Genomic DNA, 55,218 nt, shown 5'->3' with positions numbered 1-55,218 from the left:
CCCTCGTGACCGCGGGCCGGGACGGACCTCTTCCAGGACGACCGGCTGTAGCTCATGCACGGCACCAGTCCTGGCCCCCGCTTCCGGACTGCGCGTGCCTCCAGCGGTGATGGTCACTCGCCCTCCACGTCACGCCACGGACGGTCGTCCGCTCCCCCGTGGCGCTCAGTCTGCGGCTGCTTTCGGTCACCCCCGCAAGCGCTGACGCGTCCCTGATGCGCTTTCGGCAGGGCTTGACGCGTCCTTGACGAGGAATGACAGGGTGCCGTTAAGGGCGCACAAGTTCGTCCCGCATCAGGCCCTTTGAGCCCCGGCTGGGCATTAGATTCCTCTGCGGCCGCCGGAGACCGTGGACGTCAGTGGCATGACAGAGCTCCGGCCGAACCTTCGGCCAGGGGGGTGTCCCGAACCATCAGGACATTCGCCCGGTCTCCGGCGGACGAGCCGCGGCGGCGCCTCGTCGGCCTGCTGCTGCGCGCCCGTGAGCCGCCCTGTCGTCGCCGGGGCCCAGGCGACGACAGGGCCCGGCGGCCACCCCCCGTCCCCTCGGCTCAGCCGAACCCACCAGAAGGTCTCCGCGATGCATCCCGCCGCGCCCCGACAGGCGCCCACGATCCCGAGGTCTCCCGATCCGGCCGGCCCGGCGTCCGGTCACCGCCCGAGCCGCAGGCGTGCGGGCCAGAGCGGGCTCTTCGATCCCGCACAGCTGCTGAAATCGTTCCCCGACGCGCTGCGCAAGCTCCATCCGCGGGCACTGGTGAAGAACCCGGTGCTGTTCGTCGTCGCGGTCGGATCGGTGCTCACCACGTTCTCCGCCCTGGTCCATCCGTCCGTCTTCACCTGGGTGATCAGCGTCTGGCTGTGGCTGACGGTGATCTTCGCGAATCTGGCGGAGGCGGTCGCCGAGGGCCGCGGCAAGGCACAGGCCGAGTCGCTGCGCCGGGCGCGTACGGACACGGTCGCGCTGCGGCTGCGCCACTGGCGCTACGGCACCGATCTGGACCTGGCGGACACGGAGGCCGTCGCCGCGACCGATCTGAAGCTCTTCGACTTCGTCCTCGTCGAGGCGGGCGAGCTGATCCCCGCCGACGGCGATGTCGTCGCCGGTGTCGCGGCCGTCGACGAGTCCGCCGTCACCGGTGAATCGGCGCCGGTGATCCGCGAGTCGGGCGGCGACAGGGCCGGGGTGACGGGTGGCACCACGGTGCTGTCCGACCGGATCGTCGTCCGCGTCACGTCGCGGCCCGGGCACTCGTTCCTGGACCGGATGATCGCCCTCGTCGAGGGCGCGTCCCGGCAGAAGACGCCGAACGAGATCGCGCTCAACATCCTGCTCGCGTCCCTGACCGTCATCTTCGTGCTGGTGGTCGTCACGCTCCAGCCGATGGCCGGTTTCGCGAACGCCGCCCAGTCCACCACCGTGCTGGTCGCCCTCCTGGTCACGCTGATCCCGACCACGATCGGCGCCCTGCTCTCGGCGATCGGCATCGCGGGCATGGACCGGCTCGTCCAGCGCAACGTGCTCGCCATGTCGGGCCGGGCGGTCGAGGCCGCCGGTGACGTCAACACCCTGCTCCTGGACAAGACGGGCACCATCACCCTCGGCAACCGCGAGGCGGCCTCCTTCGTCCCGCTGCCCGGTGTCGACGAGCTCGTCCTCGCGGACGCCGCCCAGTTGTCGTCGCTCGCCGACGAGACTCCGGAGGGCCGCTCGGTGGTGGTCCTGGCCAAGGAGAAGTACGGGCTGCGCGCCCCTGCCGAAGGGGAGCTCGCACACGCCCGGTTCGCGGAGTTCAGTGCCCAGACCCGGATGAGCGGCATCGATCTGCACTGGGACAACGGCGCCGCCTGCCACATCCGCAAGGGCGCGGCCGCACAGGTGATCGACTGGGTGGAGATGCGCGGCGGGCGTGTGCCCGGCGAGGCCCGCGAATGGTCCGACGCGATCTCCACCGGGGGCGGTACGCCGCTGGTGGTGGCCGTCCACGACTGGGACGGGCCGCGCGTCCTCGGCATCATCCACCTCAAGGACGTCGTCAAGGAGGGGATCCGCGAACGCTTCGACGAGCTGCGCCGCATGGGCATCCGTACGGTGATGATCACGGGTGACAACCGGCTGACCGCCAAGGCGATCGCCGAGGAGGCGGGCGTCGACGACTTCCTGGCGGAGGCCACTCCCGAGGACAAGATGGCGCTGATCAAGCGGGAGCAGGCGGGCGGCAAGCTCGTCGCGATGACGGGTGACGGTACGAACGACGCCCCGGCGCTGGCCCAGGCGGACGTCGGCGTGGCGATGAACACCGGTACCTCGGCCGCCAAGGAGGCCGGGAACATGGTGGACCTCGACTCCAACCCGACCAAGCTCATCGAGATCGTCGAGATCGGCAAGCAGCTCCTCATCACCCGCGGCGCACTGACGACCTTCTCCATCACGAACGACGTGGCGAAGTACTTCGCGATCATCCCCGCGATGTTCGCGGGCGCCTACCCGGGCCTGGAGGCGCTCAACGTCATGGGACTGCACAGCCCGACGTCGGCGATCGCCTCCGCCCTCATCTTCAACGCCCTGATCATCGTGGCGCTGATCCCGCTGGCGCTGCGCGGCGTGCGCTACACGCCGGCCTCCGCGCACGACCTGCTGCGGCGAAACCTCGCGGTGTACGGACTCGGCGGCCTGGTCCTGCCCTTCGTCGGCATCAAGCTGATCGACCTCGTGGTCTCGACGATTCCCGGGCTGGGCGGCTGAGCCGTTCCACCGTCAGGGGATCGTCAGGGACCTGCGGTTGCGCTTGTCCCCGCACACTCCGGCACGGTTCGATGGAAACGTGAACAGCGAGTGGCTCCTGCTCGACCGGCCGCCGAATACGGCGCCCCGTCGTGCGCCCCGCTGCCCGGAATCGCTCGCCTCCTCCCTCCTGCGCCCTCATGGGCGCGGGGGGACACCCTGACGCGCATTCCGTAGCCCCAGGGGCGCCGTGACTCTGTCCGGCGCCCCTTTTTCATGCCCGTAGAGCATCACGTACCCATGGAAGATCCATGCCTGAATCTGACGTTTTGTCCCGTACTGTCCTGGTGACCGGAGCCACCTCCGGCATCGGCTTCGAGACCGCTCGGCTCCTCGCCGAGCGTGGCGCCACCGTTCTCGTCCACGGCCGCACCGCCGAGGAGGCGGGGGCCGCCGTCGACGCGCTCGTCGCCACCGCCGGGATCGACGCGGCGCGCCTGTGCGCGTTCTCCGCGGACTTCTCCCATCTCGAAGAGGTCGAGACGATGGCCGCCCGCGTCGTCGCCGAGCACCCGCACCTGGACGTCCTCGTCAACAACGCGGCTGTCGCCGCCCCCGAGCGCCACACGATCACGGCCGACGGCAACGAGCTGGCGTTCCAGGTCAACTTCCTGGCGCACTACCTCCTCACCAGCCTGCTGGAGCAGGCGCTCACCAGCGAGCCGGGCGGCCGCGTCGTCAACGTGTCCTCCTCGCTCCACCGCACCGCGTCCATCCAGTGGAGCGACCCCAACCGGGCGCGCCGCTACTCCCGGCTGGCCGCATACGCCCAGTCGCAGCTGGCGCTGACCGTCTTCGCCGCCGACCCGCGCGTGACGGCCGTCTCGATCCACCCGGGCATCTGCGAGACCGGCCTGCTCCCGCTCTACGCCCACCAGGGCGCCACGCCCGCCGAGGGCGCCGCCCACATCGTGCGGCTGTGCGACCCGTCGGTCGACATCGTCAACGGCGCCTACTACGACCGCGACCAGCGCGTCGAGCCGGCGCCCGGCTCCACCGAGGAGCGCACGGTCAAGCGCCTCACCAAGCTCGCGGACGTCCTCGTCCACCAGAACGCCTGAAGGGAAACACCACCTCCATGTCCAAGCGCGCACGCAAGAAGAGGGCTCGCCGCAAGAACAAGGCGAACCACGGCCGCAAGGCAGGCCAGCGCTGAACCCCGCGGGGGCGGCCCCGTCCGGGCCGCCCCCGCATCCGTTCCCGCCGCCCCGTCCCCGCCCCACTCCCCCGTGTCCGTATCCGCTCCGCCTACGAGGAGACCCGACCCCGTGATCACCCTCGCGCAGCACCAACTACCCGACCTCGGCGGCCGCTTCCCCGCCGGAGCCCCGGGACCTGCCGCGCTGTCCGAGCACGTACGCGTCACCGGCATCGGCCGGTGGTGGGCGGACCGCGCCGTGGAACCCCAGGCCGTCGCCGTCAGCTGCGCGGACCAGGCCGTACTCAGCGGCAACCCCGGCGCACTGTCCCCGGAGACCCTCGTACCGCTCGCAGGCCACCACATCGTCGCGCCCGCCTCCTTCCTTCCGGTCCTCGGCGCCGCCTTCGGACGGATCCATCCCTGGGAGCGCATGGTGTACCTGCGCCGGTCACCCGCCACCGCGCCCCGCCCGCCGCGCGGTGTGACCGTGCGGCGGCTGGCCCCGGGCGACGCCCCGGCGCTCGCCGCGATCGAGCCGGGTCTGGCGTGGATCCACGCCAGCTGGGGCGGCCCCGCGGGGCTCGCCTCCTCCGGCGTGGGCTGGGCGGCCTTCCACGGGGCCGAGATCCTTGCCGTGGCCTGCACGTACTTCCTCGGCAGCGCGTACGAGGACATCGCCTGCGCCACCGTGCCGGGAAACCGTCGCCGGCATCTGGGGCTCGCCTGTGTCACGGCGCTCTGCGAGGACATCGCCTCCCGGGGCCACCGCCCGAGCTGGACGTGCTCGCGGGACAACCGCCCGAGCCGGCTGCTGGCCTGGTCCGCCGGTTTCCGGCTGGAGTACGAATACGTGCACTACGCAGCCGGGCAGCCCCTCTCCCCGTACGCGCCGGACGTCGCCGCCTGAGGGCGTCCGTACCCGGCTGTCCCGGACTGTTCCCCGCCGTCCCAGGCAGCTCCCCGCCCGCCCCGGCCGCACCGCCGCCTGCGGTGGCGACCCTCCTGAATCTGTTGAAGGGTGTGGAGGGAGTGATTCCTGCGCGGGGATGACATGGATGAGGTGAGCGGCCTTGGCAGCCACAGCGCGTGGGGTGCAGGGCGCGCCCTGCTGGGTGAGCCTGACGGCACAGGACGTGAAGGCCGCGCAGGACTTCTACGGCGCCGTCTTCGGCTGGGAGTTCGAGCCCGGCGCCGACGGGCAGGGCTCGCACGTCGTCGCGCACGCGGACGGCATTCCGGTCGCCGGCCTGGTGGAGTCCACGCAGACCATGGGCGTGAAACTGCCGGTCACCTGGACGGCCTATTTCGCGGTGGACAGTGCGGATGCCGTGGCGTCGCGCATCAGGGAACGGGGCGGCACGGTCGCCGTGGGCCCGCTCGCGTTCGGCAGCGGGCGGGTGGCGTGGGCTGCCGACCCGGTGGACGCGCTGTTCTGCATCTGGGAGGGGCCCGTCGACGTCGGCTGGCACGCCGGGCGCGGGACGAACTCCGCGGCCTGGCTGGAACTCCACACCAGGGACCCGTTCGGCTCGGCCCTGTTCTACGGCGGAGTGTTCGAATGGGACTCGCAGGCGCCGGAGCGCATCGACGTGCGGTACGAGCACGACCGGGTGCTGCTGTGTGTCGACGGGCGCACGGTGGCCGGGATGTACGGCGGCGGCGTCACGGAGTCCACGGACCCGGTCGTCCGGCCGCGGTGGCATGTGCACTTCTGCCGCTCCGATGTGGATGCCACGGCCGGGCGGGCGGCCGTTGCGGGCGGCACCGTCGTGACGCCCCCGCACGACACCCCGTTCGGGCGGGCGGCGACGCTCCGCGACCCCGAGGGCGGTCTTTTCCACCTCACCTCCGGGGAGGGGAGCGAGTTTGACGAGGGTGCGCCGCCGTGCCCCCCTGCACCGGAGAACGCCGAGTCCTGAGCACCGTGACATCGAGCGTGTCACGCACCACCGTGCACAGGTGAGTTGAGATGGATCAGACCAAGACATCCGATCAATCTCCTTGATTCCGCCCGAAAATCCGGACAGAAGGGTGTTGCCGGCGCCCATACATCTGATAGGCATTGCGGCGCAGGGGTTCAAGGGCGGGGACGACATGATGCGCAGCACCACGGTGGGGCGGAGCGGCTGTCCGGTGACCGGGCTGGGCTTCGGGGCGGCCGGGATCGGGAATCTGTACAGCGCCGTGTCGGAGGAGGCCGCGGCGGCCGCGCTGGACGCCGCCTGGGGGGCGGGTGTGCGGTACTTCGACACCGCGCCGCACTACGGCCTCGGGCTGTCCGAGCGACGGCTCGGGGCGGCCCTGCGAGGCCGGCCCCAGTATGCGTACACGGTGTCCACCAAGGCCGGGCGGATCCTGGAGCCACTCGAGCACGTGGACGAGGCTGCCCACGGCGAGGGTGCGTACGGTGACGATCTGGAGAACGGGTTCGCGGTGCCCGCGGCGTACCGCAGGCGCTGGGACTTCAGCGCCGAAGGGGTGCGGCGCAGCGTCGAGGAGAGCCTGGAGCGGCTCGGACTCGACCGGATCGACATCGTCTATCTGCACGACCCGGACGACCACGGCGAACAGGCCTTCCGCGAGGCGTATCCCGCCCTGGAGCGGATGCGCGCGGAGGGAACCGTGCGGGCGATCGGCGCGGGCATGAACCAGGCGGAGATGCTCGGCCGCTTCGTCCGTGACACGGACGTCGACGTGGTGCTGTGCGCGGGGCGGTTCACGCTGCTCGACCAGCGTGCCGCGGACGAGCTGCTGCCCCTCGCGGCGGCGCGCGGCCGGAGTGTCGTCATCGGCGGGGTCTTCAACTCCGGCCTGCTGGCCGATCCGAAGCCGGGAGCGACGTACGACTACCGCGCGGCCGACCCGGACGTGCTCGAACGGGCGCTGCGCATCAAGGCCGTGGCCGAGCGGCACGGCGTACCGCTGCGGGCCGCGGCGCTGCGCTTCCCGTTCCGGCATCCGGCCGTGGCGAGTGTGCTGGTGGGGGCGCGGTCGGCCGACGAGGTCGAGGACGCGGCGAGGATGCTGGCCGTGCCCGTGCCCGACGGACTGTGGGCCGAACTGGAGGAGGAAGGACTGGTGAAGCGGTCATGAGGGTCGCCCTGCACACGCGGGTCCGCGCCGACCGGATCGAGGAGTACGAGACCGCGCACCGCGAGGTGCCCGAGGAGCTGCAGGAGGGGATCCGCGCCGCGGGCGCGAGCTCCTGGACGATCTGGCGCAGCGGCACCGAGCTCTTCCACCTCATCGAGTGCGACGACTACGCGCGGCTGCTCGCCGCGCTCGATGGCCTGCCGGTCGACATCTCCTGGCAGGCGCGCATGGCAGAGCTGCTCGACGTGGTGCACGACTATTCCGCCGACGGCGCCGGCGCCGGGCTGCCCGTCGTCTGGGAGCTCTGACCGCCGTGCGCGTCGTCGATGCCCACCACCACCTCTGGGGCCTGGCGCTGCGCGACCAGGACTGGATCAGCGGTCCCGAACTCGCCCCGATCCGCAGGGACTTCCTCCTGCCGGAGCTGCGATCCGAGGCGCAGGCGGCCGGGGTGCAGGCGACCGTGCTCGTCCAGACGGTCACGGTCGCGGAGGAGACCCCCGAGTTCCTCGCCCTCGCCGGCGGACCGGGCGGCGATCTCGTCGCGGGCGTCGTCGGCTGGACGGACCTCACCGCGCCCGATGTCGCCGACAGCCTCGCCGCGCTGCGCGAACTCCCGGGCGGCGGCCGGCTCGTGGGCATCCGCCACCAGGTGCAGGGCGAGCCCGACCCGCAGTGGCTGCTGCGCGACGACGTACGGCGCGGACTGGCCGCGGTCGCGGACGCCGGACTCGTGTACGACCTGGTGATCCTGCCCCACCAGCTGAAGGCCGCGAGCCGGGCGGCGGTCGTGCACCCCGGTCTGACGTTCGTCCTGGACCATCTGGGCAAGCCGCCGATCGCGAGCGGCGAACTGCAGCCCTGGGAATCCTCGGTGCGCGAGCTCGCGGCGCTGCCGAACACGGTCTGCAAACTGTCCGGCATGGTGACGGAGGCGGACTGGAGGGCCTGGACGGCGGACGATCTGCGGCCGTACGCGCGGACGGTCCTGGACGCCTTCGGGCCCGGCCGGACGATGTACGGATCGGACTGGCCGGTGTGCCGGCTGGCGTCGTCGTACGGCGAGGTGCTGGACACCGCGCGCGCACTCACGGAGGAGCTGACCGAGGACGAGCGGGCCCTCGTCTTCGCGGGGACGGCGGACCGCGTCTACGGGCTCGCGGACGGCTGACGGGCCGGGTGCCGGGCCTGCCCGGCACCCGGCGTCACGACCGCCCGGACTGCACTCGCTCCACCATGTCGACGAGGGTCGGCAGATGGCTGCCCTCGATGTTCTTCACCGAGGTGACGAGCGCGATCCGGCCGCCGCGGGCGAGCGAGAGCAGCCGGTCGAGGGCCTCCGCGGCCGGGCCGTGCTCCAGCTCCTGCCGGTAGCGGGCGTCGAACTCCTCGTAGCGGGATGCGTCCTTGTGGTACCAGGTGCGCAACTCGCCGGAGGGGGCGACCTCCTTGAGCCATACGTCGACGGCGGCCCGCTCCTTGGACACGCCCCTGGGCCAGAGCCGGTCGACGAGGACGCGGGTGCCGTCGTCCGGATCCGGGTCGTCGTAGACCCTGCGCACGGTGATTGCCTCCATTCCGCCAGCCTGGGGCGGACGGCCGTGCGCCGCAAGCGCGGAAAACATCCTCATTTCGTCGCCTTGACGATAAGCGGCTGCCGCCAATATCGTCGTCGTGACGAAAATAGGGGGTTGTCCATGGCCGACATCACCAGGCGCTTCGGATGGCGCCATCTCCGCTCCGCACCCACCGCCCATGTCCGCCACCACAAGCGCGGAGAGCTCGTCCACGACGGGCCCGGCCTCAGCTTCTGGTTCCGCGCGCTCACCTCCGCGCTCTCCGAAGTGCCGGTCGACGACCGGGAACTGGCCATGATGTTCCACGCCAGGACCTCCGACTTCCAGGACGTCTCGGTGCAGTCCACGGTCACGTACCGGATCAGCGATCCGGCCACCGCCGCCACCCGGCTGGACTTCTCGATCCACCCGGACACCGGCGTCTGGCGCGGCTCCCCGCTGGAGCAGATCTCCACACTGCTCACCGAGACCGCCCAGCAGCACGCGCTGGACGTCCTGGCCCGTACGGCCCTGGCGTCGGCCCTCGTCGACGGTGTCGCGGCCGTGCGCGAGCGGATCTCCGCCGGGCTCGCGGCAGAGCCGAGGCTCGCCGCCACCGGCATCGAGGTCGTGGCCGTCCGCGTCGTCGCGCTGCGGCCCGAGCCCGAGGTCGAACGCGCCCTGCGCACGCCGGCGCGCGAGCAGATCCAGCAGGAGGCCGACCGCGCCACGTACGAGCGCCGGGCCGTCGCCGTCGAGCGCGAGCGCGCCATCGCCGAGAACGAACTGGCAAGCAGGATCGAACTCGCCCGCAGGGAAGAGCAGTTGGTGGACCAGAAGGGCACCAACGCCCGGCGCGAGGCCGAGGAGAGCGCCGCGGCCGACGCCGTACGCGCGGAGGCGGAAGCCGCCCGTAAGGTGCGGCTCGCCCAGGCGGAGGCCACCGCCTCGCGCGAGGTCGGCGAGGCGCGGGCCGCCGCCCAGGCTGCCTGGCTGCGCGTGCACTCCGAGGCGGACCCGGCCACGCTCCACGCCCTGGCCGTGACCCGGCTCGCCGAGAACCTGCCGCGCGTGGACAGCATCACGCTCTCCCCCGACGTCCTCACCGGGCTGCTCGCCAGGCTGGGCGGTGCGGGGACGGAGGGGGCGTGAGCTCCGGAGGGGGCCGGGGTTACGGAGGGGGCCTGGCTCCGCGCGCGGTGCTCGTGCATCGCACCACCGAGTACGAGGAGCTGCTCGCCCGGCACGGCACGCACGGGCAGGCCGAGTTCTTCCTGTCCTCGCGCGGCCGCAGCATCCGGGAGGTCGCCGAGCGGCACCACCGCACCCGGCGGGCGCTCGCCGAGGTCGCCGCGGCCGTACCGCTGCGATGGCGGCAGACCCGGGTCGAGCGCGCCGATCTCGACCGCTTCCTCTTCGCGCCCGAGGACGTCGTGGTCGTGGTGGGGCAGGACGGGCTGGTCGCCAACACGGCGAAGTACCTCGTGGGCCAGCCCGTCGTGGGCATCGACACCGAACCCGGCCGCAATCCGGGTGTTCTCGTACGGCACCGGGTCGCGGACACCGCGCGGCTGCTGCGGGCCGCCGTGGCCCGTGGCGGCGGCACGGCGGACGAGCTGACCATGGTGGAGGCCGTCGCCGACGACACCCAGCGCCTGGTCGCGCTCAACGAGATCTACGTCGGCCGGCCCGGCCACCAGACGTCCCGCTACCGGCTCGGCCTCGACCCCTCGGGCGGCCCGGGTCCTGCCGGTCAGGGCGGTCCTGCTCGCTCTGCTCGTCCCGGCGCTCCTGCCCGTTCCGGCGGTCCGGTCCCGGCGGGACGGGCCGGGCAGGACTTCGGTTCCGCCGAGGCCGCCGACCGGGCCGAGGCCCAGGCCTCGTCGGGCGTCCTGGTCGGCACCGGGACCGGGGCGACCGGCTGGCTGCGGTCGCTCTGGCGAGAACGGGGCGGCGCACAGCCGCTGCCGGCACCGGCCGACCCGCGCCTCGTCTGGTACGTCCGCGAGGCATGGCCCTCGCCGGCCACCGGAACCTCCCTGGTGGAGGGCACGCTCACGAGCGCTCAGAGGCTCCGGCTCACCGTCGAGTCGGACCGGCTGGTCGCCTTCGGCGACGGGATCGAGTCCGACGCGCTGGAGCTGACCTGGGGCCAGACGGTCCGGCTCGGGGTGTCGGACACCTCGCTGCGGCTGCTCGTCTGACGGACGCCTCGTCCCGGCCCCGTGAACCGGACGCCTCGTCCCCGCCCCGTGAACCGGACGCCTCGTCCCGGCCTCAGCGGGACCCGGGGTCGAACGCCGTCAGCATCCTGTCCCGCTGCCGCCAGGACCCGCTGGGCTGGAAGCCACCGCCCCAGGCCCGGTCCCAGTGAGCCCTGCGGGACCGGCGCTCGCACTCGGCGGCCAGGGCGGCCTCGCGCCGAGAGGCGACCATGGTGATCACCGCCAGCAGGGCCGCCAGCTCGGTGTCGTCGGGGTCCCCCTGCACAATCCGCACATCGCACTGCATGGTCATCACCAGCTGACGGGAAGGGACTTGGGCCCGCGGATCAACGCGCCCTGCTCCCACTCGATCCGCTCGGGCGGTATCGCGAGGGCGAGCCGCGGGTAGCGGTCCAGGAGCGTCGCGAGCATGATCTCGGACTCCATACGGGCCAGCATCGGGCCGACGCAGTGGTGCGGCCCGAAGCCGAAGGACAGATGCGCGACGGTTCCGCGGTCGAAGTCGAGCGTGTGCGGGTCGCGGAACACGGCCGGATCCCGGTTCGCGGCGAGATACGAGCAGTAGACCGCCTCGCCCGCCCTGATGCGCACACCACCGACGACCAGGTCCTCGGTGGCGATCCGCGGCAGGCCCACGCCGTTGCGGTGCGGGATCCAGCGCAGCAGCTCGTCGACGGCCTGCGGCAGCAGCTCCGGCTCGGCGCGCAGCCGCGCGAGGTGCTCCGGATGGGTGAGAAGTGCGTACACCATGTTTGCGCTGTTGTTGCGCACGGCGTGCGCGCCGCTCACCAGGATCGCCGTCGCCAGCGAGACGGCCTCGTCCTCATTGATCTCGCCGGTCTGCACCGCGGCCGCGAGGACTCCGGCCAGGTCGTCGCGGGGCTGGGCGCGCCGCCGGCCGATGAGGCCGACGACGACGTCACGGACCGTCTTCTTGGCCTCCTCGCTGCGGGAGGGGGCCGGGCGCGGTGTCATGATCACGTTTGCCCAGGAGGTCATCTCCGAGCGCTCGTCCTGCGGCAGTCCCAGCACGTCGCTGACGACGGAGAGCGGGAAGGGCCCGTGCAGGTGCTCCATGAGATCCGCTGGGGACCCCTGCCGCTCCATCTCGTCCAGCAGGGCGTCCGCGGTCCGCTGGGCCATGGGCCGCAGCCGCTGCATGCTCCTGCCGGTGAAGGCGCGGGCGACCACCCGGCGCAGTGTGTTGTGGTGCGGCGGGTCCGCGTAGTTGAGGGCGGCGTGCTTCGCGGCGATCGCGTGCGGCGAACCGCTCGTCACCTCGCGCTCCGCGAGGGCCTTGCGGCTGAGCCGGGGATCCGAGGCGATCCGCTTGACATCCTCGTACCGCGTCACGAGCCAGGCGCTGCCCTCGCCGTACGGCAGGCGGATCCGGGCCACCGGCTCGTCGCGGAGGAGCGAGACCAGGAAAGAGTCGAAGTCCAGGGCCCGGAGGTCCTCGAGGGTCCAGTCGTGGACGGTCCCGTCGCCGGGCGGGCCATCGCATGGGCCGTCATGTGACGTGCCGTGCGTGGTGATGTGCGATGTGCCGTGTGTTGTGCCGTGCGCCGCGTGACGTGGGCCCGTGCTCTGTGACATGTCGTACGAGCCGTCCTCGCGCGAGCCGCCCTCGCATGAGGCGTCCTTCCGCGGTCCGGCACCGGTCACCGGGCAGACCCCGACGCCCGTCGATGCCCTCGGCCCTGCAAAGATCCCGTGGTCGGGCCCGGGAACGGCCTCCGTCTCGGGTTCTGACGTCATGGGGTTCATCTCCCGGATTGTGCTCACGCGCGGTCACGGATCGTGCCTGGTGAGCGCTTACGGCCCCCTTCAGGAACCCATTCCTTCCCGATCGGCGGTCCCTCGGCCCGGTGAACCCCTCACATCACCCGTTCGGCGCAGCGGGAAGCGCCTTCCCCGGCGCGCGCAACGGCCTCTCGTCGCAGATCCTTTGAGGGAACGCGAGTGAGTGTGAGGGAACGCGAGAGAGAAGGGCGGCACGTCATGGCCACTCTGTGCAAACCCGCGGTGTCCGTGCCCGAGCACGTGATCACCATGGAGCAGACCCTTGATCTGGCGCGGTCTCTTCACGCGGACCACCCGGAACTGGACCTGGCACTCCGCCTGATCCAGAACACCGGGGTGGAGAAACGGCACTTGATCCGCCCCATCGAGGAGACGCTGCAGCACCCCGGCTTCGAGGAGCGCAACACCGTCTACGAAGCCGAGGCCAAGGCCCGCGTGCCCGCCGTCGTACTCACGGCCCTCGACGACGCCGAACTCCGTCCCGCGGACATAGACGTGATCATCTTCGTCTCGTGCACGGGCTTCATGATGCCGTCGCTCACGGCGTGGTTGATCAACACCATGGACTTCCGCACCGACGTCCGCCAGATGCCGATCGCCCAGCTCGGCTGCGCGGCCGGCGGTTCCGCGATCAACCGCGCACACGACTTCTGCACCGCCTACCCCGAGGCGAACGCCCTCATCGTGGCCTGCGAGTTCTGCTCCCTGTGCTACCAGCCGACCGATGTGAACGTCGGCAATATTCTCTCCAACGGCCTGTTCGGGGACGGTGTGGCGGCAGCGGTCGTACGTGGGCGGGGCGGCCTCGGCGTCGGCCTGGAGCGCAACGGCTCGTACCTCGTCCCGCACACCGAGGACTGGATAGCCTTCGACGTCCGCGCCACCGGCTTCCACTTCAAGCTGGACAAGCGCGTGCCCGGCTCGATGGAACCGCTTGCTCCGGCCCTCAAGGAACTCGCCGCCGACCACGGCTGGGACGCCACCTCGCTGGACTTCTACATCATCCACGCGGGCGGGCCGCGGATCCTGGACGACCTCAGCATGTTCCTCGGAGTGCCCCCCGAGGCCTTCCGCTTCAGCCGGGCCACACTCACCGAGTACGGCAACATCGCGAGCGCGGTCGTCCTGGACGCCCTGCGCAGGCTGTTCGAAGAAGGCGGCACGGAGAACGCGGCACGCGGCATCCTCGCCGGTTTCGGTCCGGGCATCACCGCCGAGATGTCGCTGGGCCGCTGGACCGTCCCCGACGGACGCCGGCCCGTCGAAGCGCTCGCGGTGGGGAGCTGACCATGCGGAACGAGACGACGACCAAGGCGGCCACCCCCCGCCCGCCGGTCCGCTACTGGCCGGCCCAGGACCTCGACGGCGTCGACTTCGACCCCGTACTCGCCCAGCTGATGCGGGACGATCCCCTGTCCCGCGTCAGGCTCCCCAACGGGGAGGGCTGGGCGTGGCTCGCGACCCGCTTCGACGATGTGCGGCTGGTGACGAACGATCCGCGCTTCAGCCGCAAGGCGGTCGTGGAGCACGATGTCACCCGGCTCGCCCCGCACTTCATCCCGGTGGAGGGGGCGGTCGGCTTCGAGGACCCGCCGAACCACACCCGGCTCCGCCGGGCCGTCGCGGGGGCGTTCACCACCCGGGGCATCGAGCGACTGCGCGGGCGGGCGCAGGAGATGCTCGACGAACTCGTCGCCGGCGTCGTGCGCGACGGGCCGCCGGCCGACTTCACCGAGCGGATCCTCGCCCCGTTCCCGCTGGCCGTCGTCTGCGAGTTGATGGGCGTGCCCGCGCCCGACCGCCCGAGGATGCACGAGTGGACCGCGCTGATTCTCTCCTCGTCCCAGGGGGTGGAGCGCAGCGAGCGGGCGAAGACGGAGATGTGCGCGTACTTCGCCGAACTGCTGCGGCAGCGGCGGGACACGGGCGGCGACGACGTGATCGGGCTGCTCGCGACGGCCGTGGCCGACGGCGGGGTCACGGAGGCGGAGGCCGTGGGCCTCGCGCTGCTCATCCAGATCGGCGGCGAGGCGGTCACCAACAACACCGGAAACATGCTCTACATCCTCCTCACCCGCCCGGAACTGCAGGACCGGCTGCGGGCCGAGCCGGCATTGCGCGCCTCGGGCATCGACGAACTCCTGCGCTGGATCCCGCACCGCAACGCCGTCGGTCTCGCCCGGATCGCGAAGGAGGACGTGACCGTCTCGGGTCAGGAGATCAAGGAGGGCGAGGCCGTCCATGTCTCGTACCTGGCCGCGAACCGCGACCCGGACGTCTTCCCCGACCCGGACGAGATCGCGCTCGGGCGCAGCCCCAACCCGCATGTGGCGTTCGGCTACGGCCCGCACTACTGCGTGGGCGGCCTGCTCGCCCGGCTCGAGACCGAACTGCTCGTCTCCACCGTGCTGGACCGCTTCCCCGAACTGCGCCTCGCCGTCCCGGAGGAGGAGCTCCGCTGGCGACCGGGCGCGCTGATACGCGGTCCCGAGGGACTTCCGGTGACCTGGTGACCGCGCACGTCAAGGCCCCGGACGGGGCCGCCTTCACCGGGTCGCCCGAGGGTCTGGTCGTACCGAAGGGTCACGGCAGGACACTGCGCACGGCGGCCCAGGAGGTGACGTTCAAGGTCACGGGCGAGCACTCGCGGGTCTCGTCGAGCTTCGAGGTCGTGGTGCCTCCGGGCTTCGATGTCGGCGCCCATGTGCACGCCCGCAGCGAGGAGCTGTTCTACGTGCTCGAAGGCGAGTTGGACGTCCTCGCCTTCGAGCCGTGCGTGCGAACCGGCGACGACTGGCGGCACTGGGAGTCCCCCACGGGCCGGCGCGCGGTCCGGGCGGCCCCCGGTACGGTCCTCGTCGTCCCCCCGGGCTGTCCGCACGCCTTCGCCAACCGCAGCCGCGAACCGGCCAGGATGTTCTTCCAGGCGTCCCCGCCGCCGGATCACGAACGCTACTTCGAGGAACTCGTCGAGATCCTCGCCGCCGGCGGCCCGCCCGACCACACGGCGATCGCCGAACTGCGGGCCCGCTACGACATCGAGCAGCTCACGCCCCTGCGCCACGACGCGTGACGCCGGCGCTGTGAAGCTCCGTCACCAGGTCGAAGAGCTCGGCCTCGTTGCCCGCGAAGCCCGCCGCAGCGAGGGCCTGGTCGGCCTCCGCCATGGGTGCCGTGAGGACGAGGGGTGGCGGGGCCCCACCGGGAGGCGTGGCCAGGGCGGCGCGCACGGCGCCGAGCAGACGCAGGTACGCCTGGGCGGCGGCTCGTTCGCGGTACGTCATCACGGCGGTGACACTCATCGGTCGGCCTTCCTCTCACATGAAATACGACGGCGCACCGTCCACCCTGCCCCATGGCACTGACAACGGCCCCGACGGACGGTCCCGCGACGCGCGGAACCGCGCCGCACGGGACCACGCCGCACGGGACCGCGCCGCACGGGACCACGGAGCATGACTGCGGCGTACGGAACCGCGGCACACAGGACGGAAGTGCACAGCCCGTGCATGCGCGGATGCACGGACCTTCACGCCGGTCCGACCAGTCGGTACGGTCTAGGGCATCGCCGGGAGTCATGGAGGAGCCATGGACCGACCAGTTGTTCCGCCGATCGAGGGTCACTGCGACGAGCGGTTCTCCGCGGTGCGGGCCGCGTTCGAGGAGAACTTCCGCGAGCGCGGCGAACTGGGCGCCGCCGTCACCGTCATGGCGGGCGGCGAGACCGTCGTCGACCTCTGGGGCGGCTGGGCCGACGGGGCACGGACGCGGCCCTGGGAGCGGGACACCCTGGTCAATGTGTGGTCGACGACCAAGGGCCCGACCGCGCTGTGCGCGCACATCCTCGCCGACCGCGGTCTGCTCGACCTCGATGCCCCGGTGGCCTCGTACTGGCCGGAGTTCGCCGCCGCGGGCAAGGAGACCGTTCCCGTACGGCATCTTCTCTCGCACCGCGCGGGCCTGTCCGGGCTGCGGGAGCCTCACTCCCTCGCCGAGCTGTACGACTGGGACCTGACCGCGTCCAGGCTGGCCGCGACGGAGCCGTGGTGGGAGCCGGGCACACGGTCCGGGTACCACGCGATGACGTACGGCTTCCTGGTCGGCGAAGTGGTGCGGCGCGTCACGGGACTGCTTCCCGGCGAGTTCCTGCACCAGGAGGTCACCGGACGGTACGGCATCGACTTCACGATCGGCCTCCCGGAGAAGGAGGCGGAGCGCGCCGCCGAGCTGGTGCATCCCCCGGCCGCCGACGACAGCGAACAGGCCGCGATCTTCGCCCAGTTGGCACCCGCGGCGCTGGCGGCGCTGGCCAACCCCGTCGTGGGCGTGGCCGAGGCGAACTCCCCGCAGTGGCGGGCCGCCGAGATCCCGGCAGCCAACGGGCACGGCACCGCCCGCGCGGTCGCCGCGCTGTACGGGATCTTCGCCTCGGGCGGACTGCTCGGCGAGCACCGCGTGCTCTCCCCCGAGGCCGCGGAGCGGGTCCGGGAGGGTCAGGGCGCGTGCCGCGACCTCGTCCTCGGCGCGGGGTTCGCGCACGACACCGAGGTGGCCCTCGGCCTGTGGCTGAGCGGCCCGAACCAGTCGTACGGACCGAATCCGCGCGCCTTCGGCCACGACGGCTACGGCGGCTCCTGCGGACTCGCCGACCCGGAGGCGGGCGGGGCAGGTATCTCGATGGGCTACGTCATGAACCGCATGGGGGCGCACATCGCCGACGACCCGCGCAAGATGGCGCTGGTCGAGGCCGTGTACGGCGCGCTCTGACGCCCGCTTGCCGTTTCGGCAAGGACATTTGCCGGATGCCGAGGCGCGGGCGCACTGTCTCCGTGAAGGAGGTACGTCACATGACAGTGCAACCAGTGCAATCGGCGCAGCCGGTCCGACCCTATGACGTCGTGGTCGTCGGTGGCGGGGCTGCCGGACTGAGCGGGGCGCTGACACTGGCCCGCGCGCGCCGCTCGGTCCTGGTGATCGACGCGGGCAGTCCGCGCAACGCCCCGGCGTCCCACGCCCACAACTATCTGACCCGCGACGGGGCGCCGCCGTCGGCGCTCCTGGCCGCGGGCCGCGAGGAGGTGACAGGGTACGGCGGCGAGATCGTGACCGGCACCGTCGTCTCGGTCGAGCGCACGGAGGGGGGATGCTTCCGGGTGGTACGGGACGACGGACGGACGGTCCTGGCCCGCCGCCTGCTGGTGACGACCGGCCTGGTCGACGAGCTGCCCGAGGTGCCTGGCGTGGCCGGGCTGTGGGGACGGGACGTCCTGCACTGTCCGTACTGCCACGGCTGGGAGGTCCGCGACCGGACGATCGGCGTCCTGGCCGCCGGCCCCGCGAGTGTGCATCAGGCGCTGCTGTGGCGGCAGTGGAGCGACCGCATCACCCTCTTCCTGCACACGAGTCCCGAACCCGGCGAGGAGGCGTACGAACAGCTGGGCGTCCGCGGCATCTCCGTGGTGAGCGGCGAGGTGACCGGCCTGGACGTGACCGATGCGCGGCTGACCGGCGTGCAGTTGGCCGACGGCCGGGTGGTCCCCACCGAGGCGCTGGTGGTGGCCCCGCGCTTCACCGCGCGCACCGGTGTGCTGAGCGACCTCGGCCTTCGGGCAACGGAGCAGGAGATGTTCGGGCAGGTCGTGGGCAGCCACATCGCCGCCGACGCGACGACCGGAGCGACCGAGGTCCCCGGGGTGTGGGTCGCCGGCAATGTCGCCGACCTGTTCGACACCATCGTCGGCGCCGCCGCCGCAGGGGTACGCGCTGCCGCGGCGATCAACGCCGACCTGATCGCCGCGGACACCCGGCGCGCCGTCGCCGCCCGCCGCGATGTGTTCTCGCCGCAGATGGAACGGGAGGTCTGCGAGCGCGTGCTCGGCGCCCGTCGACACGGTCTGTGACCGGGGGCCTCACAGAGTTCCGGCCTCCGGCCACCAGGACCAGTGCGTGCGACCTGAACATGCGACGGCGCGCCGCCCCGCACCGGTGCCGGAAGGCAGGTGCGGGGCGGCGCGCTTGTGCGGCCGTGCCGACCGGGCCGCGGGCCTCGGGCCCTCGGGTCTCGGGCCGTCAGGCCCAGATCGGGTCGCGGCCGCTGGCCGCCAGGGCGCGGTCGAACGGGGAGGCGTCGGCGGGGGCTTCGAGCGGCGGACCGAAGCCGCCGTTGCTGCGGGCCTGCTCGGCGATCTGCTCGACGATGCCGAGCACGGCCTGCCCGGTCCCGGCGGTGACGGGGAACCCACGGCCCGTGGCACGGGCCAGGTCCCAGCCGTGCAGGGCCAGTTCCTCCAGCGTGATCGCTGCGGCGAACTCGGCCGGCATCTCGCCGGGGCCGAACACCGTCGTGCCCTCGTAGGCGGCCGGCTCCGCCCATGCCGCGGCCGCGGCCAGCGCGACACCGGCGACGTCCTCCGGCGTGAACGAGGCGGACGGCTGCTCGTCCGGGCGGGGCTGCTTGCGGGCGGCGCGCTGGGAGTCCGCGAGCGTACCGCCGAGGTGGCCGAGGAGCTCTGCGACGGTGAACTTCTCGCAGGGTGTGCGGTCCTCGAGCTGCTCGGGGCGTACGGCGCGGGCGGCCTCGGCGACGGCGGTGGCGAGTTCGTGCATGGGGGCGTGCATATGAGACGGCATGGGTGCTCCAAGTCCTCTATGTGATGGCTCAGTTGGTGAAGAAGGGGGTGGGCTCGCCCGTCTCGGCGTACTTCTGCAGCACGGGGAAGAGCGCGGCCCACGTCGCGGCCGTGTGCCGGAAGTGGTCGTCGGCGGCAGGGAAGCCGTTGTGGTCGAAGCGCAGGACGCTCCCCTCGTCGGTGACCTCGACGGCATAGACGACCTCGGTGCCGACCCAGTCCTCCGGGCCGGCGAGGACCTTCAGCGCGAGCCGGCGGCCGGCGTCTGCCTCGGTGACGCGCCACTCCCAGGGGGCGGGCTGTCCGGGGAAGGTCAGGCGCTGGATGTCGCCGTCCACCTCGGCCCCGTCGGTGAACCAGCCGGCGATGCCGACGGCGGTGGAGACGGCGCGGTAGACGGTGTCGGCGTCGGCCTTGACGGAGTAGATGAGTGCGATGCCGGCCATGGGGTGCTCCTGCTTGAGGGGGTGTGTGTAAGGGGTTTCCGAGGGTGGGCGGGCTCCGTGCCGCTTCGGACGGCGCTCACCGGAACCCGCTTCCTTTAGCTGAGACTAAAATAAGCTCGGCGAGGAAGCAAACTGCAGCGTGGACTAAAATTCGCGGCATGGACGCGGTACAGGTCATCGCCGAGCCCAGACGGCGCGAGATTCTGCGGCTGGTCTGGGACGACGAGCTGCCCGCCGGCGACATCGCGGCCCGGTTCGACGTCACCTTCGGGGCGGTCTCCCAGCACTTGAAGGTGCTGCGCGACGCCGGGCTCGTTACGCTGCGCAAGGACGGGACGAAGCGTTTCTACCGGGCCGACCGGGAGGCGCTGGGTCCCCTCGCCGAGTATCTCCAGGCCATGTGGAGCAGCAAGCTCGACACCCTCGCCCGCCTCGCCGAGGAAGCGGAGAAGGCGGCAGAGGCGGAACGGAACGAAAAGACATGACCGCACAGCCCGCACAGCCCGCCGCCGTCACCGTTGAGCGGCACATCCTCGCCCGGCCCGAGACCGTCTTCGGGTTCTTCACCGACCGCGACAAGTGGCTGTCGTGGATGGGCGATGACGGCGAGTTCTCATTCACGCGGAGCGGCTCGTACCGGACCCGGGTCACCGGCGACAATGTCGCGGCCGGCCGTTTCCTGGAGGTCGACCCGCCCAAGCGGCTCGTCTTCACCTGGGGCTGGGCCGAGGGTGGGATGCCGGACGTCCCCGAGGGCTCCACGACCGTGGAGATCACCCTCGAACCCACCGAGGACGGCACGCTGCTCCGGCTCGTCCACAGAGGGCTGCCGACGCCCGAGGCCTGCGCGGCGCACGAGGAGGGCTGGACCCACTACACCAGCCGTCTGGCGGTCCGCGCGGAGGGCGGCGACCCGGGCCCCGACCAGTGGATGTGACCTCGCGGCCGGCGTGACGCTGCGTGTACGACACCCCTGATGCCACACCGTGGTGTGACACGTGATGCGGCACTGGTGAGGTGACACCGCGCGGGCTCAATGCGCCGCGGGGAGCGTCACCTCGAAACGGCAGCCACCGGTCACATTGCGCACATCGGCCTGGCCCTCGTGTGCCTCGACGATGCCCCGGACGATCGCGAGGCCGAGCCCCGCGCCCCCCGGCGGGGTCCTGGCCTGGCTCCCGCGCCAGCCGGTGTCGAAGACCCTGGGGAGGTCCTCATCCGGGATGCCGCCGCAGCCGTCGGTCACCGACAGCACGACGGAGTCCTCACGGCGCTCGGCCGCGACCGCGACCGTCCCGTCGGCCGGTGTCCTGCGGATCGCGTTGACCAGCAGATTGGCCAGCACGCGCGTCATCTCCTTGCCGTCCACCTCCACCGGCACGGACTCCACCCGGTCCCCCACGAGCCGCACCCCGTGCTCGCGCGCGAGCGGATCGGCGCCCGCGAGTGCCTCACCGACGAGGTCGTACACGGACATCCGCGTCGGCGTGAGCGCGAGCGCCCCGGCATGGATACGGGACAGTTCGAAGAGGTCCCCGACCATCCCGTTGAGCCGCTCGACCTCGGTGCGGATCTGCTTGAAGTAGCGCTCGGGGTCCTGGACGACCCCGTCCTCCAGGGCCTCGGACATCGCGCGCAGCCCGGCGAGCGGGGTGCGCAGATCGTGCGAGATCCACGCGACGAGCTCCCGGCGGGAGGTCTCCAGCGCACGCTCCCGCTCCCGCGACACAGCGAGTTTGGCGCTGGTGGCCTCGAGTTCCCGGCTCAGCTCGGCGAGCTCGGCCGTCGCCTCGCCCTCGGGCGCGGCGAAACTGCCGGCCTCGCCGAACGTACGGGCCGCGCGGGCCAGTTCCCGGCTGCGCGCGACGACCCAACGGCCGAGCAACAGCGCCGTGGCGAGCGACACGAAGGCTGCCATCGCGACGACCATCGTGACGACCTTCAGGTCGTGCGAGGACAGGAACATCGCCTGGGCGACCGCGAGGGTCCCGGAGAGCATCGCGAGGACGGTCACCGCGGCCACGACGGTCAACGACACGGCGACCGACCGGTGCCGCAGCAGGCGCAGCACGAGGGCTCCGAGCAGTCCGGCCGCCGCCGCGCCGAGGAAGGCGAGCAGAACGATGAGGATCGCATCACGCACGCGCACCATCTCCTTCCGTACGACCGCCCGCCCCGGCCCCGTGCGCCGGCGTGTCACCGTGCAACGGCCCGGTCGCAGACGTGGACCCGCCCATGGGCACGCGCCGGCCCGCCGATGCCGACGCCGGCTCCGGCTCCGGCTCCGGCTCCGGCTCCGGCTCCGAAACGGGCTCCCCGGTGGACTCGGCCTCCCCGCGCGGTAGGTCGAAGCGGTAGCCGACGCCCCACACCGTCTGGATGAGCCGCGGACGGGCCGGATCGTCCTCGATCTTGCTGCGCAACCGTCGGACATGGACGGTGACCGTGGACAGATCGCCGAACTCCCAGCCCCACACCTCGTGCATCAACCGCTCCCGGCCGATCGCCTGCCCGGGGTGGCGCATCAGATGCGCGAGGAGGTCGAACTCCCGCAGCGTCAGGGCCAGTTCCCTCCCGTCCTTGACCGCGCGGTGGGCGGCCGGGTCCAGCGTGATCCCCGCGCCGCTGAGCACCGCGCCGCCGCCGGCCCGGCCCGCGGCGGCCGCCGCACGGCTGCGGCGCAGTACGGACTCGACCCGCAGCACCAGCTCGCGCGGGCTGAACGGCTTGGTGACATAGTCGTCCGCGCCTATTTCGAGCCCCAGGATCCGGTCGTCCTCGTCGCCGCGCGCGGTGAGCATGATCACCGGCACCGCGCCCTGGCCGCGGAGTCTGCGGCAGACCTCCAGTCCGTCCATGCCGGGAAGCATCAGATCCAGAACGACGAGGTCCGGCCATCGTTCCCCCGCCGCCCGCAGGGCCTGCGGCCCGTCGGTCGCACGGTGGACGGCGAAACCGGCGCGCTCCAGATAGCCGGTGACGACTTCGGCGACGGTCGGATCGTCGTCGACGACCAGGATGCTCTGCATGGGCCCAGTTTCGTCCCCCGCGCCCTGCGACGGTGCCCTGGCCCTCTTACGAAACCGTGACGGCGCCCACCTCCGACGCGCACGCACGTGGCGCGCCGTACCAGGCAGGCCGCACAAGGCACGCCGGACGTCCCACGGCGCACGTCGCACATCGCACCACGTCCGATTCGTACAAGACCCGCCACCGGTGCCGCTCCTACGGTGAGGCCATGACTCCACGACTCGATGCCGTCGGCCTGGTCGTCGCTGACATGGCCGCCTCTCTCGCCTTCTACCGGCGCCTCGGCCTGGACATTCCCACCGAGGCCGACTCGGCGCCGCACGCCGAGGCGACGCTGCCCAGCGGGCTGCGCGTGCTGTTCGACACCGAGGAGACCATCCGGTCCTTCGACCCCGGCTGGACCCGGCCCGAGGGCGGTGACCGTGCCGGTCTCTGCTTCCTCTGCGACAGCCCCGCCGAGGTGGACAGGTTGTACGAAGACCTCGTCGCGGCAGGCCATCGCGGCCACCTCAAGCCGTGGGACGCCTTCTGGGGGCAGCGCTACGCGGTCGTGCTCGACCCGGACGGCTCCGGCGTCTCGCTGTTCGCCAACGCGACATAGGCCCCGAGCGTGAGCCCGGCCAGCTCCCGCATCTCCCGAGCGAGGTGCGCCTGGTCGGTGCAGCCGGCGTCGAGCGCGGCCTGCGCGTAGGGCGCTCCGGCGCGTACGAGGGCCAGCGCCCGCTGCAGCCGCAGCACCCGGGCCAGTGTCTTGGGCCCGTAGCCGAAGGCGTCCAGTGACCTGCGGTGCAGCTGCCGCGCACCCAGCCCGACGGCGTCGGCGGTCGCCGCGACGGACCGCCCGGCGTCCAGCCCTTCGGCGACGGCCCGCAGCAGCGGGTCGGGAGGCGGTCTGTCCGCGGCGTGCCGCAGCGCCACGGCCTCCAGTTCCGCCGCCGGGTCGGGCGCGTCCGTGATGCGGTCCGCCAGCCGGCGCACCTCCGCCGCGGGCCACAGGTCCGTCAGGTCCACACGGAGGTCGCGCAGCTCGTGCGCCGGCACCCCGAAGAAGGCGGGCGCGGCGCCCGGCGCGAACCGGACGCCCGCGTACCGGACGGCCGGGCCGTTGTCCGGGCTCTGCGCGTGGGTGTCGGGCCCGGCGACGAGCAGTCGGCCCTCCGTCCACAGCAGGTCCATGCATCCGTCGGGCAGCACGGGCATGACCGGCCCGGTGCCGGAATCGCTGCGGCTCCAGACGACGGCCCCGTCGAGCCGTGAGGGCCTCTCCGCGTACACGCTGTCGAGGCTAGGGCCTCGGTCAGCGCTTGTCGCGATTCTCCCGCGAGCTCTGCAGCCGGGACCTCACGTCGTCCGGCGGCAGGAACTTCGACCAGCGCTCGGGGAACTCCGACGGCATGTCGCCTTCCTCGTAGTCCTCGCTCTCCCCTTCCGCGGCCTGGGCGCGGGCCACCAGCTCCGCGGCGTGGGCGGCGCGGACCCGCTGGTTCGCGGCGCGGGCGGCGGCCGTGGCGACGGACGGCCAGACGCGGTCGATGGCGGCGTTGACCGCGGCGCCGACCAGGACCGCGAAGGCGGAGATGCCGATCCACAGCAGCACGGCGATCGGGGCGGCGAGCGAGCCGTAGATCGTGGGGCCCTCGACGGTGCTGGTGAGGTAGATCCGCAGCAGGAAGCTGCCGAGCACCCACATCGCGAGGGCGACGAGCGCGCCCGGGATGTCCTCGGCCCACGGCGAGCGGACCGGCACGGACACGTGGTACAGCGTGGTCAGGAAGGCGATGGAGAGCAGGATCACCACCGGCCAGTACAGGACGCTGACGACCTCCGTCCCGAAGGGGACGAACTCGACGACCCGGTCCGGGCCGACCACGGCGAGCGGCAGCACGACCGCACCGATCACCAGCGCGATGAGGTAGAGCAGGAACGCCAGGAGCCGCGTGGCGACGATTCCGCGGTGCCCGTCGAGCCCGTACATCACGGTGATCGTGTCGATGAAGACGTTCACGGCCCGCGATCCGGACCACAGGGCGATCGCGAAACCGATGGAGATGACGTCGGGCCGGCCACCCCGGGTGACGTCCTCCAGCAGGGGCTTGGCGACCTGGTTGACACCGCGGTCGGACAGGACGGTTCCGGCCGCGCGCAGGATGTTCTCCTGGATGGAGGCGACGGTGGTGGTGTCGGTCCAGTTGTCGACGTAGCCGAGGAGGCCGATCATGCCCAGCATCAGCGGCGGCAGCGACAAAAGGGTGAAGAATGCCGCCTCTGCGGCGAGTCCGAGGATCCGGTACTCGATGCACGAATTGACGGTGTCCTTCAGCAGCAGCCAGGCGAGTTTCCGCTTGGAGACATTGCGGTAGAGGACCCGGACCCGGTGGAGCCGGCCGGCGGGGGGCCGCTCGGGTGTTTCATTTGCTGCCTGCACCTCCTTACCGTATCGGCATGGCACCCAGCACCCACACAGTGACCAACCAGGCTCCGCCCCTGGTGGGGTACGACGTCTTCACGGCGGACCGCGCACTGGCCGAGGCGGTGGAGCGCCATCTTCCACCCGAACTGCTCGACGGCGCGCGCCAGGAGCTGTCGTTGCTGGGCCGCACCGCGGGCTCCGCCCAGGCCCGGCAGTGGGGAGCGCAGGCCGACGAGAATCCTCCGGTGCTCCGCACGCACGACCGGTACGGCAACCGGATCGACGAGGTGGACTTCCATCCGGCCTGGCACCGGCTGCTGGGCAAGGCGGTCACCTCGGGCCTGACGAACGCCTGGGGGCGGCCCGGCGGGCATGTGCGGCGCGGGGCCGGGTTCCTGGTGTGGTCGCAGGTGGAGGCCGGACACGGCTGCCCGGTGTCGATGACGCACGCGGCGGTGCCCGCGCTGCGCGCGGACCCTGCGCTCGCGGCCGAGTGGGAGCCCCGGCTCACCTCGCAGGTGTACGAGCAGGGGCTGCGGCCGCCGGCCCTGAAGGCCGGTGTCCTGTTCGGGATGGGCATGACGGAGAAGCAGGGCGGCAGCGACGTACGGGCGAACACGACCCGCGCGGTACCGCTGGCCGCGGCCGGCGAGTACGAGCTGACCGGGCACAAGTGGTTCTGCTCGGCGCCGATGAGCGACGCCTTCCTGGTGCTGGCGCAGGCTCCGGGTGGGGGCACCTCCCGTGCCGAAGGCCACGGGGGACTGACCTGCTTCCTGGTGCCGCGGGTGCTGGACGACGGCACGCGGAACGTCTTCGCGATCCAGCGCCTCAAGGACAAACTGGGCAACAGGTCGAACGCGTCGAGCGAGGTCGAGTTCGACGGGACCTGGGCGCGCCGGGTCGGCGAGGAGGGGCGCGGGGTGCGCACCATCATCGAGATGGTGGCGGCGACCCGGCTCGACTGTGTGCTCGGCTCCGCGGCGCTGATGCGTCAGGCCGTCGCCCAGGCAGTCCACCATGCGGCGCACCGCAGCGCGTTCGGCGGTCTGCTCATCGACAAGCCGCTGATGCGCAACGTACTGGCCGATCTGGCGCTGGAGTCGGAGGCGGCGACGACGCTGGCGCTGCGGCTCGCCGCGGCGTACGACTCCGACGGCGAGGCCGACCGGGCGCTGCTGCGGATCGCGGTGCCCGCGGCCAAGTACTGGGTCACCAAGCGGTGCACACCGCTGACGGCGGAGGCCCTGGAGTGCCTGGGCGGCAACGGCTACGTCGAGGAGTCCGGGATGCCCCGGCTGCTGCGGGAGTCGCCGCTCAACTCGATCTGGGAGGGCTCGGGCAACGTCCAGGCCCTGGATGTGCTGCGCGCGCTCCAGAGGGAGCCGCTGGCCCTGGACGCGTTCCTGCAGGAGGTCGGGCAGGCGCGGGGCGCGGACCACCGGCTGGACGGTGCGATCAAGGCGATGCTGACCGAGCTGGCGGATCTGGAGACCGCGGAGGTACGGGCGCGGCGGCTGGTCGAGCGGATGGCGCTGGTGCTGCAGGGGTCGCTGCTGGTGCGCTGGGCGCCGCCCGAGGTCGCGGACGCGTTCTGTGCCTCGCGGCTGGGCGGTGACTGGGGGGCGGCGTTCGGGACGCTGCCGCACGGACTCGACCTGGCGGCGGTGGTGGAGCGGGCGCGCGTCGAGCTGTGATCGACCCCGCGTCGAGGGGCGAGCGGCGGCCGCGTCGAGGTGTGGGCGGCCGCGTCGAGGGGCGAGCGGCGGCCGCGTCAGCCGCGGGAGTGACCGAGTGACCCCCGAGCAGGTGACGGGGCGGCCCTGTGGGGTGACGAAAGAGCCGAGGGTGGTGCTGCGCCGACACGGCACCACCCTCAGCTGATGTCACCTTCGTGCACGGGACTGCTGTTTGCCAGAGTTGCAGACCGTTGCAGAACATATGCGAAGCGTCCCTCCGGGGACCTGTGCGAGCGGCACGATGGGAGCCACGACCGAACGGGCACCACAGCCGGCACATTCAGCGCCGCGCGCGGCGGGGGGTACCGATGAGGAACACAGCTCTAGACATGACTCGGCTCACCACCATGGACGCCGCTCATGCGAACCGCCTGCTCCACCAGGTACGCGCCGCGACACTGGCGGGCCGGCGCCCGCCGATCGCGCCCCGCCCGGTCATCGACGCGTCCTGGCAGCGCATGTTCCGGCTGGGGCTCGACCCGGACCAGAACACCAGCAGCGTGCTGCTGGGACCCGACGAGCTGGAGCATCGGCGGCGGGCGACCGTGATCGGCGAGGTCATGCGCACGCTGAGCGGTGGACTCGGCGAGATCGCCGACGCGTCCCTGCAGATCATGGTGGTGACGGACGCTCAGGGCCGGGTGCTGTGGCGTGAGGGCAACGCGAGCGTCATGCGCAAGGCCAACGCCATCTGCCTGGAGGAGGGTGCCGCCTGGAGCGAGGAGACCACCGGTACGAACGCCATCGGCACCGCGCTGGCCGCGCGCCGGCCCGTGCAGGTCCACTCTGCCGAGCATTTCGTGCAGACCCTGCACAACTGGACCTGCGCCGCGGCCCCCGTGCACGACCCGCGCGACGGGCAGCTGCTCGGCATCGTCGACGTCAGCGGCCCGGCCTCCAGCTTCCACCCGGCGACGCTGGCCCTCGTCAGCTCGGTGGCGCAGCTCGCCGAGGCGGAACTGCGGGAGCGGCATCTGCGGACCGTGGAGCGGCTGCGCTCGGTGGCCGCGCCGATCCTGTGCCGGCTCACGGGCCGGGCGCTGGCCGTGGATCTGCACGGCTGGATGGCAGCGGTGACGGGCATGGCGCCCATGGACCGGTTGCCGCTGCCCAAGTCCTTCCGGGCCGGCCGGGTCTGGCTGCCGTCGCTGGGCACGTGCACCGTGGAGCCGCTGCCGGGCGGCTGGCTGGTCCGCCCCGACGAGCCCGGACCCGTGGAGGCGGCGAGCCGTGTCGTCCTCGACGTCAGCCGCCCCCGCCGCTGGACGGTCGCCGTGTCCGGGCCCGCCGGCAGCTGGACCCAGGAGCTGAGCCCGCGCCACGCCGAGCTGCTGTACGTACTCGCCAGGCACCGGAAGGGGCGTACGGCGGCCGAGCTGGCGACCGACGTCTTCGGCGATCCGACGCGCACGGTGACCGTGCGCGCGGAAATGTCACGTGTGCGGCGCCATCTCGCGGGGGTGCTGGCGCACCGTCCGTACCGCTTCAGTGAAGAGGTCGAGGTGGAGGTCGTACGGCCGGACGACCTGGCGGACCTTCTGCCGCACTCGTCCGCCCCGGCGATCATGGAGGTGCGGCACGCGCCCTGACGGGACGGGACGGGGCGCATACGGAGCGCTGCGTCTCTGCGGGGCTCTCCGGCGCCAGGCTCTCGGACCCGGACCCGGACCCGGACCCGGACCCTGCTCCTGCCCCGGCCCCGGCGAGGTGGGTGCCGACACGATGGGCGGGCCCACGGCCCGCCTGCCGCCGCGCCTGCCGCCCCGTCCGGCAGAGCGTCGCGGCTGACACGGGCACAGCGCCACGGACCGGCCTTTTTGGACCGGGGCCGCCGACGTGGTTCCCTGGCGGCCATGAGCATCACTGTGACCACGTGGTCCCTGGAGCAGACCTCGCCCGCCGATCTGCGACCGGCCGCGGAGCCTTCGGGAGACGTGCGGATCGTACGGGCCGAGGTGCCGTCGCCCGAGTTCAGCCGCTTCCTCTACACGGCTGTCGGCGGCGACGTCCGCTGGACCGACCGGCTCGGTCTGACGTACGCGCAGTGGGACGAGGTCGTGCGCCGGCCGGGCGTGGAGACCTGGGTGGCGTACGAGAAGGGGACGCCGGCCGGGTACATCGAGCTGGAGGCGCAGGACGAGGGCGCCGTCGAGATCGTCTACTTCGGGCTCATCCCGGCCTTCCGGGGGCGGCGGATCGGCGGTCATCTGCTGTCGTACGGCACCGCCCGCGCCTGGGACATGGCGGACCGCCGGCCGGGCCGCACGCCGACGAAGCGGGTCTGGCTGCACACCTGCTCCAAGGACGGACCGCATGCCATGGACAACTATCTGCGGCGCGGGTTCACACTGTTCGACACCAAGGTCGATGAGGAGCCGGAGGTGGAGATCCCCGGTCCCTGGCCCGGCGCCCACGCCTGACCCACCACCGGACGCCGCCGACGCCTGACCCACCACCGGACCACCCGCCCCGGACCTGTCCGGGACCCACCCGGATTGCCGCCCGGACCCCGCCCGTGACCTGCCCGGACACGGCCGGGATCCGGGCCGCCCGGCCTCCGCCGGGTGACCGAGGACACACTGTCTCGCGATGCGGGACAGTGTTGTCCACATCTTGGATAGCGGTGGACTGACTCCAAAGCGCCGTGACACGCTTCCGTCATGTCTCGAGCTGGAATTGCCTTGGTGAGTCGGCGGCACGTCGACCTCGGCCGCATGTCCAGCGCCATCTGTACGGCGAGCTGACAGAACAGCCCAGCCGCACTTCACGAGCACCCCCGTCTTCTGCGCACCACCGCGCCGCACCGCCCTTTCGGCATGCGAGTGCGCAGCTCAAAGCCGCCCTCCTGCAGTCCCGAAGGACATACCGCCATGGCCGCCACCCCCGAAAACCCTGCCACCGCCACGCCCCGCCGCAAGGCCGGACGCCACCGCGGCGAGGGCCAGTGGGCCGTTGGCCACATGACACCGCTGAACGCCAACGAGCAGACCAAGAAGGACGACGACGGTCTCAATGTGCGGACACGCATTGAGACGATCTACGCCCATCGCGGCTTCGACTCGATCGACGGCGCGGACCTGCGCGGCCGGATGCGCTGGTGGGGTCTGTACACCCAGCGCAAGCCCGGGATCGACGGCGGGAAGACCGCGATCCTGGAGCCGGAGGAGCTGGACGACGAGTACTTCATGCTGCGCGTCCGGATCGACGGCGGGCGGCTGACGACGGACCAGCTGCGGGTCATCGGCGAGGTCTCCCAGGAGTTCGCGCGCGGCACCGCCGACATCACCGACCGGCAGAACGTCCAGTACCACTGGATCCGCATCGAGGACGTCCCCGAGATCTGGAACCGCCTGGAGGCCGTGGGCCTGTCGACGACCGAGGCGTGCGGTGACACGCCCCGTGTCATCCTCGGCTCGCCCGTCGCCGGCATCGCCGAGGACGAGATCATCGACGGCACGCCCGCCATCGACGAGATCCACCGCCGCATCGTCGGCAACAAGGACTTCTCCAACCTCCCCCGCAAGTTCAAGTCGGCCGTCTCCGGCTCCCCGCTGCTCGACGTGGCGCACGAGATCAACGACGTCGCCTTCGTCGGGGTGAACCACCCCGAGCACGGCCCCGGCTTCGACCTCTGGGTCGGCGGCGGCCTGTCCACCAACCCCAAGATCGGCGTCCGGCTGGGCGCCTGGGTGCCTCTGGACGAGGTCCCCGACGTGTACGAGGGCGTCATCTCGGTCTTCCGCGACTACGGCTACCGCCGGCTGCGCACCCGTGCGCGGCTGAAGTTCCTGGTCGCCGACTGGGGCGCGGAGAAGTTCCGCCAGGTGCTCGAGGACGAGTACCTCAAGCGGAAGCTCGTCGACGGCCCGGCGCCCGAGCAGCCCGTGCAGCAGTGGCGCGACCACGTCGGTGTGCACCGGCAGAAGGACGGCCGCTTCTACGTCGGCTTCGCGCCGCGCGTCGGCAGGGTCGACGGCACCACGCTCACCAAGATCGCCGAAGTGGCGGAGGCGCACGGCTCGCACCGGGTCCGTACCACCGCCGAGCAGAAGATGCTTGTCCTCGATGTCGACGAGTCGCAGGTCGAGTCGCTCGTGGCCGGACTGGAGGCGCTGGACCTGCGGGTCGACCCGTCCCCGTTCCGGCGCGGCACGATGGCCTGCACCGGTATCGAGTTCTGCAAGCTCGCCATTGTCGAGACCAAGGCCCGCGGGGCCTCACTGATCGACGAACTCGAGCGCCGCATCCCCGAGTTCGACCAGCCGATCACCATCAACATCAACGGCTGCCCGAACGCCTGCGCCCGTATCCAGGTCGCGGACATCGGTCTCAAGGGCCAGCTGGTCCTCGACACCGACGGCAACCAGGTCGAGGGCTTCCAGGTGCACCTGGGCGGCGCGCTCGGGCTGGAGGCCGGGTTCGGCCGCAAGGTCCGCGGCCTCAAAGTCACCTCCGCCGAGCTGCCCGACTACGTCGAGCGTGTCCTCAAGCGCTTCCAGGCGGAGCGCGAGGAGGGCGAGCGCTTCGCCACCTGGGCCGCCCGGGCAAGCGAGGAGTCACTGTCATGAGCGTCCGGGGGCACCTCCCGTGCCCGCAGGGCCACGGGGGCGAATGGCAGCGGAAGGAGGGGTCATGAGCGAGCGCGCGGCACCGTTCTACTGCCCGTACTGCGGCGACGAGGACCTGCGTCCGAACGAGCAGGGCCACGGCGCCTGGGAGTGCGCGGCATGCAATCGAGCCTTCCAGCTGAAGTTCCTCGGGCTGCTCGCCCGCGGGGTTCGGCACAACGACGCGGGAGGGAACGGGATATGACGGCGGTTCAGACGAACCGGACCAAGGACCGGCTGAAGTCGCTCGCCGAACAGGCCGGGCGGGACCTCGAAGAGGCCTCCGCCCTCGACATCCTGCGCTGGGCGGCGGAGACCTTCGGCCCGCGCTTCTGCGTCACCTCCTCCATGGAGGACGCGGTCGTCGCACACCTCGCCTCGCGCGCCTTCCCCGGCGTCGATGTCGTCTTCCTCGACACCGGCTACCACTTCCCGGAGACCATCGGGACCCGGGACGCGGTCGAGGCCGTGATGGACGTCAACGTCATCACGCTCACCCCCCGCCGGACGGTCGAGGAGCAGGACGCCGAGTACGGCCCGAGGCTGCACGACCGCGACCCGGACCTGTGCTGCGCGCTGCGCAAGGTCAAGCCGCTGGAGGAGGGCCTGACCGCGTACGACGCATGGGCGACGGGACTGCGCCGCGACGAGTCCCCGACCCGGGCGAACACGCCGGTCGTCGGCTGGGACGAGAAGCGGCAGAAGGTCAAGATCTCGCCGATCGCCCGCTGGACGCAGGACGACGTGGACGCGTACGTGGCCGAGCACGGTGTCCTCACCAATCCGCTGCTGATGGACGGTTACGCCTCGGTCGGCTGCGCGCCCTGCACCCGCAGGGTGCTGGAGGGCGAGGACGCCCGGGCCGGCCGCTGGGCGGGCCGCGCCAAGACCGAGTGCGGGCTGCACGGCTGATGACGACTCGGCTGATGACGGACGACCGGAACTCTGGGGAGAAGCACGTGACTGGGGCCACCATCTGGCTCACCGGGCTGCCGAGCGCGGGCAAGACGACCATCGCGTACGAGCTGGCGGGCCGGCTGCGTGACGAGGGCCACCGCGTCGAGGTGCTCGACGGCGACGAGATCCGCGAGTTCCTCTCCGCGGGCCTCGGCTTCAGCCGCGAGGACCGGCACACCAACGTCCAGCGGATCGGCTTCGTCGCCGAACTGCTGGCGTCGAACGGCGTCAAGGTCCTGGTCCCGGTGATCGCCCCGTACGCGGACAGCCGCGAGTCCGTCCGCAAGCGCCACGGCGCCGAGGGCACGCCCTATGTCGAGGTGCATGTCGCCACTCCGGTCGAGGTGTGCTCCGTACGCGATGTGAAGGGGCTCTACGCCAAGCAGGCCGCGGGCGAGATCAGCGGGCTGACCGGCGTCGACGACCCGTACCAGGAGCCCGAGTCGCCGGATCTGCGGATCGAGTCGCACACCCAGACCGTGCAGGAGTCCGCCTCCGCGCTCCACGCACTGCTGACTGAAAGGGGTCTGGCATGACGACCAGCATCAACGTCGTGGGCGAGAGCACGGACAGCCCGTACGCGCTGACACATCTGGACGCGCTGGAGTCCGAAGCGGTGCACATCTTCCGCGAGGTGGCGGGCGAGTTCGAGCGGCCGGTGATTCTCTTCTCCGGCGGCAAGGACTCCATCGTCATGCTGCATCTCGCGCTGAAGGCCTTCGCCCCCGCCGCGGTCCCCTTCTCGCTGCTGCACGTGGACACCGGGCACAACTTCCCCGAGGTCATCGAGTACCGCGACCGTACGGTGTCACAGCACAACCTCAGGCTTCACGTGGCATCGGTGCAGGACTACATCGACGCGGGCAAGCTGCGCGAACGCCCGGACGGCACCCGTAACCCGCTGCAGACCGTTCCCCTGACCGAGGCCATCCAGCAGCACCGCTTCGACGCCGTCTTCGGCGGCGGGCGGCGCGACGAGGAGAAGGCCCGGGCCAAGGAGCGGGTGTTCTCGCTGCGGGACGAGTTCTCGCAGTGGGACCCGCGGCGTCAGCGCCCCGAGCTGTGGCAGCTCTACAACGGCCGTCACGCCCCGGGTGAGCACGTCCGTGTCTTTCCGCTGTCCAACTGGACCGAGCTCGACGTGTGGCAGTACATCGCCCGCGAAGAGATCGAGCTGCCCGAGATCTACTTCGCGCACGAGCGCGAGGTGTTCAAGCGCGCCGGTATGTGGCTGACCGCCGGTGACTGGGGCGGTCCCAAGGAGGGCGAGACGGTGGAGACGCGGCTGATCCGCTACCGCACCGTCGGCGACATGTCCTGCACCGGCGCCGTCGACTCCGGCGCGACGACGCTGGACGCCGTGATCGCCGAGATCGCCGCCTCCCGGCTCACCGAGCGGGGCGCGACCCGCGCCGACGACAAGCTGTCCGAGGCCGCGATGGAAGACCGCAAGCGCGAAGGGTACTTCTAGACATGACCAGCTCCACCGAGCAGCTGGCCGAGCAGCTGTCGGCCACCACCCTGCTGCGCTTCGCCACCGCCGGGTCCGTCGACGACGGCAAGTCCACCCTGGTGGGCCGGCTGCTGCACGACTCCAAGTCGGTGCTCGCCGACCAGCTGGAGGCCGTCGAGCACGCGTCCCGCTCCCGCGGCCAGGACGTTCCCGACCTGGCGCTGCTGACCGACGGTCTGCGGGCCGAGCGGGAGCAGGGCATCACGATCGATGTGGCATACCGTTACTTCGCCACACCGCGGCGCCGCTTCATCCTGGCCGACACCCCGGGGCACGTGCAGTACACCCGGAACATGGTCACCGGCGCGTCGACGGCCGAGCTGACCGTGGTCCTGGTCGACGCGCGCAACGGTGTCGTCGAGCAGACCCGCCGGCACGCCGCGATCGCCGCCCTGCTGCGCGTCCCGCATGTCGTCCTCGCCGTCAACAAGATGGATCTCGTCGGCTACGAGGAGTCCGTCTTCGCGTCGATCGCCGAGGAGTTCACGGCGTACGCGAGCGAACTCGGTGTCCCCGAGATCACCGCGATCCCGATCTCGGCGCTCGCCGGTGACAACGTCGTGGACGTGTCCGCGACCATGGACTGGTACGGCGGCCCGACGGTCCTCGAGCACCTGGAGACCGTGCCGGTCAGCCACGATCTGACGAGCTGCCACGCACGCTTCCCGGTGCAGTACGTGATCCGACCGCAGACCGCCGAGCACCCCGACTACCGCGGTTACGCGGGCCAGATCGCGGCGGGCACGTTCCGCGTCGGCGAGAGTGTGACCGTACTGCCGTCGGGCCGGACCTCGAAGATCTCCGGGATCGATCTGCTCGGCGAGCCCGTGGACGTGGCCTGGACCCCGCAGTCGGTGACGCTCCTGCTGGAGGACGACATCGACATCTCGCGCGGCGACATCGTCGTGCCGAGTGGTGACGCCCCCGCGACCACACAGGACGTCGAGGCGACCGTCTGCCATGTCGCCGACCAGCCGCTCGCCGTCGGCCAGCGGGTGCTGCTGAAGCACACCACCCGCACGGTCAAGGCGATCGTGAAGGAGATTCCTTCGCGCCTCACGCTCGACGATCTCTCCCAGCACCCGGCCCCCGGGCAGCTGGTGGCCAATGACATCGGCCGGGTCCGCGTCCGTACCGCCGAGCCCCTTGCGCTCGACGCGTACGCGGACTCCCGCCGTACCGGGTCGTTCCTGCTGATCGACCCGGCCGATGGTACGACCCTGGCGGCCGGCATGGCGGGCGAGTCCTTCGCCACCGCCAAGACCGCGCCCGTCCAGGACGACGAGGGGTGGGACTTCTGATGGCGATCGACGTGTACGCGACCTTCGCGAAGGAGGGCGGCCGCGTGGGCAGCGGCATCCTCGGCGCGGGCTCCGGAGGTGTCGCGCGATGTGCCCGATGACGAGCGCGACGCCCCGAACGCACCACAGACGACGACAGAGACCAGCCGATCACCCGGCCGCGTCCCGACACACCCGGAATCACCGGGGGACGTAAGCACCGGGCCTCCGAGAGGAACACCTCCCGTGCCTGCCACCCGTACGAGCCGTAAGCCCCGAACGCCCCTCGCCCACTCCCGGCTGCGCCGCCGTGGGGGCGCCCCCAACACCCTGCGCCGCAGCCTCGCCGCTGCCGCCGCCCTCCCGCTGCTGGCCGTGGCGCTCACCGCCTGCGGCTACGGCTCCGAGGCCAAGGACGACAAGAAGACCGAAGTGGCGGCCAAGGGCGACACGCTCTCCGTCGGCAAGATCCGCGTCGGCTACTTCCCGAACCTCACCCACGCCACCGCGCTGGTCGGCCTCCAGGAAGGCCTGATCCAGAAGGAGCTCGGCGGCACACAGATCGCGCCGCAGGCCTTCAACGCCGGCCCGTCCGAGATCGAGGCCCTCAACGGCGGCTCGCTGGACATCGGCTTCATCGGCCCCTCGCCGTCCATCAACGCCTATGTGAAGTCCCAGGGCAAGAACCTGCGGATCATCTCCGGCTCCGCCTCCGGCGGTGTGAAGCTCGTCGTCAACCCGGACAGGATCAAGACCCTGGACGACATCAAGGGCAAGAAGATCGCCACCCCGCAGAAGGGGAACACGCAGGACGTCGCGTTCCTCAACTGGATCGCGGAGAAGGGCTGGAAGGTCGACTCCGAGAGCGGCAAGGGCGATGTCTCGGTCGTCCGCACGGACAACAAGGTGACCCCGGACGCCTACAAGTCGGGCTCGATCGACGGCGCCTGGGTGCCCGAGCCGACCGCCTCCAAGCTGGTCTCCGAAGGTGCGAAGGTCCTCCTCGACGAGGCCGCCCTGTGGCCCGACAAGAAGTTCGTGATCACGAACATCATCGTCTCGCAGACGTTCCTCAAGGAGCACCCGGACGTCGTCGAGGCCTTCCTGCGCGGCACGGTGAAGACCAACGCCTGGATCGACGCCAACCCGGACAAGGCCAAGGCGTCCGCCAACGCGGCGCTGAAGGAGGAGACCGGCAAGGAGCTCGCCGCCGAGGTCATCGACCCGGCGTGGCCCAGCATCCGGATCACCGACGACCCGCTGGCCACCACGCTGAAGACGCAGTCCGAGTGGGCGGTCAAGGCCGAGCTGATCGATCAGCCCGACCTGAACGGCATCTACGACCTGACGCTGCTCAACAAGGTGCTGAAGGCCGAGGGCAAGCCCGAGCTCTCCGACGCCGGTCTCGGCGTCAAGTAACCCGCACACCGAATCCCCCAGGAGGTGACGACCATGGCTACCGCGATTGCCAAGGCTGCCGAGAGCACCACGGCGGTGTCGCACGCCGCCCGTATCGAGCATGTCTCGAAGTCCTTCTCCGGACCGGCCGGGGCCCAGCTCGTCCTGGACGACATCAGCCTCGATGTCGCGCCGGGCGAGTTCGTCACCATCCTGGGGGCCTCGGGGTGCGGCAAGTCCACCCTGCTCAACCTGGTCGCGGGGCTCGACAGGCCGACCGCCGGGTCGATCCACACGCCCGGCGGGCGGCCCGCCCTGATGTTCCAGGAGCACGCCCTCTTCCCGTGGCTGACCGCGGGCAAGAACATCGAACTCGCGCTGCGGCTGCGCGGACTCCCCAAGTCCGAGCGCCGCCCGGAGGCCGAGCGGCTGCTGGAGCTGGTCCGCCTCGGCGGCTCGTACGGAAAGCGGGTCCACGAGCTGTCCGGCGGTATGCGCCAGCGCGTGGCCCTGGCGCGGGCGCTGGCCCAGGACAGCGAACTGCTCCTGATGGACGAGCCGTTCGCGGCGCTGGACGCCATCACACGTGATGTGCTGCACGGCGAACTGACGCGGATCTGGGCCGAGACGAACCTGTCGGTCCTCTTCGTCACGCACAACGTCCGCGAGGCCGTACGACTCGCGCAGCGCGTGGTGCTGCTGTCCTCGCGGCCCGGCCGGGTGGCCCGGGAGTGGACGGTCGGCATCCCGCAGCCGCGTCGCATCGAGGACGCGGCCGTGGCGGAGCTGTCCATCGAGATCACCGAAGAACTGCGTGGGGAGATCCGCCGCCATGGCCAGCACTGACACCGCCCCGAAGCAGGACGACCTCGCCGGTCTGGAAGCAGGTCTGGACGCACTCGACACGGTCGAGATCAGCCGTACACCGGTCCGCGAGGTCCTCGTCAAGAAGGTCCTGCCACCGGTCGTGGCGATCGCGCTCGTCCTCGTCGTCTGGCAGCTCCTCGTCTCCGCGAAGGTCACCACCGAGGACAAGCTGCCCGAGCCGTCCGCAGTCTGGAACGGCCTGACGGACATGTGGCTGCAGGGCACCCTGCTGGAGGTCGTCTGGACCAGCGTCTCGCGCGGTCTGTTCGGCTTCCTGCTGGCCCTGGCCATCGGCACGCCGCTCGGCCTGCTCGTCGCCCGGGTGAAGTTCGTGCGCGCCGCGATCGGCCCGATCCTGTCGGGCCTGCAGTCGCTGCCGTCGGTGGCATGGGTGCCCCCGGCCGTCATCTGGCTCGGCCTCAACGACTCGATGATGTACGCGGTCATCCTGCTCGGCGCCGTACCGTCGATCGCCAACGGCCTCGTCTCCGGCGTCGACCAGGTGCCGCCGCTGTTCCTGCGCGCCGGGCAGACCATGGGCGCCACGGGGATGAGGGGAACCTGGCACATCGTCATGCCGGCAGCGCTGCCCGGGTATCTGGCGGGCCTGAAGCAGGGCTGGGCCTTCTCATGGCGCTCCCTGATGGCCGCCGAGATCATCGCGTCCTCGCCGGACCTCGGCCTGGGCCTCGGTCAGCTGCTCGAGAACGCCCGCAACAACATCGACATGCCCGGGGTGTTCCTCTCGATCATCCTCATCCTGATCGTCGGTATCGCCATCGACCTGCTCATCTTCAGCCCGCTGGAGCGACGGGTCCTGCGCAGCCGCGGTCTGCTCGTCAAGAACTGAGCGTTCCCATGCACAGCCCTGCCCTGCTCGTCATCGCCCACGGCAGCCGCGACCCGCGGCACGCCGCGACGGTGCACGCCCTGGTGCGGCACGTACGGTCGCCGGGGGTCCCCCCAGGCCCTCAAGGGCCTACCGGGAGGCCCGAGTTGCGCGTCGCGACGGCGTTCCTCGACTTCAACGCGCCGTCCGTGCCGCAGGTCCTGGAGCGGATGGCGAACGACGGCGTGCGGGAGGTGGTGGCGCTGCCGCTGCTGCTGACCCGCGCCTTCCACGCCAAGGCGGACATCCCGTCCGTCCTGAACGAGGCCAGGGCCAGGTACCCGCGGCTGCGGATCACCCAGGCCGATGTCCTCGGCCCGTCGCCGCTGCTGCCGGCCGCCGTGGAACGGCGGCTGTACGAGGCCGGGCTGACCCCGTACGACAAGCGCTCGACCGGGGTCGTCCTGGCCTCGGCGGGCTCCTCCGACCCGGAGGCGATCGCAGTGATCGCAGATGTGGCGCGGGAGCTGCGGCACACCGGATGGTGCGCCGTGCGACCTGCGTTCGCCTCCGCCGCGCTGCCCCGTACCGAGGACGCGGTACGGGCGCTGCGCGCCGAGGGCGTCGCCCGGGTCGCGGTGGCACCGTACGTCATCGCCCCGGGCCGCCTCCCGGACCGTATCGCCCACGGCGCCGACGCGGCGGGCGCCGACGTCCTGGCCGATGTCCTGGGACCGTCGCCCGAGCTGGCGCGACTTCTTCTGGAGCGCTACGACGAGGCGCAGGTCGCGCAGCGCCTCGTGGCGGCGGGCTGAACTGCCGGCCGAACCGCTGTGCGGTCAGCGCGCCGGTCCTCCACAACGGGACTCATGGATCACCGCCCGGGATGCGGTGCCCGAACCTCCAGGAAGCGATGCCGGCCGCGTCCCCGGTACAGCAGCGCGTCCCAGCCGAGCCGGTCCAGCACCCGCGCGCACTCGGTGAGCTCGCTCTCCTCCTGGGCCGCGGCCCCGCTGCCGTGCGGTCCGAGCCACTCGACCGTGACCGTGTCCGGCTCGTCCTCCCGTGCCCGGACGCGGTATCCCGTCGCCACCCGCTGCCCGGACGGCGCGTCGACCGCGGACGGGTCGATGCCGGATGCCTCCAGCGCGAGCGCGACGGCACGCACCATGCGGCCGCGTTCCCAGACTGCCGGTGTCGCCTCCGGGTCGGCGGCGTCGGTGTTGGTGAGGCGGCGGATCTGCAGCAGGCCCTCGAAGGCGACCCGCACCTCGGCCGCGCGCGTCTCCGTCGCGCGCGGGTCGCCGGCCCGTGGCGGCCTGTCACCGTCGTCGTACATGGGATCGACGATAGGCCGCGGCACTGACATCCGGCGGCTCGGCCGCTGCGCCAGTCCCCCGCGCTCTGCCCGCCCCCCGGGCACGGGTTCGCTCGCCCATTCGGAGGAGAACCAGGACGCAGCCGCGATCCGGCTGTCGGATGAGGACATGTCTGCCCTGGTACAGCGGTAGCGGCGGAGGCGGCAGCCACGGTGACACGACCGTGGCGGTGCCGTGACAACCGCGCCGAGCTCTTCGCGCACCATGGCGACAAGGAGGCCGACATGTCGATCTATCACCACAAGCGGCTCACGATCATCCCGAAGCTGGTCCACCTGAACCTCGGCACGCACGGGTGGTCGCTGAGCGTCGGCACGCGCCGGGCTCGTGTCACGCGGGACAGCGGCGGTCACAGCAGTGCTTCCGTCCGCCTGCCCGGCGGCTTCAGCTGGCGTCGGAGCTTTCGTCGGCACTGATCAGCGTGCCCTGGTGGAAGTAGAGCCGCCACACGTCACCGGTCAGACGCCACAGTGAACTGCGATGGGCGCGCCGACCGTTGACCTCGGTGACGAACGTCAGGTGCACGACATCGGGTGCGAGCTGGGTGCCCGTCATCTCCGACGCGGTGACGGGCTTGTGCGTCTGGGAACCCTTCCCACTGAGCAGCTCGATGATCGCGTCGCGTGTCCAGCGGCGCCCCGACGCGCCGAACTCGAGGAAGTCCGGGTGCAGCAGCTCGGCGAGCAGCGAGGGTTCGGTGCGTACGACGGGGTCGAGGAGGCGGAGCTCGCCCTCGATGGCGGCGGCGACGGCAGGGCCGAAGGCAGTGGCAGAGTCGGTCATCACACGGTGCCTCCGGTCATCTCGGCGAGCTTGACGGCAGTGTTCCAGTTGCGGGTCGTGGCAACGACGCCTTTTGTGAGGCTCGGCCTGCCGAGGACGTCCGCGAGCTTGGAGCGGCCGAGCCCGCCGGGCGCGTACAGATACAGCGCGCACTCGCCGAGCCGGAACTCCTCGGGGAGGAAGGAGTTCGCGTCGATGGACGCGAGCCGCCCGGGGTCGATGCGCCCCGAGAGGTACGTGACGTGGAGCTGCCTGCCCTCCAGTTCGGCTGCCGGGAAGGGGCAGTCCTCGACGACGGCCCTGAGATAGGGAGCCCCGCGGACCAGGCAGTCGACGGTGAAGCCGAAGTGCTTCTCGACGGCCTGCCCGATGTCCGCGGCGAGCGCGCCCTCGTCGCACGTCGCGCCGGTGAAGACGGCGTTGCCGCTCTGCAGGTACGTACGGACGTCGCCGTGGCCCAGTTCCGTCAGCAGCGTGCGGAGGTCCGCCATGGGGACCTTGCGATGTCCGCCGACGTTGATGCCGCGCAGCAGGAGCGCGTACGTGGAGGTCTTCGCCGTGGTCGCCATGGTCACACCATAGGACGGCCGCCGCGCCCCGTGGGGGAGGGCACGGCGGCCGTCGGCTCATCAGCGGTCGTCGATTCGGTCGATCAGCGGATCACTCGACGACCTTCAGGAGCTTGTTGGGCGTGCCCTCGCTCGGGTTGCCGATCTTGTCGGGCGTGGCGCCGTCCGTCAGCGCCTTGGCGACCTGCTCCGGGGTGGCGTCCTGGTGGGCGGCGAGATAGACCGCGGCGGCGCCGACGACGTGCGGGGTCGCCATCGACGTGCCGGAGATGGTCTTCGTGCCCTCGTCGCTGTCGTTCCAGGCCGAGGTGATGTCCGAGCCCGGAGCGTAGAGGTCCACGACCGGGCCGAAGTTGGAGAAGTCCGACTGCTTGTCGTCCTTCGTCGAGGACGCGACGGTGACGGCCTCCTCGACGCGTGCAGGGGAGCCCTGGCTCGCGTCGCTCGACTCGTTGCCCGCGGCCACGCCGAAGGTGACGCCGGAGGCGATGGCCTTGCGGACGGCCTCGTCGAGCGCCGGGTCGGCACTGCCGCCCAGGCTCATGTTGGCGACGGACGGGCCCTGGTGGTTCTGGGTGACCCAGTCGATGCCCGCCACGACCTGCTCGGTGGTGCCGGAGCCGCTGTCGTCGAGGACGCGGACGGCGACGATCTTCGCCTTCTTGGCGACTCCGTGGGCCGCGCCGGCGATGGTGCCCGCCACGTGGGTGCCGTGGCCGTTGCCGTCGTCGGCGGTGTCGTCGTTGTCGATGGCGTCGAAGCCGTGGGTGGCCCGGCCCTCGAAGTCCTTGTGGGAGACACGGACTCCGGTGTCGATGACGTACGCGGTGACGCCCTCGCCCGCGCTGTCGGGATACGTGTACGTGCTGTCGCCCGCGATGTCGGCCTGGTCGATCCGGTCCAGGCCCCAGGACGGCGGGTTGTCCTGGGTCGCGTTGATCGTGAACTTCTTGTTCTGGACGACCTTGGCGACGGCCGGGTCGGCGGCGAGGCGCTTGGCCTCGGTCTCCGACAGTCCGTTGGCGGAGAAGCCGTTGATGGCGGAGTTGTAGGTGCGCTGCAGCTTGCCGCCGTACTCCTTGGCCAGCTCCGCCTTGTTCGCCTTCTGGTCCAGCAGCACGATGTAGCTGCCTGCGACGGCACCTTCGGCGTGCGCGCCGTAGACCGTGCCCTCTGCGGGAGCGGGCGTGGGGGCCGCTCCGGCGAACGAGGTGTTGAGTACGGTCACTCCGGCGGCTGCGGCCACGGCGGTCATCGCCGCGGTGAGCTTGATCCTGCTCGAGCGCTTGTGAGTTGCCATGAAGAGGGGTCTCCTCGTCATCTTTTGTGGGGGGTTGGGCCTCCGGGAGGAAAATCTCCCGGGGCTGACTCGAAACCCTGACCGATTGACGCGCCCAGATCAAGACCTTCATACAGCTGTGACTCAGTCAACAAGTCTTTGTAATAAGAAAACGACCAGCGCGCCGCAAGTCGGACTCGGCCCCCTCAACTGCCTTTACGTGTAAGGGGCTTCGGTCTCCTCCTCCTTCCTGACGACGAGGTGACCGGAGCGGAAAGGAGGAGTCGGCCGAGGGCGGACTCCGCTGTCAGCACGACGAGCCCGCTCGCATCCGCCCATAGCGTCGAAGCCGGGAAGGACGGCGGCGCGGGGCCGCCGCCACGGACACACGAGGACACGGGGGGCCACCATGGGAAAGTCCGGGGAGAGTCCGGCGATGCGGACACGCGGCATCGCCGCGCGCGCCGGTGGCTGGAGTGCACGGCACCGCTGGGCGGCGGTGATCATCTGGGTGCTGTTCGTCGTCCTGGCCATGGGTCTGGGCTCGGCGGCGGGCCGGGTCGACGTCAAGGAGAGTGAGCAGCTCTCCGGCGAGGTCGGGCAGGCGATGCGGATCATCGAGGACGCGGGGCTCGAGGAACCGGCGGGCGAGACCGTGCTCGTCCAGGCCGCCGACGGGAGAACGACGGCGGAGGACGCGGAGTTCCGCTCGGCGGTCTCCGCCGTGATGAAAGCCGTTGAGGCGACCGGTGAGGTGACCGCGGTGACCTCGCCGTACGACACGAAGACCGTTTCCGGGGACGGGCGCAGCGCGCTCGTCCAGTTCGATGTGCGCGGAGATCCGGAGACCGCGAGTGAACGGATCGAACCGGTGCTCGAGGCCGTGGCCACGGTGCAGGCGGAGCACAAGGGCCTGCTGATCGAGGAGATCGGCTCCGCGAGCATGGGCAAGACGTTCGACGACGCGTTCGGCGACGATTTCCAGCAGGCCGAACTCTCCGCGGTGCCGGTCGCCCTGGGCATTCTGCTGATCGCCTTCGGCGCGCTGGTCGCGGCGCTGGTGCCGCTGGCGCTGGCCGTCACGGCGATCGTGGCGACGATGGGTCTGATGGGCGTCGTCAGCCATTTCCAGCCGATGAGCGAGACGGCGAACTCCGTGATGCTGCTGGTGGGTCTGGCGGTCGGCGTCGACTACTGCCTCTTCTATCTGCGGCGGGAGCGCGAGGAGCGGGCCGCCGGGCGCGACGCGCAGACCGCGCTCGCCATCGCGGCGGCGACCAGCGGGCGGGCGATCATCGTCTCCGGTGTGACCGTCTGTGTCGCGATGGCGGGCATGCTCTTCACCGGGCTCGCCGAGTTCGAGGCGATGGGGCTGGCGTCGCTGATGGTGGTGGCGGTGGCGATGGTCGGGTCCGTGACCGTCCTTCCGGCACTGCTGTCGCTGCTGGGCGAGCGGGTGGAGAAGGGCCGCGTGCCGTTCCTGAACCGCATCAAGCGGGGCGACGGTGAGAGCCGGCTCTGGCGCTGGGTGGTCGGCGGCGTGCTGCGCCGGCCCAAGCTGTCCCTCGCGGTCGCAGCGGGCGCGCTCGTCGCGATCGCGCTGCCCGCGACGGGTATGCACACGCAGAATCTCACGCTGGACCAGGAGTTCGGCGACTCACTGCCGATCGTGCGGACGTACGAGCGCGTCAACGCGGCGTTCCCCGGCGGGGCCGATCCGGCCCAGGTGGTGGTGAAGGCCGACGACATCAACGCCGGGCCCGTCCGCAAGGCGATCGCGGACTTCCGTGCGCAGGCCGTGACTTCGGGCGCGTCGCAGGGCCCGGTGGACGTGGAGGTCCACGACAGGGAGAACGTCGCCGTCATCGGGGTACCGCTGGTCGGCGGCTCCGATCAGGACAAGGCGTCCCTCTCTCTGGACCTGCTGCGGGACACGGTCAGGCCGGCCACGCTCGGGACGGTCGACGGGGTCGAGGCGCCGATCACGGGTCAGGTCGCCGGGTCGAAGGACTTCAACGAGCAGATCGTGGGGGCCGTCGCGCCGGTGTTCGCGTTCGTCGTCGTCTTCGCGTTCCTGCTGATGCTGCTCTGCTTCAGGTCGCTGACGATCGCGATCACGTCGATCGTGCTCAATCTGCTCTCGGTCGGCGCGGCGTACGGCATCCTCACCGCCGTCTTCCAGCACGGGTGGGGAGCGTCGCTGGTGGGGGCGGAGGGGGTCGGGGCGATCATCTCCTGGCTTCCGCTGTTCCTGTTCGTGATCCTGTTCGGGCTGTCGATGGACTACCACGTCTTCGTGGTGTCCCGGATCCGCGAGGCACGGCTGCAGGGCCGGACGACGAAGGACGCGATCATGCACGGCGTGGTGACGACGGCCGGCGTGGTGACCAGCGCGGCGGTCATCATGGTCGCGGTGTTCGCCATCTTCGGCACGCTGTCCATGCAGTCCATGAAGCAGATGGGCGTCGGGCTCGCTGCGGCGGTGCTCATCGACGCGACGATCATCCGGGGCGTACTGCTGCCGGCGGCCATGGCGCTGCTGGGCGAGCGCAACTGGTATCTGCCGCGCGGACTCCGGTGGCTCCCCGATCTGACGGACGACGAGTCCGGACCGCAGGCGGGCGATCCGCCCCCGGCGCGGCGGGACGACCGGCGCGACCCGGTACGGGTGTGATCACGAAGTGATCAGCGCTGCCCCGTCCCGCCTCCGGTGCGCGACGGGGCAGAACCCGTGGGACTGCTCAACTCTCCGTTCGGCCCTGCCGCGGTGTGCTCCGCGCGGGTTCTTCGCCGCGGGGCTCGGGTATCGCGGTTGTCGCAGGTGTCGCGGGGGCCTGCCGTGCGGCGCGGGTCGATGCCGCGCACCCCGGACGCCACCCGCCTGCCCGTCGCCCGCCGCCCGCCGCCGGACCTGCGGAGATGCGAGAATTCGGGCCATGGACGAGACACGCGCACGCGAGGTGCTGGAGGCGGCGGGACTGGCGGCGCAGGACGCGACGCTGCTGGCCCTCGGGGAGAACGCGGTCTTCGGCGCGGGCGACGTCGTCGTCAAGGTCGGGCGGAGCGCGGAGCTGCTGAAGCGTGCGGAGCGCGAGCTGGCGGTGGCCGGGTGGCTGGAGAAGGCGGGCGTCCCTGCCGTACGGGCCGCGGAGCCGAAGGCACGGCTGGTGGAGAGCCATCCCGTGACGCTGTGGCACCGGCTGCCAAAGGCCGTACGTCCTGCCGAGCCCCGGGACCTGGCGCCGCTGCTGCGGCAGGTGCATGCGCTGCCCGCGGCGCCGTTCGCGCTGCCGCGACGGGAACTGCTCGGGGGCGTCGAGCGATGGCTGCGGCTGGCGGGGGACGCGATCGACACCGCGGACGCGGCGTATCTGCGCGAACGGCGGGACGGATTCTCCGCGGCGGCCGCCGCGCTGACCCCGCATCTGCCGCCGGGGCCGATCCACGGTGACGCGCTCCCCCGCAATGTGCATGTCGGCCCGGACGGCCCGGTCCTGGTCGACCTGGAGACCTTCTCCTCCGACCTGCGCGAACACGACCTCGTGGTCCTCGCCCTCGCCCGCGACCGCTACGGCCTCGCCCCCGAGGCGTACGACGCCTTCGCGGCCGCCTACGGCTGGGACGTCCGCGACTGGCCCGGGTGCCCGGTCCTCCGCGGCGCCCGCGAGACGGCGAGCTGCGCATGGGTGGCGCAGCACGCCCCGTCCAACCCCAGGGCGCTGGCCGAATTCCGCCGCCGTGTGGCGTCCTTGCGCGAGGGTGACACAGAGGTGCGCTGGTACCCGTTCTGATCACTTCCCTTCCACGATTGGAGTGTTGGATGCGCGTCGAACTCAGCGAGGTGACCCTCGAGGTCGGCACCGGCGGCGCGGGACCGGCCGTTCTCCTCGTGCACGGTTTCCCGGACACCCACGACTGCTGGCGCCACCAGGTGCCCGCGCTCCACGCGGCCGGATACCGCACCATCGCCCCCGACCTCCGCGGCTTCGGCGGCTCGGACCGCCCGGACGGCACCGACGCCTACGCCCCGGCCCGGTCCGTGGCCGACCTGCTGGAACTGCTCGACCGGCTGGAGGTGGAGCGGGTCCATCTCGTCGGCCACGACTGGGGCTCCGGCATGGTCCAGCAGCTGGCCATGGCCGCGCCGGAGCGGGTGACCGGCCTGAGCATTCTGTCCGTGGGCCACCTCGGGGCGCTCCGGGACGCGGGCTGGGAACAGCGGCAGAAGTCCTGGTACATGCTGCTGTTCCAGCTGCCGGGCATCGCCGAGGAGTGGCTCTCCCGCGACGATTTCGCGCACTTCCGCGAGATGCTCGCCGAGCACCCGGACGCCGACGGGATCGTCGACCGCCTGCGCGCGCCGGGCGCGCTCACCGCCGCCCTCTCGGTGTACCGCGCGGGCCTGCCGCCCGAGGTGATGTTCGGCCCCGACCTGCCGCTGCCGTCGCTGCCCGGGCCCGTGCTGGGGATGTGGAGCACGGGTGACCGCTTCCTGACCGAGCGGTCGATGACCGGCACGGAGAAGCATGTGGCCGGCTCCTGGCGCTACGAACGGGTCCAGGACGCGGGGCACTGGCTCCAACTGGACGCGCCGGAGCGCGTCAACGCGCTGCTGCTCGACTTCATCGGCGAGGCGGAGTCCCGGCGCGGGGCTGCGGGCTAGAACCCGTCCGGTCTCACCTGGGCGCCTGCGGCGGGCCCACGCAGACCGACCCCGCGCCGCTTGCGGACGGACATCCGGGCCGACCGGGCGGCACCGGCCGCAACTCGGCCCGCCCGCCGCTGGAGAACGGACACCCCGGCCGACCGGGCGGCACCGGCCGCAACTCGGCCCGTCCGCCGCTGGAGAACGGACACCCCGGCCGACCGGGCGGCACCGGGCACGGGGACAGAGTTGCCCCCGCGGCGGAGCCGCCGCGCGGGCACGGCCGCCGTCAGCGGACGGTGGCCGCCGGCTCGCGCAGGGGCCAGGACGCGTCGACCACCGCGTCCGGTGTGCCCTTGCGGCGGAGGAAGTCCTGGAAGTCAGCCGCCCATTCGGCGTACCAGCGCACCTGCCGGGCGTGCAGCTCCCCAGGCGTCAGCGCCGCGACCGACGCGTGCCGTTCGGCTATCGCGTGGGCGACCCGCACCGCGGCGAGTGCGTCCGCCAGGGCCTCGTGGGCGTCGTCCAGGACGACGCCGTACTCCCCGCAGACCGCTTCGAGGGTGCGCTTGCCGCGGCGGTAGCGGTCGACGGAGCGGTCGATCGTGTACGGATCGACGACGGGGCCGATCTCCGTGCCACCGAGCCGCTCCGACAGGGACGGCAGCCCGTGGCGGGCGAGCTCCGCCGAGAGCAGGGTGAGGTCGAACGCCGCGTTGTACGCCACGACCGGAGTGCCCTGGGCCCAGTGACCCGCGAGGGCCGAGGCGATCTCGTCCGCGACCTCGCGCGCCGGGCGGCCTTCCGCCGCCGCCCGCTCGCTGCTGATGCCGTGGATCGCGGACGCCTGCTCCGGGATGCGGATCCCCGGGTCCGCCAGCCAGGTCCGCTGCTCGGTCGTCTCGCCGTCCCGCAGGACCACGACCGCCGCGGTCACGATGCGCGCGTCCAGCGGATCGGTGCCTGTCGTCTCCAGGTCGAAGCCGGCCAGCGGTTCACGGTGCCACGTCATGGTGCGGTGCTCCCCCCTCATCGTGGTGCTGACGGAAACTCTCGCACGTGGCACTGACAGTCAGGACACCGGGCGCGAGTCGGTCCACACCGACTCGAACTCCTCCCGGTACGTCTGGAACAGCCCGTGCTCGGCGTCCTGACCCGACCTCACCACGGCCCGGCCGCCGCCCCGCAGCACGAGAACCGGCGCCTCCATGCCGCGCGCGTGCCGCAGATACGACTGCACGACCGCCAGCCCGTCGGGTCCGTCCCCGTCCACCAGATAGGCCGTGAACCGGGGTGTCTCGTCGAAGACATGGATCTCGAAGGCCCCGGGGTCGCGCAGCTTCGACCGCACCCGCCGCATGTGGAGGATGTTCATCTCCACCGTGCGGCTCAGCTCGCCCTTCTTCAGGCCGAGTTCGCGCTCGCGCCGCTTCACCGCGCTGCTCGCCGGGTTGAGGAAGAGCAGCCGCACCCGGCACCCGGACTCGGCGAGCCGGACCAGCCGTCGCCCGGAGAAGTTCTGCACGAGCAGGTTCAGGCCTATGCCGATGGCGTCGAGCCGCCGTGCACCCCCGAAGAGGTCCTCGGCCGGCAGCTGCCGCTGCAGTCGCACCCGGTCGGGGTGCACGGACACCACGTCCGCGTACCGGTCGCCCACCAGGTCCTCGACCGCGTCCACGGGCAGCCGGTCCGCCGAGGGCACCCCGGCGCCGCTGCCGAGGATCTCCAGCAGCCGCGCCGAGGCCCGTTCGGCCTGGGCGAGCACGGCCTCGCTCAGTGCGCGGTTGCGGGAGACGACGTTGCGCGCGACCTCCAGCTCGTCCAGGGCCAGCTCCACGTCGCGCCGGTCGTCGAAGTACGGCTCGAAGCAGGGCCAGTGCTGGACCATCAGCTCCCGCAGCTGCGGGAGGGTGAGGAAGCTCAGCACGTTGTCGTCGGCGGGGTCCAGCAGATAGCCCTTGCGCCGGGACACCTCCCGCACCGCGACGGCCCGCTGCACCCACTCCTGACCCGCGGGACCCGCGGCCGCGACGACCCACTCGTCGCCGTGCACGGGCTCGTAGATCGGCCGGAGCACAGCGGCCACGACGGCGCGCAGCCGCTGCTCCACCAGGTTCAGCCAGATGTAGGCCCGTCCCGCCCGTTGCGCGCGCGTACGCACCTCGCTCCAGGCGTCCGCGCCCCAGTCCAGTTCCGCTCCGATCTCGACCGGCCGGGCGAGCGACACCGCGCCGGGCGGGACGTCGGCGGAGCCCCCCTCGTGACCGGCGTCACCGGGGGGTAGCTCCAGCCCTCCCGAGCTCACCCGCGCACCGCCTCCAGCTCCTGGACACCCGTCTTCAACGATCAAGGAAGGGTACTCCGCGAGCGGGAGCCGGTGCAGCCGGATCGACAGGCTGGTCCCTCAACTCCCCGACGGAGGCGCACCGTTCTGACTGGCGAGTTCGGCCGGAGTGAGCGGATTCATAGCGGTTACGTCCCTGGGCGCGAGCTGGAAGCCCTGCCAGTGGACCGGCATCGGCTGCTGGTCCTCGTCACGGGCGATGTGGTGGAACCCGATGTTGACCCACACCACCGGGTTGCTCAGCGTCTCCGCGTTGACCCACTTGTCCACACTGTCGGGGGCACCCCGCCCGCAGTTGAGGGTGTTGTTGCTGGCGAACTGCTCACAGGCGCGGTTCTGCGTGAAGTAGACGTCGTGCTTGGTGAAGGCGCGGCCGGGGTGCTTCGCCGTGGGGCCGGGCACGATCTCGTACGAGCGCGCGTGGCCGTCCTTGTTCTTGCCGGTCGCGCTGACGACACGCCACCAGCGCATCGCCTTCGCGTCCCCGGCGAGCTCCGTCGTGACCGGCGTGCGCGTGGTCTTCGTCTTCGGGCTGCCGTTGCCGGTGGGCGGGGTGACCTTCGAGTCGTACTGCTCGATCCGGTCCTTGCTGCTGCCGTCGAGGCCGAAGTTCAGCCGCCAGAAGACGTTGTGGCTGTGGCTGGTGGCATAGTCCTCGGCACCCTTGCCGATGGGCCAGCCGCGGCCGTCGCCCGCGTCGTAGTCGCCCGGCGAGAGGCTCCCGGTGGCGCCGACGTTGGCGGATATCGTCCCGTCGGACGAGAACCGCCACTCGGTGATGTACTCGTACCAGGAGACCTTGTTGACGGTGTAGAGCAGCAGGTCCTTGCCCTCCGCCTGCCAGACCTTGGTGCCCTCGTCGTTGGCGAGACGGTAGGCGTGGCCGCGTGAGCGGGTGGTCTGGCACAGACCGTTGACCTGGCCGACGTCGGGGACCTTGACCTTCTTGATGGTGCCGCCGGGGCATTCGGTGGGCTTGAGGTTCTGCAGGCCGTACCCGAAGCCGAAGCCGGTGAGGTCGTCGTACTCGGCCTGCCCGTCGTCGTACGGGACGTGGATCTGCGCGAGCTTGGCGCTGGTGAGGACCTGGATCGGGCGGGGCTCGCCCTTCGGCTGGTAGCTGACCTTGTCCAGGACGAGGCCGGCGGAGGAGTCGTAGTGCCAGCACATGCGCCAGGTGGTGCCGCCCGCGAGGGAGGACGTGACCTGGTAGGGCGCGCTGCACGGCAGCGCCGGGGCGGGTGCCTGCGGCGCCCTGGCGGTGGCGGCGGTCGCGGCGCCCGGGCCCGCGGCGGTCAGCGCGCCGCCGAGCAGAACGGCGGCGGCGAGCACCGAGGCCGGCTTGCGGGCATGCGGAAATCTGCTCTTGTCCATGCGAAGAGGAACTCCCTCGGACGTTCGTGCGGAAGAAGTGGTGCGGACGGGAATGCGGTCGGCCGCGACGGCGGTCGGACCGGAGACGGCGTCAGCCGGCCTCGGGCAGCAGGCCCCGGCGGCCGGTGTCAGGCGGCCGGTGTACGGACGACCGTTCGGGCGCTCAGATCCACGGCCAGGTCCCGCGTGTCGATCCACGGCCCGTTCGTGATCTTGGTGATGACGCGCACGCAGCGGTGCACCCCGCAGTCGGCGAGCTGCTCCGGAATCCGCGCCTCCCGGTCCTTGCGGTAGACGAATCCGCTGAGCGTGAGCGGCTCCGACGAGGTGAGCGCGCTGCCGGTGGCGTCCTTGTAGTCCGCCTTGAGCCCCGACCCGAGCGGGCTCGCCAGGATCAGCCCGACCGCCTCCCGCAGCTCCTCGCGGTGCGGCGACGGCTGTACGCCCTGCTGGGCGCCGCTCTGTTCCACCTTCCCGGTGGTGAGGTTGACCGTGGACGTGACGAGCCGGTCGTTCCGGTAGTCGTAGTACGAGACGACGGCGCGGCGCGGCGGCGCCGCGAGGCCCGCATCGGACGGCTCGGTTTCGGCCAGATCGGTGGTGAGGTGCTGCGGGCCGCGCCCGCCGCCCGCGTTCCGGCCGTCCCGTGCGGCCGGGGCCGTCGCCAGCTGCTCGGCCCGCTTCAGCTCGTCGTCGGTGAGCGGGTCGCGGCCGATGCCCTTCTCCCCCTCGTCGGCCGCTGCGGCCACGACGCCGGGCTCGGGGGCCGGGGCCCCTGCACCCGGGCCCTGGCCGGTGCTCTGCGACGCGGCGGCGCGGTCTCCGGTTCCGCCCCCCGGGCCGCCGTCCGCTCCTGCCGTGCCCGGCAGGGTGATTCCGATCATCGCGGCGGTTCCCGTCACCGCAATGGCCGTGCCCGCCACCACCTTGCCCAGGTGACGGCGCACTGGTTTGCGCATATTTCCCCCCTCTTACCTGTGGTCACCCGGTAGGACGGCGATAAGTCCTAGGAGGTTGCCCTTCTTTCGGGGAGGATCTGGCCGAAGAGGTCCCCACTACCCGGATCAGAAGTGGAAGAGTCTTATCTATGCAGGTCTGGCCGGGACAGGCGTATCCACTCGGCGCCACGTACGACGGCGCCGGCACCAACTTCGCGGTTTTTTCGGAGGCCGCACACCGAATCGAGCTCTGTCTGCTGCACGACGACGGCTCGGAGACGGCGGTGGAGCTCCGCGAGACGGACGCGTTCGTCCGCCATGCCTATCTGCCGGGTGTGATGCCCGGTCAGCGATACGGATTCAGGGTGCACGGACCGTACGCACCGGAGCGTGGGCACCGGTGCAACTCGGCCAAACTGCTCCTCGATCCGTACGCACGGGCGATGAGCGGCCGTATCGACTGGGGCGAGGCGGTGTACGGCTATCACTTCGGGAGGCCGGACTCGCGCAACGACCTCGACTCCGCCCCGCACACGATGGCGTCCGTCGTCGTCAATCCGTACTTCGACTGGGGCGACGACCGCCCGCCCCGGACCGACTACCACCGCACGGTCATCTACGAGGCCCATGTGAAGGGCCTGACGATGCTGCATCCGGCACTGCCGGAGGAGCTGCGCGGCACGTACGCGGGGCTCGCGCATCCGGCGGTGATCTCGCACCTCACGGAACTGGGGGTCACCGCACTGGAGTTGATGCCGGTGCACCAGTTCGACAACGACCACCGGCTGGTGGACGCGGGCCTGGACAACTACTGGGGTTACAACACCATCGGATTCTTCGCCCCGCACAACCGCTACGCGTCCTGGGGCGACCGCGGACAGCAGGTCCTGGAGTTCAAGTCCGCCGTCCGGGCCCTGCACCAGGCGGGTATCGAGGTCATCCTCGACGTCGTCTACAACCACACGGCCGAGGGCAACCACCTCGGACCGACCCTCTCCTTCCGGGGCCTCGACAACGTCTCGTACTACCGGCTCTCCGAGGACCGCCGCTACTACACGGACACCACGGGCACCGGCAACTCCCTGCTGATGCGCTCACCGCACGTGCTCCAGCTGATCATGGACTCGCTGCGCTACTGGGTGACCGAGATGCACGTCGACGGCTTCCGCTTCGATCTCGCGGCGACGCTGGCGAGACAGTTCCACGAGGTGGACCGGCTGTCGTCGTTCTTCGACCTGGTCCAGCAGGATCCGGTGGTCAGCCAGGTGAAGCTGATCGCCGAGCCGTGGGACGTCGGCGAGGGCGGCTACCAGGTGGGGAACTTCCCGCCGCTGTGGACCGAGTGGAACGGCAAGTACCGCGACACCGTGCGGGACTTGTGGCGCGGGGAGCCGCGCACGCTCGCCGAGTTCGCCTCCCGGCTGACCGGCTCGTCGGACCTCTACCAGGACGACGGCCGCCGCCCGCTCGCCTCGGTCAACTTCGTGACCTGCCACGACGGCTTCACGATGCGCGATCTGGTCTCGTACAACGAGAAGCACAACGAGGCGAACGGCGAGGGGAACCAGGACGGCGAGAGCCACAACCGCTCGTGGAACTGCGGGGCCGAGGGCGACACCGAGGACCCGCAGGTTCTGGAGTTGCGCAATCGCCAGATGCGCAACTTCATCGCGACGCTGATGCTGTCCCAGGGCGTGCCGATGCTCAGCCATGGCGACGAGTTCGGCCGCACGCAGCACGGCAACAACAACGCGTACTGCCAGGACAGCGAGCTGTCCTGGGTGCACTGGCCGTCGTCGACCGAGGAGGAGCCGGGCTCGCTGCTGGCGTTCACCCGGGCGATGGTGTGGCTGCGCCGCGACCACCAGGTCTTCCGGCGCAGGAGGTTCTTCCACGGCAGGCCGGTGGAGGGCACGCACGACGAGCTGTCCGACATCGCCTGGTTCACTCCTGAAGGCGAGGAGATGACGCAGCGCGACTGGCAGGCCGCGCACGCCAAGGCCCTGACGGTGTTCCTGAACGGGCACGCGATCTCGGAGCCGGGGCCGCGGGGGGAGCGGATCTCGGACGACTCCTTCCTGCTGATGGTCAACGCGAGCGCGGAGGAGATGGAATTCGCGGTGCCGGTCAACCACGGCCGGCAGTGGGAGGTGGTCGTGGACACCGCCAGACCCGAGGGGGTGCCGCCGGGGCAGGGGCCGAAGGTGGCGGCCGGGGAGCAGGTGCGGATGATCGGGCGGAGTCTGGTGGTGCTGCGGCGGCCGGCGTAGCGAGGTCGTGACGGGTGGGGGACGGTGAACCGCCGGAGGCGTTCGTCACATCAGGTGAACGTGACCAGGTCCGTCCGTATCGGCTCATGAGCGGATGACAGAGATCCCCGTGATGCGGGTACGTACGTTCGCATGACGCCCACCGCCACCTACCGGCTCCAGCTCCAGCCTGACTTCCCCTTCTCGGCCGCCGAGGCAGCGGTGCCGTATCTCGCCGGTCTCGGGATCTCCCATCTGCATCTGTCGCCGGTGCTGGAGGCGATGCCCGGTTCGGCGCACGGCTACGACGTCGTCGACCACGCGCGCGTACGGGCCGAGCTCGGCGGCGAGGAAGGGCTGCGGTCGCTGGCCCGGACGGCACGGGAGCACGGCCTCGGGCTCGTCCTCGACATCGTCCCCAACCACATGGCCGCCGCGCCGCGCCACAACCGAGCGCTGTGGGCGGTGCTGCGGGAAGGCCCGGCCTCGCCGTACGCACGCTGGTTCGACATCGACTGGGACGCGGGCGGGGACAAGGTCCTGATGCCGGTGCTGGGCAGACGGCTCGGGGACGAGCTCGCGGCGCTGCGGGTGGAGGGACGGACCCTGCGCTACGGGGAACACCTGTTCCCGCTGCGTGAGGGCACCGAGACGCTGCCGCTGCCGGACCTGCTCGATGCGCAGTGGTACCGGCCGGCCTGGTGGCGGCTGGCCCGCACGGAGCTCAACTACCGTCGCTTCTTCACCATTGCGGGGCTCATCGGGGTGCGCGTCGAGGACCCGGAGGTCTTCGACGCCACCCACGCCAAGATCCTGGAGCTGGTACGGGACGGCGTCGTCGACGGGCTGCGGATCGACCATCCGGACGGGCTGGCCGACCCCGAGGGGTATCTGTACCGGCTGAACGAGGCCACGGGCGGCTGCTGGACGGTCGTGGAGAAGATCCTCACCCGGGACGAGCACCTTCCGGCCACCTGGCCGGTGGACGGAACGACCGGCTACGACGCGCTCCAGCGGATCGACGGGGTCTTCACCGACGCCGACGGGGCCGAGGAACTGTCCCGCGCCTACCGGGACTTCGCCTCGCCCGCCGGGGACCGCGGCGGCTACTGGGGCGCGACCGTGCGGCGCGCCGCCTACAAGGTGGTGACCCACGAACTGGTCGCGGAGACCGAGGCACTCGCCCGGATCGCCGAACGCGTGTGCATGGCGGATCCCGCGCTGCGCGACCACGCGCCCTGGGCGCTGCGCACGGCGATCCGCGAGCTGCTCGTACGGGTGCCCGTCTACCGGCCGTACCGCACCGGGGGCGAGGCGGTCCTCACGGCGGACGCGGCGCAGCGCGCGAAG

The 55,218-nt window shown here is 71.5% G+C and carries 56 protein-coding genes (1 of these 56 running past the window's edge); 38 read left to right on the top strand and 18 right to left on the bottom strand.

Annotation, left to right across the window (positions count from 1 at the left end; all coding sequences use genetic code 11):
• Window positions 1-580: 580 nt before the first annotated feature.
• The 8 genes from kdpB to ACWCP0_RS03045 all read left to right on the top strand — a co-directional run bounded on the left by kdpB (window position 581) and on the right by ACWCP0_RS03045 (window position 8,190).
• The gene (gene kdpB, locus ACWCP0_RS03080) at window positions 581-2,746 is read left to right on the top strand and encodes a potassium-transporting ATPase subunit KdpB (RefSeq protein WP_451077113.1); all 2,166 of its coding nucleotides are present in this window, start codon (window positions 581-583) and stop codon (window positions 2,744-2,746) included.
• A 290-nt stretch (window positions 2,747-3,036) separates the two neighbouring features.
• Window positions 3,037-3,846, top strand: coding sequence for an SDR family NAD(P)-dependent oxidoreductase (locus tag ACWCP0_RS03075; protein WP_451077112.1), 810 nt, complete (start codon window positions 3,037-3,039; stop codon window positions 3,844-3,846).
• Between the two features lie 17 nt (window positions 3,847-3,863).
• On the top strand, window positions 3,864-3,941 hold the full coding sequence (locus tag ACWCP0_RS03070) for a 50S ribosomal protein bL37 (RefSeq protein WP_451077373.1): 78 nt from the start codon (window positions 3,864-3,866) through the stop codon (window positions 3,939-3,941).
• A 112-nt stretch (window positions 3,942-4,053) separates the two neighbouring features.
• The gene (locus tag ACWCP0_RS03065) at window positions 4,054-4,833 is read left to right on the top strand and encodes a GNAT family N-acetyltransferase (protein WP_451077111.1); all 780 of its coding nucleotides are present in this window, start codon (window positions 4,054-4,056) and stop codon (window positions 4,831-4,833) included.
• A gap of 163 nt (window positions 4,834-4,996) precedes the next feature.
• Window positions 4,997-5,845: a VOC family protein gene (locus ACWCP0_RS03060; protein ID WP_451077110.1), complete on the top strand. Its 849-nt coding sequence runs from the start codon at window positions 4,997-4,999 to the stop codon at window positions 5,843-5,845.
• Window positions 5,846-6,023: 178 nt separating this feature from the next.
• Window positions 6,024-7,019: an aldo/keto reductase gene (locus ACWCP0_RS03055; protein WP_451077372.1), complete on the top strand. Its 996-nt coding sequence runs from the start codon at window positions 6,024-6,026 to the stop codon at window positions 7,017-7,019.
• Entirely contained in the window at window positions 7,016-7,327 is a 312-nt protein-coding gene (locus ACWCP0_RS03050) for an L-rhamnose mutarotase (protein WP_451077109.1), read from the top strand. The genes ACWCP0_RS03055 and ACWCP0_RS03050 overlap by 4 nt, the downstream gene beginning before the upstream one ends.
• Window positions 7,324-8,190 carry an amidohydrolase family protein gene (locus ACWCP0_RS03045; RefSeq protein ID WP_451077371.1) on the top strand — a complete coding sequence of 289 codons (867 nt, stop codon included), beginning with the start codon at window positions 7,324-7,326 and terminating at the stop codon, window positions 8,188-8,190. Before ACWCP0_RS03050 ends, ACWCP0_RS03045 begins: the two co-directional genes overlap by 4 nt.
• A 34-nt stretch (window positions 8,191-8,224) precedes the next feature.
• Here the strand turns inward: ACWCP0_RS03045 and ACWCP0_RS03040 are convergent, their stop codons facing one another.
• Window positions 8,225-8,596, bottom strand: a complete 372-nt coding sequence (locus ACWCP0_RS03040; protein WP_451077108.1) for a DUF488 domain-containing protein — start codon at window positions 8,594-8,596, stop codon at window positions 8,225-8,227.
• A 120-nt stretch (window positions 8,597-8,716) separates the two neighbouring features.
• Here ACWCP0_RS03040 and ACWCP0_RS03035 point away from each other — a divergent pair, with 120 nt between their 5' ends.
• A complete protein-coding gene (locus ACWCP0_RS03035; RefSeq protein ID WP_451077107.1) occupies window positions 8,717-9,727 on the top strand; it encodes an SPFH domain-containing protein in 1,011 nt (336 codons plus the stop codon).
• On the top strand, window positions 9,724-10,779 hold the full coding sequence (locus tag ACWCP0_RS03030; protein WP_451077106.1) for a hypothetical protein: 1,056 nt from the start codon (window positions 9,724-9,726) through the stop codon (window positions 10,777-10,779). The genes ACWCP0_RS03035 and ACWCP0_RS03030 overlap by 4 nt, the downstream gene beginning before the upstream one ends.
• Before the next feature lie 73 nt (window positions 10,780-10,852).
• Here ACWCP0_RS03030 and ACWCP0_RS03025 read toward each other — a convergent pair whose 3' ends face one another.
• Window positions 10,853-11,074, bottom strand: a complete 222-nt coding sequence (locus ACWCP0_RS03025) for an acyl-CoA carboxylase subunit epsilon (RefSeq protein WP_451077105.1) — start codon at window positions 11,072-11,074, stop codon at window positions 10,853-10,855.
• Between the two features lie 17 nt (window positions 11,075-11,091).
• The gene (locus ACWCP0_RS03020) at window positions 11,092-12,567 is read right to left on the bottom strand and encodes a cytochrome P450 (RefSeq protein ID WP_451077104.1); all 1,476 of its coding nucleotides are present in this window, start codon (window positions 12,565-12,567) and stop codon (window positions 11,092-11,094) included.
• Window positions 12,568-12,801: 234 nt separating this feature from the next.
• Here ACWCP0_RS03020 and ACWCP0_RS03015 point away from each other — a divergent pair, with 234 nt between their 5' ends.
• From ACWCP0_RS03015 to ACWCP0_RS03005, 3 genes are read left to right on the top strand one after another with little or no spacing between them, the layout of a single operon-like run.
• Entirely contained in the window at window positions 12,802-13,890 is a 1,089-nt protein-coding gene (locus ACWCP0_RS03015) for a type III polyketide synthase (protein ID WP_451077103.1), read from the top strand.
• A gap of 2 nt (window positions 13,891-13,892) precedes the next feature.
• A complete protein-coding gene (locus ACWCP0_RS03010; RefSeq protein WP_451077102.1) occupies window positions 13,893-15,116 on the top strand; it encodes a cytochrome P450 in 1,224 nt (407 codons plus the stop codon).
• Entirely contained in the window at window positions 15,113-15,676 is a 564-nt protein-coding gene (locus tag ACWCP0_RS03005) for a cupin domain-containing protein (RefSeq protein ID WP_451077101.1), read from the top strand. The genes ACWCP0_RS03010 and ACWCP0_RS03005 overlap by 4 nt, the downstream gene beginning before the upstream one ends.
• Here ACWCP0_RS03005 and ACWCP0_RS03000 read toward each other — a convergent pair.
• Window positions 15,651-15,905 carry a hypothetical protein gene (locus ACWCP0_RS03000; RefSeq protein ID WP_451077100.1) on the bottom strand — a complete coding sequence of 85 codons (255 nt, stop codon included), beginning with the start codon at window positions 15,903-15,905 and terminating at the stop codon, window positions 15,651-15,653. The genes ACWCP0_RS03005 and ACWCP0_RS03000 overlap by 26 nt on opposite strands.
• A 286-nt stretch (window positions 15,906-16,191) precedes the next feature.
• On the opposite strand from ACWCP0_RS03000, the gene ACWCP0_RS02995 reads away from it, so the two are divergent.
• Both ACWCP0_RS02995 and ACWCP0_RS02990 read left to right on the top strand, forming a co-directional pair.
• Complete coding sequence (locus ACWCP0_RS02995; RefSeq protein WP_451077099.1) at window positions 16,192-17,370, top strand: serine hydrolase domain-containing protein; 1,179 nt, start codon at window positions 16,192-16,194, stop codon at window positions 17,368-17,370.
• Window positions 17,371-17,450: 80 nt separating this feature from the next.
• The gene (locus ACWCP0_RS02990) at window positions 17,451-18,503 is read left to right on the top strand and encodes an NAD(P)/FAD-dependent oxidoreductase (RefSeq protein WP_451077098.1); all 1,053 of its coding nucleotides are present in this window, start codon (window positions 17,451-17,453) and stop codon (window positions 18,501-18,503) included.
• Between the two features lie 169 nt (window positions 18,504-18,672).
• Here ACWCP0_RS02990 and ACWCP0_RS02985 read toward each other — a convergent pair whose 3' ends face one another.
• Complete coding sequence (locus ACWCP0_RS02985; protein WP_451077097.1) at window positions 18,673-19,209, bottom strand: TIGR03086 family metal-binding protein; 537 nt, start codon at window positions 19,207-19,209, stop codon at window positions 18,673-18,675.
• A gap of 52 nt (window positions 19,210-19,261) precedes the next feature.
• Window positions 19,262-19,678 (bottom strand): SRPBCC family protein, encoded by a 417-nt coding sequence (locus ACWCP0_RS02980; RefSeq protein WP_451077096.1) that lies wholly within the window; start codon window positions 19,676-19,678, stop codon window positions 19,262-19,264.
• A 158-nt stretch (window positions 19,679-19,836) separates the two neighbouring features.
• Here ACWCP0_RS02980 and ACWCP0_RS02975 point away from each other — a divergent pair, with 158 nt between their 5' ends.
• Window positions 19,837-20,163, top strand: a complete 327-nt coding sequence (locus ACWCP0_RS02975; protein ID WP_451077095.1) for an ArsR/SmtB family transcription factor — start codon at window positions 19,837-19,839, stop codon at window positions 20,161-20,163.
• Window positions 20,160-20,615, top strand: coding sequence for an SRPBCC family protein (locus tag ACWCP0_RS02970; protein WP_451077094.1), 456 nt, complete (start codon window positions 20,160-20,162; stop codon window positions 20,613-20,615). The genes ACWCP0_RS02975 and ACWCP0_RS02970 overlap by 4 nt, the downstream gene beginning before the upstream one ends.
• 96 nt (window positions 20,616-20,711) lie before the next feature.
• Here the strand turns inward: ACWCP0_RS02970 and ACWCP0_RS02965 are convergent, their stop codons facing one another.
• Both ACWCP0_RS02965 and ACWCP0_RS02960 read right to left on the bottom strand, forming a co-directional pair.
• On the bottom strand, window positions 20,712-21,821 hold the full coding sequence (locus tag ACWCP0_RS02965; protein ID WP_451077093.1) for a sensor histidine kinase: 1,110 nt from the start codon (window positions 21,819-21,821) through the stop codon (window positions 20,712-20,714).
• Window positions 21,814-22,707 (bottom strand): response regulator transcription factor, encoded by an 894-nt coding sequence (locus ACWCP0_RS02960; RefSeq protein WP_451077092.1) that lies wholly within the window; start codon window positions 22,705-22,707, stop codon window positions 21,814-21,816. Before ACWCP0_RS02960 ends, ACWCP0_RS02965 begins: the two co-directional genes overlap by 8 nt.
• Before the next feature lie 209 nt (window positions 22,708-22,916).
• On the opposite strand from ACWCP0_RS02960, the gene ACWCP0_RS02955 reads away from it, so the two are divergent.
• Window positions 22,917-23,309 (top strand): VOC family protein, encoded by a 393-nt coding sequence (locus ACWCP0_RS02955; protein WP_451077091.1) that lies wholly within the window; start codon window positions 22,917-22,919, stop codon window positions 23,307-23,309.
• Here ACWCP0_RS02955 and ACWCP0_RS02950 read toward each other — a convergent pair.
• Entirely contained in the window at window positions 23,249-23,983 is a 735-nt protein-coding gene (locus tag ACWCP0_RS02950; RefSeq protein ID WP_451077090.1) for a DUF6597 domain-containing transcriptional factor, read from the bottom strand. The genes ACWCP0_RS02955 and ACWCP0_RS02950 overlap by 61 nt on opposite strands.
• A 22-nt stretch (window positions 23,984-24,005) precedes the next feature.
• Window positions 24,006-25,133 (bottom strand): YihY/virulence factor BrkB family protein, encoded by a 1,128-nt coding sequence (locus ACWCP0_RS02945; protein ID WP_451077089.1) that lies wholly within the window; start codon window positions 25,131-25,133, stop codon window positions 24,006-24,008.
• Window positions 25,134-25,150: 17 nt separating this feature from the next.
• Here ACWCP0_RS02945 and ACWCP0_RS02940 point away from each other — a divergent pair, with 17 nt between their 5' ends.
• The 14 genes from ACWCP0_RS02940 to ACWCP0_RS02875 all read left to right on the top strand — a co-directional run bounded on the left by ACWCP0_RS02940 (window position 25,151) and on the right by ACWCP0_RS02875 (window position 39,123).
• The gene (locus ACWCP0_RS02940) at window positions 25,151-26,815 is read left to right on the top strand and encodes an acyl-CoA dehydrogenase family protein (protein ID WP_451077088.1); all 1,665 of its coding nucleotides are present in this window, start codon (window positions 25,151-25,153) and stop codon (window positions 26,813-26,815) included.
• A gap of 371 nt (window positions 26,816-27,186) precedes the next feature.
• The gene (locus tag ACWCP0_RS02935) at window positions 27,187-28,446 is read left to right on the top strand and encodes a GAF domain-containing protein (protein WP_451077087.1); all 1,260 of its coding nucleotides are present in this window, start codon (window positions 27,187-27,189) and stop codon (window positions 28,444-28,446) included.
• A gap of 264 nt (window positions 28,447-28,710) precedes the next feature.
• Window positions 28,711-29,277 (top strand): GNAT family N-acetyltransferase, encoded by a 567-nt coding sequence (locus ACWCP0_RS02930; protein ID WP_451077086.1) that lies wholly within the window; start codon window positions 28,711-28,713, stop codon window positions 29,275-29,277.
• Window positions 29,278-29,517: 240 nt separating this feature from the next.
• A complete protein-coding gene (locus ACWCP0_RS02925) occupies window positions 29,518-29,601 on the top strand; it encodes a putative leader peptide (RefSeq protein WP_451077370.1) in 84 nt (27 codons plus the stop codon).
• A gap of 126 nt (window positions 29,602-29,727) precedes the next feature.
• Window positions 29,728-31,425, top strand: coding sequence for a nitrite/sulfite reductase (locus ACWCP0_RS02920; protein ID WP_451077085.1), 1,698 nt, complete (start codon window positions 29,728-29,730; stop codon window positions 31,423-31,425).
• 64 nt (window positions 31,426-31,489) lie between these two features.
• The gene (locus ACWCP0_RS02915; RefSeq protein WP_351222247.1) at window positions 31,490-31,669 is read left to right on the top strand and encodes a hypothetical protein; all 180 of its coding nucleotides are present in this window, start codon (window positions 31,490-31,492) and stop codon (window positions 31,667-31,669) included.
• Window positions 31,666-32,376: a phosphoadenylyl-sulfate reductase gene (locus ACWCP0_RS02910; protein ID WP_451077084.1), complete on the top strand. Its 711-nt coding sequence runs from the start codon at window positions 31,666-31,668 to the stop codon at window positions 32,374-32,376. The genes ACWCP0_RS02915 and ACWCP0_RS02910 overlap by 4 nt, the downstream gene beginning before the upstream one ends.
• 14 nt (window positions 32,377-32,390) lie before the next feature.
• Window positions 32,391-32,957 (top strand): adenylyl-sulfate kinase, encoded by a 567-nt coding sequence (cysC, locus tag ACWCP0_RS02905; protein WP_451077083.1) that lies wholly within the window; start codon window positions 32,391-32,393, stop codon window positions 32,955-32,957.
• Entirely contained in the window at window positions 32,954-33,892 is a 939-nt protein-coding gene (gene cysD / locus ACWCP0_RS02900; RefSeq protein WP_451077082.1) for a sulfate adenylyltransferase subunit CysD, read from the top strand. The genes cysC and cysD overlap by 4 nt, the downstream gene beginning before the upstream one ends.
• Window positions 33,893-33,894: 2 nt before the next feature.
• Window positions 33,895-35,235, top strand: coding sequence for a sulfate adenylyltransferase subunit 1 (locus ACWCP0_RS02895; protein ID WP_451077081.1), 1,341 nt, complete (start codon window positions 33,895-33,897; stop codon window positions 35,233-35,235).
• A 279-nt stretch (window positions 35,236-35,514) separates the two neighbouring features.
• Complete coding sequence (locus tag ACWCP0_RS02890) at window positions 35,515-36,633, top strand: ABC transporter substrate-binding protein (RefSeq protein ID WP_451077369.1); 1,119 nt, start codon at window positions 35,515-35,517, stop codon at window positions 36,631-36,633.
• 33 nt (window positions 36,634-36,666) lie between these two features.
• A complete protein-coding gene (locus ACWCP0_RS02885; protein ID WP_451077080.1) occupies window positions 36,667-37,458 on the top strand; it encodes an ABC transporter ATP-binding protein in 792 nt (263 codons plus the stop codon).
• A complete protein-coding gene (locus ACWCP0_RS02880; protein ID WP_451077079.1) occupies window positions 37,445-38,329 on the top strand; it encodes an ABC transporter permease in 885 nt (294 codons plus the stop codon). Before ACWCP0_RS02885 ends, ACWCP0_RS02880 begins: the two co-directional genes overlap by 14 nt.
• An 8-nt stretch (window positions 38,330-38,337) precedes the next feature.
• Window positions 38,338-39,123 (top strand): sirohydrochlorin chelatase, encoded by a 786-nt coding sequence (locus tag ACWCP0_RS02875; RefSeq protein WP_451077078.1) that lies wholly within the window; start codon window positions 38,338-38,340, stop codon window positions 39,121-39,123.
• 59 nt (window positions 39,124-39,182) lie between these two features.
• Here the strand turns inward: ACWCP0_RS02875 and ACWCP0_RS02870 are convergent, their stop codons facing one another.
• Window positions 39,183-39,647, bottom strand: a complete 465-nt coding sequence (locus ACWCP0_RS02870; RefSeq protein WP_451077077.1) for a hypothetical protein — start codon at window positions 39,645-39,647, stop codon at window positions 39,183-39,185.
• 264 nt (window positions 39,648-39,911) lie between these two features.
• Between ACWCP0_RS02870 and ACWCP0_RS02865 the strand changes: the two genes are divergently transcribed.
• Window positions 39,912-40,103, top strand: a complete 192-nt coding sequence (locus ACWCP0_RS02865; RefSeq protein ID WP_451077076.1) for a DUF4236 domain-containing protein — start codon at window positions 39,912-39,914, stop codon at window positions 40,101-40,103.
• Here ACWCP0_RS02865 and ACWCP0_RS02860 read toward each other — a convergent pair.
• The 3 genes from ACWCP0_RS02860 to ACWCP0_RS02850 form a co-directional block, all read right to left on the bottom strand.
• Window positions 40,072-40,470, bottom strand: a complete 399-nt coding sequence (locus ACWCP0_RS02860) for a nuclear transport factor 2 family protein (protein WP_451077075.1) — start codon at window positions 40,468-40,470, stop codon at window positions 40,072-40,074. The two genes, ACWCP0_RS02865 and ACWCP0_RS02860, sit on opposite strands and share 32 nt — an antisense overlap.
• The gene (locus ACWCP0_RS02855) at window positions 40,470-41,039 is read right to left on the bottom strand and encodes a DUF1697 domain-containing protein (RefSeq protein WP_451077074.1); all 570 of its coding nucleotides are present in this window, start codon (window positions 41,037-41,039) and stop codon (window positions 40,470-40,472) included. Before ACWCP0_RS02855 ends, ACWCP0_RS02860 begins: the two co-directional genes overlap by 1 nt.
• Window positions 41,040-41,130: 91 nt before the next feature.
• On the bottom strand, window positions 41,131-42,339 hold the full coding sequence (locus tag ACWCP0_RS02850; protein WP_451077073.1) for a S8 family peptidase: 1,209 nt from the start codon (window positions 42,337-42,339) through the stop codon (window positions 41,131-41,133).
• Window positions 42,340-42,754: 415 nt separating this feature from the next.
• Between ACWCP0_RS02850 and ACWCP0_RS02845 the strand changes: the two genes are divergently transcribed.
• From ACWCP0_RS02845 to ACWCP0_RS02835, 3 genes are all read left to right on the top strand, one after another.
• Window positions 42,755-44,992 carry an MMPL family transporter gene (locus ACWCP0_RS02845; protein WP_451077072.1) on the top strand — a complete coding sequence of 746 codons (2,238 nt, stop codon included), beginning with the start codon at window positions 42,755-42,757 and terminating at the stop codon, window positions 44,990-44,992.
• A 262-nt stretch (window positions 44,993-45,254) separates the two neighbouring features.
• Entirely contained in the window at window positions 45,255-46,109 is an 855-nt protein-coding gene (locus ACWCP0_RS02840; RefSeq protein WP_451077071.1) for a phosphotransferase enzyme family protein, read from the top strand.
• Window positions 46,110-46,138: 29 nt separating this feature from the next.
• Entirely contained in the window at window positions 46,139-46,981 is an 843-nt protein-coding gene (locus ACWCP0_RS02835; RefSeq protein ID WP_451077070.1) for an alpha/beta fold hydrolase, read from the top strand.
• Between the two features lie 271 nt (window positions 46,982-47,252).
• Here ACWCP0_RS02835 and ACWCP0_RS02830 read toward each other — a convergent pair whose 3' ends face one another.
• The 4 genes from ACWCP0_RS02830 to ACWCP0_RS02815 form a co-directional block, all read right to left on the bottom strand.
• Window positions 47,253-47,975 (bottom strand): exonuclease domain-containing protein, encoded by a 723-nt coding sequence (locus ACWCP0_RS02830; RefSeq protein ID WP_451077069.1) that lies wholly within the window; start codon window positions 47,973-47,975, stop codon window positions 47,253-47,255.
• A 60-nt stretch (window positions 47,976-48,035) separates the two neighbouring features.
• On the bottom strand, window positions 48,036-49,268 hold the full coding sequence (locus tag ACWCP0_RS02825) for an SAV2148 family HEPN domain-containing protein (protein WP_451077068.1): 1,233 nt from the start codon (window positions 49,266-49,268) through the stop codon (window positions 48,036-48,038).
• 99 nt (window positions 49,269-49,367) lie between these two features.
• Window positions 49,368-50,681 carry a copper amine oxidase gene (locus ACWCP0_RS02820; RefSeq protein ID WP_451077067.1) on the bottom strand — a complete coding sequence of 438 codons (1,314 nt, stop codon included), beginning with the start codon at window positions 50,679-50,681 and terminating at the stop codon, window positions 49,368-49,370.
• 128 nt (window positions 50,682-50,809) lie between these two features.
• Window positions 50,810-51,640, bottom strand: a complete 831-nt coding sequence (locus ACWCP0_RS02815; protein ID WP_451077066.1) for a Tat pathway signal sequence domain protein — start codon at window positions 51,638-51,640, stop codon at window positions 50,810-50,812.
• 128 nt (window positions 51,641-51,768) lie between these two features.
• Here ACWCP0_RS02815 and glgX point away from each other — a divergent pair, with 128 nt between their 5' ends.
• Both glgX and treY read left to right on the top strand, forming a co-directional pair.
• The gene (gene glgX, locus ACWCP0_RS02810) at window positions 51,769-53,889 is read left to right on the top strand and encodes a glycogen debranching protein GlgX (protein ID WP_451077065.1); all 2,121 of its coding nucleotides are present in this window, start codon (window positions 51,769-51,771) and stop codon (window positions 53,887-53,889) included.
• A 132-nt stretch (window positions 53,890-54,021) separates the two neighbouring features.
• A protein-coding gene (treY, locus tag ACWCP0_RS02805) for a malto-oligosyltrehalose synthase (protein WP_451077064.1) crosses the window boundary here: on the top strand, window positions 54,022-55,218 show its 5' portion. It continues 1,134 nt past the right edge of the window; only the first 1,197 of its 2,331 coding nucleotides appear in the window; its start codon is at window positions 54,022-54,024; its stop codon lies off the right edge, out of view.

This window comes from Streptomyces sp. NPDC001970 (genome assembly GCF_053594115.1).
Note: the sequence above shows the minus strand (reverse complement) of the source record. Positions and strands in the feature narration are given on the sequence as shown.

Bases quoted from the DNA above. Each gene is read 5' to 3' on its own strand.
- ACWCP0_RS02955 (WP_451077091.1), top strand. From the start codon at position 22,917: ATGACTCCACGACTCGATGCCGTCGGCCTGGTCGTCGCTGACATGGCC.
- ACWCP0_RS03040 (WP_451077108.1), bottom strand. From the start codon at position 8,596: ATGGAGGCAATCACCGTGCGCAGGGTCTACGACGACCCGGATCCGGAC.
- ACWCP0_RS02880 (WP_451077079.1), top strand. From the start codon at position 37,445: ATGGCCAGCACTGACACCGCCCCGAAGCAGGACGACCTCGCCGGTCTG.
- ACWCP0_RS02980 (WP_451077096.1), bottom strand. From the start codon at position 19,678: ATGGCCGGCATCGCACTCATCTACTCCGTCAAGGCCGACGCCGACACC.
- ACWCP0_RS02920 (WP_451077085.1), top strand. From the start codon at position 29,728: ATGGCCGCCACCCCCGAAAACCCTGCCACCGCCACGCCCCGCCGCAAG.
- ACWCP0_RS02835 (WP_451077070.1), top strand. From the start codon at position 46,139: ATGCGCGTCGAACTCAGCGAGGTGACCCTCGAGGTCGGCACCGGCGGC.
- ACWCP0_RS02855 (WP_451077074.1), bottom strand. From the start codon at position 41,039: ATGGCGACCACGGCGAAGACCTCCACGTACGCGCTCCTGCTGCGCGGC.
- ACWCP0_RS02885 (WP_451077080.1), top strand. From the start codon at position 36,667: ATGGCTACCGCGATTGCCAAGGCTGCCGAGAGCACCACGGCGGTGTCG.
- ACWCP0_RS02850 (WP_451077073.1), bottom strand. From the start codon at position 42,339: ATGGCAACTCACAAGCGCTCGAGCAGGATCAAGCTCACCGCGGCGATG.
- ACWCP0_RS02930 (WP_451077086.1), top strand. From the start codon at position 28,711: ATGAGCATCACTGTGACCACGTGGTCCCTGGAGCAGACCTCGCCCGCC.
- glgX (WP_451077065.1), top strand. From the start codon at position 51,769: ATGCAGGTCTGGCCGGGACAGGCGTATCCACTCGGCGCCACGTACGAC.
- cysD (WP_451077082.1), top strand. From the start codon at position 32,954: ATGACGACCAGCATCAACGTCGTGGGCGAGAGCACGGACAGCCCGTAC.
- ACWCP0_RS03020 (WP_451077104.1), bottom strand. From the start codon at position 12,567: ATGAACCCCATGACGTCAGAACCCGAGACGGAGGCCGTTCCCGGGCCC.
- ACWCP0_RS02840 (WP_451077071.1), top strand. From the start codon at position 45,255: ATGGACGAGACACGCGCACGCGAGGTGCTGGAGGCGGCGGGACTGGCG.
- ACWCP0_RS02895 (WP_451077081.1), top strand. From the start codon at position 33,895: ATGACCAGCTCCACCGAGCAGCTGGCCGAGCAGCTGTCGGCCACCACC.
- ACWCP0_RS02915 (WP_351222247.1), top strand. From the start codon at position 31,490: ATGAGCGAGCGCGCGGCACCGTTCTACTGCCCGTACTGCGGCGACGAG.
- ACWCP0_RS03075 (WP_451077112.1), top strand. From the start codon at position 3,037: ATGCCTGAATCTGACGTTTTGTCCCGTACTGTCCTGGTGACCGGAGCC.
- ACWCP0_RS03035 (WP_451077107.1), top strand. From the start codon at position 8,717: ATGGCCGACATCACCAGGCGCTTCGGATGGCGCCATCTCCGCTCCGCA.
- ACWCP0_RS02940 (WP_451077088.1), top strand. From the start codon at position 25,151: ATGGCACCCAGCACCCACACAGTGACCAACCAGGCTCCGCCCCTGGTG.
- ACWCP0_RS02925 (WP_451077370.1), top strand. From the start codon at position 29,518: ATGTCTCGAGCTGGAATTGCCTTGGTGAGTCGGCGGCACGTCGACCTC.
- ACWCP0_RS02910 (WP_451077084.1), top strand. From the start codon at position 31,666: ATGACGGCGGTTCAGACGAACCGGACCAAGGACCGGCTGAAGTCGCTC.
- ACWCP0_RS02865 (WP_451077076.1), top strand. From the start codon at position 39,912: ATGTCGATCTATCACCACAAGCGGCTCACGATCATCCCGAAGCTGGTC.
- cysC (WP_451077083.1), top strand. From the start codon at position 32,391: ATGACGGACGACCGGAACTCTGGGGAGAAGCACGTGACTGGGGCCACC.
- ACWCP0_RS03055 (WP_451077372.1), top strand. From the start codon at position 6,024: ATGCGCAGCACCACGGTGGGGCGGAGCGGCTGTCCGGTGACCGGGCTG.
- ACWCP0_RS02995 (WP_451077099.1), top strand. From the start codon at position 16,192: ATGGACCGACCAGTTGTTCCGCCGATCGAGGGTCACTGCGACGAGCGG.
- ACWCP0_RS02985 (WP_451077097.1), bottom strand. From the start codon at position 19,209: ATGCACGAACTCGCCACCGCCGTCGCCGAGGCCGCCCGCGCCGTACGC.
- kdpB (WP_451077113.1), top strand. From the start codon at position 581: ATGCATCCCGCCGCGCCCCGACAGGCGCCCACGATCCCGAGGTCTCCC.
- ACWCP0_RS02975 (WP_451077095.1), top strand. From the start codon at position 19,837: ATGGACGCGGTACAGGTCATCGCCGAGCCCAGACGGCGCGAGATTCTG.
- ACWCP0_RS03070 (WP_451077373.1), top strand. From the start codon at position 3,864: ATGTCCAAGCGCGCACGCAAGAAGAGGGCTCGCCGCAAGAACAAGGCG.
- ACWCP0_RS03050 (WP_451077109.1), top strand. From the start codon at position 7,016: ATGAGGGTCGCCCTGCACACGCGGGTCCGCGCCGACCGGATCGAGGAG.
- ACWCP0_RS02815 (WP_451077066.1), bottom strand. From the start codon at position 51,640: ATGCGCAAACCAGTGCGCCGTCACCTGGGCAAGGTGGTGGCGGGCACG.
- ACWCP0_RS02870 (WP_451077077.1), bottom strand. From the start codon at position 39,647: ATGTACGACGACGGTGACAGGCCGCCACGGGCCGGCGACCCGCGCGCG.
- ACWCP0_RS02990 (WP_451077098.1), top strand. From the start codon at position 17,451: ATGACAGTGCAACCAGTGCAATCGGCGCAGCCGGTCCGACCCTATGAC.
- ACWCP0_RS02960 (WP_451077092.1), bottom strand. From the start codon at position 22,707: ATGCAGAGCATCCTGGTCGTCGACGACGATCCGACCGTCGCCGAAGTC.
- ACWCP0_RS02935 (WP_451077087.1), top strand. From the start codon at position 27,187: ATGACTCGGCTCACCACCATGGACGCCGCTCATGCGAACCGCCTGCTC.
- ACWCP0_RS02820 (WP_451077067.1), bottom strand. From the start codon at position 50,681: ATGGACAAGAGCAGATTTCCGCATGCCCGCAAGCCGGCCTCGGTGCTC.
- ACWCP0_RS03010 (WP_451077102.1), top strand. From the start codon at position 13,893: ATGCGGAACGAGACGACGACCAAGGCGGCCACCCCCCGCCCGCCGGTC.
- ACWCP0_RS02845 (WP_451077072.1), top strand. From the start codon at position 42,755: ATGCGGACACGCGGCATCGCCGCGCGCGCCGGTGGCTGGAGTGCACGG.
- ACWCP0_RS02860 (WP_451077075.1), bottom strand. From the start codon at position 40,470: ATGACCGACTCTGCCACTGCCTTCGGCCCTGCCGTCGCCGCCGCCATC.
- ACWCP0_RS02970 (WP_451077094.1), top strand. From the start codon at position 20,160: ATGACCGCACAGCCCGCACAGCCCGCCGCCGTCACCGTTGAGCGGCAC.
- ACWCP0_RS02875 (WP_451077078.1), top strand. From the start codon at position 38,338: ATGCACAGCCCTGCCCTGCTCGTCATCGCCCACGGCAGCCGCGACCCG.
- ACWCP0_RS03015 (WP_451077103.1), top strand. From the start codon at position 12,802: ATGGCCACTCTGTGCAAACCCGCGGTGTCCGTGCCCGAGCACGTGATC.
- ACWCP0_RS02830 (WP_451077069.1), bottom strand. From the start codon at position 47,975: ATGACGTGGCACCGTGAACCGCTGGCCGGCTTCGACCTGGAGACGACA.
- ACWCP0_RS03000 (WP_451077100.1), bottom strand. From the start codon at position 15,905: ATGAGTGTCACCGCCGTGATGACGTACCGCGAACGAGCCGCCGCCCAG.